Source organism: Alteromonas gracilis (assembly GCF_002993325.1).
Lineage (GTDB): Bacteria > Pseudomonadota > Gammaproteobacteria > Enterobacterales > Alteromonadaceae > Alteromonas > Alteromonas gracilis.
Genome location: NZ_PVNO01000010.1, coordinates 57672 through 115342, shown reverse-complemented (window position 1 = coordinate 115342; position 57671 = coordinate 57672). Strand labels below are relative to the sequence as shown.

51 protein-coding genes and 1 pseudogene (2 of these 52 cut by a window edge) are annotated in these 57671 nt (G+C 42.4%); 32 read left to right on the top strand and 20 right to left on the bottom strand.

From position 1 onward, the window contains the following. Both C6Y39_RS04565 and C6Y39_RS04560 read left to right on the top strand, forming a co-directional pair. On the top strand, positions 1-836 hold the 3' portion of the coding sequence (locus C6Y39_RS04565; RefSeq protein WP_105930137.1) for a M14 family metallopeptidase. 301 nt of this gene lie to the left of the window's left edge; 836 of the gene's 1137 nt are visible here — the last part of the coding sequence; its start codon lies beyond the left edge, outside the window; the stop codon is at positions 834-836. Positions 837-1160: 324 nt separating this feature from the next. Next, positions 1161-1625: a hypothetical protein gene (locus C6Y39_RS04560; protein WP_105930136.1), complete on the top strand. Its 465-nt coding sequence runs from the start codon at positions 1161-1163 to the stop codon at positions 1623-1625. A gap of 251 nt (positions 1626-1876) precedes the next feature. Here C6Y39_RS04560 and C6Y39_RS04555 read toward each other — a convergent pair whose 3' ends face one another. Next, on the bottom strand, positions 1877-2128 hold the full coding sequence (locus C6Y39_RS04555) for a helix-turn-helix domain-containing protein (RefSeq protein ID WP_105930135.1): 252 nt from the start codon (positions 2126-2128) through the stop codon (positions 1877-1879). A 72-nt stretch (positions 2129-2200) separates the two neighbouring features. Here C6Y39_RS04555 and C6Y39_RS04550 point away from each other — a divergent pair, with 72 nt between their 5' ends. From C6Y39_RS04550 to parS, 3 genes are all read left to right on the top strand, one after another. Further along, on the top strand, positions 2201-2713 hold the full coding sequence (locus C6Y39_RS04550; protein WP_205664139.1) for a hypothetical protein: 513 nt from the start codon (positions 2201-2203) through the stop codon (positions 2711-2713). Then, a complete protein-coding gene (locus C6Y39_RS04545; RefSeq protein ID WP_240618809.1) occupies positions 2710-4074 on the top strand; it encodes a DEAD/DEAH box helicase in 1365 nt (454 codons plus the stop codon). Before C6Y39_RS04550 ends, C6Y39_RS04545 begins: the two co-directional genes overlap by 4 nt. Before the next feature lie 372 nt (positions 4075-4446). Then, positions 4447-4884, top strand: coding sequence for a type II RES/Xre toxin-antitoxin system antitoxin (gene parS / locus C6Y39_RS04540; RefSeq protein WP_105930133.1), 438 nt, complete (start codon positions 4447-4449; stop codon positions 4882-4884). A gap of 37 nt (positions 4885-4921) precedes the next feature. On the opposite strand, the gene C6Y39_RS04535 is transcribed toward parS, so the two are convergent. Beyond that, a complete protein-coding gene (locus C6Y39_RS04535) occupies positions 4922-5152 on the bottom strand; it encodes a hypothetical protein (RefSeq protein ID WP_146128590.1) in 231 nt (76 codons plus the stop codon). 173 nt (positions 5153-5325) lie between these two features. Between C6Y39_RS04535 and C6Y39_RS04530 the strand changes: the two genes are divergently transcribed. From C6Y39_RS04530 to C6Y39_RS04480, 10 genes are all read left to right on the top strand, one after another. Further along, positions 5326-5940: a restriction endonuclease subunit S gene (locus C6Y39_RS04530; RefSeq protein ID WP_105930131.1), complete on the top strand. Its 615-nt coding sequence runs from the start codon at positions 5326-5328 to the stop codon at positions 5938-5940. A gap of 40 nt (positions 5941-5980) precedes the next feature. Continuing rightward, positions 5981-7501: a type I restriction-modification system subunit M gene (locus C6Y39_RS04525; RefSeq protein WP_105930130.1), complete on the top strand. Its 1521-nt coding sequence runs from the start codon at positions 5981-5983 to the stop codon at positions 7499-7501. After that, positions 7491-8681 carry a restriction endonuclease subunit S gene (locus C6Y39_RS04520; protein WP_105930129.1) on the top strand — a complete coding sequence of 397 codons (1191 nt, stop codon included), beginning with the start codon at positions 7491-7493 and terminating at the stop codon, positions 8679-8681. Before C6Y39_RS04525 ends, C6Y39_RS04520 begins: the two co-directional genes overlap by 11 nt. A gap of 10 nt (positions 8682-8691) precedes the next feature. Further along, a complete protein-coding gene (locus tag C6Y39_RS04515; RefSeq protein ID WP_105930128.1) occupies positions 8692-10428 on the top strand; it encodes a hypothetical protein in 1737 nt (578 codons plus the stop codon). Beyond that, positions 10425-12182 carry a hypothetical protein gene (locus C6Y39_RS04510; RefSeq protein WP_105930146.1) on the top strand — a complete coding sequence of 586 codons (1758 nt, stop codon included), beginning with the start codon at positions 10425-10427 and terminating at the stop codon, positions 12180-12182. Before C6Y39_RS04515 ends, C6Y39_RS04510 begins: the two co-directional genes overlap by 4 nt. Further along, complete coding sequence (locus tag C6Y39_RS04505; RefSeq protein ID WP_105930127.1) at positions 12179-14080, top strand: ATP-dependent nuclease; 1902 nt, start codon at positions 12179-12181, stop codon at positions 14078-14080. The genes C6Y39_RS04510 and C6Y39_RS04505 overlap by 4 nt, the downstream gene beginning before the upstream one ends. After that, positions 14077-17367 (top strand): type I restriction endonuclease subunit R, encoded by a 3291-nt coding sequence (locus tag C6Y39_RS04500; RefSeq protein ID WP_105930126.1) that lies wholly within the window; start codon positions 14077-14079, stop codon positions 17365-17367. The genes C6Y39_RS04505 and C6Y39_RS04500 overlap by 4 nt, the downstream gene beginning before the upstream one ends. 5 nt (positions 17368-17372) lie before the next feature. After that, a complete protein-coding gene (locus C6Y39_RS04495) occupies positions 17373-18185 on the top strand; it encodes a M48 family metallopeptidase (RefSeq protein ID WP_105930125.1) in 813 nt (270 codons plus the stop codon). Further along, the gene (locus tag C6Y39_RS04490) at positions 18178-18834 is read left to right on the top strand and encodes a hypothetical protein (protein WP_105930124.1); all 657 of its coding nucleotides are present in this window, start codon (positions 18178-18180) and stop codon (positions 18832-18834) included. The genes C6Y39_RS04495 and C6Y39_RS04490 overlap by 8 nt, the downstream gene beginning before the upstream one ends. Before the next feature lie 860 nt (positions 18835-19694). After that, a complete protein-coding gene (locus C6Y39_RS04480; protein WP_105930122.1) occupies positions 19695-20435 on the top strand; it encodes a hypothetical protein in 741 nt (246 codons plus the stop codon). A 76-nt stretch (positions 20436-20511) separates the two neighbouring features. Here C6Y39_RS04480 and C6Y39_RS04475 read toward each other — a convergent pair whose 3' ends face one another. The 7 genes and pseudogenes from C6Y39_RS04475 to C6Y39_RS04445 all read right to left on the bottom strand — a co-directional run bounded on the left by C6Y39_RS04475 (position 20512) and on the right by C6Y39_RS04445 (position 28653). Then, entirely contained in the window at positions 20512-21912 is a 1401-nt protein-coding gene (locus C6Y39_RS04475; RefSeq protein WP_105930121.1) for a site-specific integrase, read from the bottom strand. Then, on the bottom strand, positions 21909-22049 hold the full coding sequence (locus tag C6Y39_RS18725) for a hypothetical protein (RefSeq protein ID WP_167390620.1): 141 nt from the start codon (positions 22047-22049) through the stop codon (positions 21909-21911). The genes C6Y39_RS04475 and C6Y39_RS18725 overlap by 4 nt, the downstream gene beginning before the upstream one ends. Before the next feature lie 212 nt (positions 22050-22261). Then, a complete protein-coding gene (locus tag C6Y39_RS04465; RefSeq protein ID WP_105930119.1) occupies positions 22262-23266 on the bottom strand; it encodes an ATP-binding protein in 1005 nt (334 codons plus the stop codon). Continuing rightward, positions 23259-25463, bottom strand: a complete 2205-nt coding sequence (locus C6Y39_RS04460) for a site-specific integrase (RefSeq protein ID WP_167390619.1) — start codon at positions 25461-25463, stop codon at positions 23259-23261. Before C6Y39_RS04460 ends, C6Y39_RS04465 begins: the two co-directional genes overlap by 8 nt. A 16-nt stretch (positions 25464-25479) precedes the next feature. Next, positions 25480-27552 (bottom strand): hypothetical protein, encoded by a 2073-nt coding sequence (locus C6Y39_RS04455; RefSeq protein WP_105930117.1) that lies wholly within the window; start codon positions 27550-27552, stop codon positions 25480-25482. Positions 27553-27644: 92 nt separating this feature from the next. Next, positions 27645-27791, bottom strand: a pseudogene (locus C6Y39_RS04450) (peptidase M14); the annotation flags it as partial. 91 nt (positions 27792-27882) lie between these two features. After that, a complete protein-coding gene (locus C6Y39_RS04445; protein WP_105930116.1) occupies positions 27883-28653 on the bottom strand; it encodes a HesA/MoeB/ThiF family protein in 771 nt (256 codons plus the stop codon). Positions 28654-28777: 124 nt separating this feature from the next. Here C6Y39_RS04445 and moaB point away from each other — a divergent pair, with 124 nt between their 5' ends. The 7 genes from moaB to C6Y39_RS04410 all read left to right on the top strand — a co-directional run bounded on the left by moaB (position 28778) and on the right by C6Y39_RS04410 (position 33694). Then, positions 28778-29284: a molybdenum cofactor biosynthesis protein B gene (gene moaB / locus C6Y39_RS04440; protein WP_105930145.1), complete on the top strand. Its 507-nt coding sequence runs from the start codon at positions 28778-28780 to the stop codon at positions 29282-29284. After that, positions 29281-29760 carry a cyclic pyranopterin monophosphate synthase MoaC gene (gene moaC / locus C6Y39_RS04435; RefSeq protein WP_105930115.1) on the top strand — a complete coding sequence of 160 codons (480 nt, stop codon included), beginning with the start codon at positions 29281-29283 and terminating at the stop codon, positions 29758-29760. Before moaB ends, moaC begins: the two co-directional genes overlap by 4 nt. A 159-nt stretch (positions 29761-29919) precedes the next feature. Then, positions 29920-30168 carry a MoaD/ThiS family protein gene (locus C6Y39_RS04430; protein ID WP_105930114.1) on the top strand — a complete coding sequence of 83 codons (249 nt, stop codon included), beginning with the start codon at positions 29920-29922 and terminating at the stop codon, positions 30166-30168. A gap of 2 nt (positions 30169-30170) precedes the next feature. Further along, the gene (locus C6Y39_RS04425; RefSeq protein ID WP_105930113.1) at positions 30171-30644 is read left to right on the top strand and encodes a molybdenum cofactor biosynthesis protein MoaE; all 474 of its coding nucleotides are present in this window, start codon (positions 30171-30173) and stop codon (positions 30642-30644) included. Further along, positions 30644-31783, top strand: coding sequence for a molybdate ABC transporter substrate-binding protein (gene modA / locus C6Y39_RS04420; protein WP_105930112.1), 1140 nt, complete (start codon positions 30644-30646; stop codon positions 31781-31783). The genes C6Y39_RS04425 and modA overlap by 1 nt, the downstream gene beginning before the upstream one ends. Before the next feature lie 2 nt (positions 31784-31785). Continuing rightward, entirely contained in the window at positions 31786-32481 is a 696-nt protein-coding gene (modB, locus tag C6Y39_RS04415) for a molybdate ABC transporter permease subunit (protein ID WP_105930111.1), read from the top strand. A 1-nt stretch (position 32482) separates the two neighbouring features. Continuing rightward, positions 32483-33694, top strand: a complete 1212-nt coding sequence (locus tag C6Y39_RS04410) for an ATP-binding cassette domain-containing protein (RefSeq protein WP_105930110.1) — start codon at positions 32483-32485, stop codon at positions 33692-33694. Here the strand turns inward: C6Y39_RS04410 and hemN are convergent. Next, positions 33681-35057: an oxygen-independent coproporphyrinogen III oxidase gene (hemN, locus tag C6Y39_RS04405; protein ID WP_105930109.1), complete on the bottom strand. Its 1377-nt coding sequence runs from the start codon at positions 35055-35057 to the stop codon at positions 33681-33683. The two genes, C6Y39_RS04410 and hemN, sit on opposite strands and share 14 nt — an antisense overlap. Before the next feature lie 80 nt (positions 35058-35137). Between hemN and C6Y39_RS04400 the strand changes: the two genes are divergently transcribed. The 7 genes from C6Y39_RS04400 (at position 35138) to C6Y39_RS04370 (ending at position 42019) form a co-directional block, all read left to right on the top strand. Then, on the top strand, positions 35138-35890 hold the full coding sequence (locus C6Y39_RS04400) for an SGNH/GDSL hydrolase family protein (RefSeq protein ID WP_105930108.1): 753 nt from the start codon (positions 35138-35140) through the stop codon (positions 35888-35890). 124 nt (positions 35891-36014) lie between these two features. Then, positions 36015-36653 carry a DsbA family oxidoreductase gene (locus C6Y39_RS04395; RefSeq protein WP_105930107.1) on the top strand — a complete coding sequence of 213 codons (639 nt, stop codon included), beginning with the start codon at positions 36015-36017 and terminating at the stop codon, positions 36651-36653. A gap of 27 nt (positions 36654-36680) precedes the next feature. Continuing rightward, a complete protein-coding gene (locus C6Y39_RS04390) occupies positions 36681-37673 on the top strand; it encodes an XdhC family protein (protein WP_105930106.1) in 993 nt (330 codons plus the stop codon). A 296-nt stretch (positions 37674-37969) separates the two neighbouring features. Then, a complete protein-coding gene (locus C6Y39_RS04385; RefSeq protein ID WP_105930105.1) occupies positions 37970-38656 on the top strand; it encodes a histidine phosphatase family protein in 687 nt (228 codons plus the stop codon). Positions 38657-38667: 11 nt separating this feature from the next. Continuing rightward, the gene (locus C6Y39_RS04380) at positions 38668-39897 is read left to right on the top strand and encodes an acyl-CoA dehydrogenase family protein (RefSeq protein WP_105930104.1); all 1230 of its coding nucleotides are present in this window, start codon (positions 38668-38670) and stop codon (positions 39895-39897) included. 20 nt (positions 39898-39917) lie between these two features. Then, entirely contained in the window at positions 39918-40970 is a 1053-nt protein-coding gene (locus tag C6Y39_RS04375; RefSeq protein WP_105930103.1) for a phosphotransferase family protein, read from the top strand. Between the two features lie 74 nt (positions 40971-41044). Further along, positions 41045-42019, top strand: a complete 975-nt coding sequence (locus tag C6Y39_RS04370) for an NADPH:quinone oxidoreductase family protein (RefSeq protein WP_105930102.1) — start codon at positions 41045-41047, stop codon at positions 42017-42019. Positions 42020-42126: 107 nt separating this feature from the next. On the opposite strand, the gene C6Y39_RS04365 is transcribed toward C6Y39_RS04370, so the two are convergent. The 3 genes from C6Y39_RS04365 to C6Y39_RS04355 all read right to left on the bottom strand — a co-directional run bounded on the left by C6Y39_RS04365 (position 42127) and on the right by C6Y39_RS04355 (position 44337). Next, complete coding sequence (locus C6Y39_RS04365) at positions 42127-42888, bottom strand: DUF6174 domain-containing protein (RefSeq protein ID WP_105930101.1); 762 nt, start codon at positions 42886-42888, stop codon at positions 42127-42129. 234 nt (positions 42889-43122) lie between these two features. Continuing rightward, positions 43123-43740, bottom strand: a complete 618-nt coding sequence (locus tag C6Y39_RS04360; RefSeq protein ID WP_105930144.1) for a YchJ family protein — start codon at positions 43738-43740, stop codon at positions 43123-43125. Positions 43741-43926: 186 nt separating this feature from the next. After that, complete coding sequence (locus tag C6Y39_RS04355; RefSeq protein ID WP_105930100.1) at positions 43927-44337, bottom strand: deoxyguanosinetriphosphate triphosphohydrolase; 411 nt, start codon at positions 44335-44337, stop codon at positions 43927-43929. Between the two features lie 326 nt (positions 44338-44663). Here C6Y39_RS04355 and C6Y39_RS04350 point away from each other — a divergent pair, with 326 nt between their 5' ends. Beyond that, a complete protein-coding gene (locus C6Y39_RS04350; protein WP_105930099.1) occupies positions 44664-45062 on the top strand; it encodes a YqaA family protein in 399 nt (132 codons plus the stop codon). Between the two features lie 38 nt (positions 45063-45100). Here the strand turns inward: C6Y39_RS04350 and C6Y39_RS04345 are convergent, their stop codons facing one another. From C6Y39_RS04345 to C6Y39_RS04325, 5 genes are all read right to left on the bottom strand, one after another. Then, a complete protein-coding gene (locus C6Y39_RS04345) occupies positions 45101-45745 on the bottom strand; it encodes a protein-methionine-sulfoxide reductase heme-binding subunit MsrQ (RefSeq protein WP_105930098.1) in 645 nt (214 codons plus the stop codon). A 107-nt stretch (positions 45746-45852) separates the two neighbouring features. Further along, complete coding sequence (msrP, locus tag C6Y39_RS04340) at positions 45853-46860, bottom strand: protein-methionine-sulfoxide reductase catalytic subunit MsrP (RefSeq protein ID WP_105930097.1); 1008 nt, start codon at positions 46858-46860, stop codon at positions 45853-45855. A 199-nt stretch (positions 46861-47059) separates the two neighbouring features. Further along, positions 47060-48403: an anti-phage deoxyguanosine triphosphatase gene (locus tag C6Y39_RS04335; protein ID WP_105930096.1), complete on the bottom strand. Its 1344-nt coding sequence runs from the start codon at positions 48401-48403 to the stop codon at positions 47060-47062. Between the two features lie 74 nt (positions 48404-48477). Then, entirely contained in the window at positions 48478-49077 is a 600-nt protein-coding gene (gene yfbR / locus C6Y39_RS04330) for a 5'-deoxynucleotidase (protein WP_105930095.1), read from the bottom strand. 1 nt (position 49078) lies between these two features. After that, positions 49079-50299: a pyridoxal phosphate-dependent aminotransferase gene (locus C6Y39_RS04325; protein ID WP_014976750.1), complete on the bottom strand. Its 1221-nt coding sequence runs from the start codon at positions 50297-50299 to the stop codon at positions 49079-49081. Between the two features lie 271 nt (positions 50300-50570). On the opposite strand from C6Y39_RS04325, the gene C6Y39_RS04320 reads away from it, so the two are divergent. Together C6Y39_RS04320 and C6Y39_RS04315 are read left to right on the top strand one after the other, a co-directional pair. Further along, positions 50571-51365 (top strand): DUF2189 domain-containing protein, encoded by a 795-nt coding sequence (locus C6Y39_RS04320; RefSeq protein ID WP_105930094.1) that lies wholly within the window; start codon positions 50571-50573, stop codon positions 51363-51365. A 417-nt stretch (positions 51366-51782) separates the two neighbouring features. Next, positions 51783-52112: a DUF3718 domain-containing protein gene (locus tag C6Y39_RS04315; protein WP_183043274.1), complete on the top strand. Its 330-nt coding sequence runs from the start codon at positions 51783-51785 to the stop codon at positions 52110-52112. Positions 52113-52238: 126 nt separating this feature from the next. Here C6Y39_RS04315 and C6Y39_RS04310 read toward each other — a convergent pair whose 3' ends face one another. Together C6Y39_RS04310 and C6Y39_RS04305 are read right to left on the bottom strand one after the other, a co-directional pair. Next, positions 52239-55418, bottom strand: coding sequence for an efflux RND transporter permease subunit (locus tag C6Y39_RS04310; protein WP_105930092.1), 3180 nt, complete (start codon positions 55416-55418; stop codon positions 52239-52241). Then, a protein-coding gene (locus C6Y39_RS04305) for an efflux RND transporter permease subunit (protein WP_105930091.1) crosses the window boundary here: on the bottom strand, positions 55415-57671 show its 3' portion. 1097 nt of this gene lie beyond the right edge of the window; 2257 of the gene's 3354 nt are visible here — the last part of the coding sequence; the start codon falls outside the window, past its right edge; the stop codon is at positions 55415-55417. The genes C6Y39_RS04310 and C6Y39_RS04305 overlap by 4 nt, the downstream gene beginning before the upstream one ends.

Below are 57671 nucleotides of genomic sequence, written 5' to 3'. Positions count from 1 at the left end.
GTCAAAACTGGAACCGCGCTTATTACTATGATGAAAGTACGATTCGTAAATTTTCCGAACAGCTGACTGATGAAACTATATTGGATACTGAATCGATTAAAAAGAAGTATCGATCAACATTACAGGCTTCCATAGAAGAACGTTTAAACAATAGCTGGGGTTTGGGGTTGGCGGAATCGCTCAACCTAAAGCTTCAAAATCTCGCCCTTTCAGCAGATATCGTTTTAGACTTGCACAACGGTCCAGTTTCCACTAGACATATATACGTACCAGAATACGCCAAAGATTCAGCAAAGTACTTCAACATTCCTCATGTAATTCTGATTCCAAACATTTTTGCCGGAGCGCTGGATGAAGCTACTTTTTGCCCTTGGTGGACCCTTTCAGATCTTATAAGAGAAAAGTTCCCGAATGTAGTTATTGACTTCAACGTAGAGGCATTCACGGTGGAGATGGGGTCCCAGGAAGTTATCGATTTCAAAGAAGGAAATGATGACGCTGTTAGTATCTTGACATATTTGGCATACAAGGGAGTTATAGAGGACCCATCATTAACACCCTTTAGTATGTCAAGAAAAGCGGTTTATTTAAGAGATTATAAAACTCTGTATAGCCAATTTGGAGGAATGGTTGAATATGTTACCCAGCCCGGTAAAATCGTTGCTGAGGGAGATATTATGGCTCGGATTTTGAACGTGGATGATCTCGAGAATGACAAAGCTACATCAGAATTGCTGGCACCTTGTGACCTGATTCCTATTTTACATTTTCCATCCGCAAGCGTACTCAGTGGGACCCAGTTATTCAAATGCTTTACGAAGTATTTCGACCTCTAAGAGGCGAAAGATAGACAAAAATAGCTTTAAGATTGGTCCAGCTACGCGTTGCTCAACAATGAACTAATCATTTCAAATTATTTTGTTTTAGTGAATAACAACTTGGCTCGCTGAGTCGGTACTTTTATATATTGGACATCTGTTATTGCCCACATGCCTATCTATACTTTAACTGGGGTTCTAATAGATGGGGCAGTTGTAGCTGTTTGGGCGTACTATGTGTTATATATCATTGGTATGAGGAATTTTTTGTTCAGTCAAACGTCATACAAAAACTTTATGTCGCGCCTCATATTTGGAAGTTAGCTATCTACAGGAGCAGGAATGGACCTAGTATCAATAAGTGCTGCGTATAATGGTCTAAAGGTTGCCAAAGACATCTTCGCGGGGTTTAACAATCTTAAAGTTGAAACGGCAACATTGGAGCGTATAAATGAGGCAGTCAAAAAAGTAGGTGAAGCACAGGACGCAATTTTCATGCTTCGAGAAGAGCTGTTTCGGCTTCAAGAAGAGAATAATTCTCTAAAGCAACAAATCAATGATAGAGATAGTTGGACCACCGTTATCGGCCAATATCAACTGGTTGCTACAGCCGGAGGTGCGGTGGTCTTTAAATCTAAAGAAGAGCCAAGCCACTTCGCATGCCCTAGCTGTGCACAATCAAAAGAGATACATATTTTGCAAGATAGTAGGGTAATGGCGGGCACTTTTACATGTACAAAATGCCAAGCATCCTACCCGGTTAAACCACGGGAGAAAATGCAGCCTATTAAATTTCAAGGCTGGTAAATTGCTAACAAGGTGCTGTAACTAGCTGTGCTGGGACCTCTGTTGCGTTCCGCTACCTTGGCTACGGCTCCTAAGCACGACATTATTCGAATTAAAATGAGTATGGACTCAACACTACCAATAGAGAAAATTCCAAGTAACATGTTGTTTCTGGACAAGGCTGGAAAAAGGCGACTCTGACCTCAGAATGCAAATAGTCAAAACAAGTAGTTCAGACTCTAAAATCCCATAGAACTTCAGATATTTCTAACCTAATAATTATCGTTCATCGATGTTATGAGTAGAGAGAGACCCTCATGTGGGTCCGCATTGAGTATCTCGCACAGCTCTATGAACTCTACCAACTCCACCTTTCGTCGAGCCTGTTCAATTTTCCCTAAAATAGAATGGTGCCGGCCCCATTTTTCCGAGACCTCTCGTAATGATAAAGACTGCTCTTCGCGTCGTGCTTTTAACCACAACCTGAGCTTGTCGTAATGTGAGGAATAAACAGATGTTTTCATTGTCTCGATGATAGAGACAAAGTAACATGTCGCGAATTTCGAGACTAAAGTTGAGCCATTAAGACTAAAACAATGCCAAAAAACAGATACAATATTGATTTTTATACATTTATCATTTCTCTTAATTTGCACTCTTTCACGGTTGAAGATGTCACGAGGCATCTTTTAGAAACATATTCAGAGGAATTTAATAAAAAGAAAAATGCTACTCAATTCGTGTACCGGCGATTGAAACAGTTAGCAAAAGAAGGAGTACTTTCTTCTATAAGACTGGAAGAAAGTAAAGCTATAGTTTTTAAATGGTGTTCAGAATCTAATGAAAGTAGCCATCAACCTAATCAAACTAGTAAAAACAACGAAATTATAGTCTCTAAACTCAAAGAAAAAATTCAACGTTACAAGACAGAAATGCTGACAAACTTGGGTGAGACAGAAGCTTATTCTGAATGGGTGCAAGAGATGCCTGAATTTGCTGAGTACGTGAAACCCTACTATCAGGACACAAAAGAGCAAACAAAACTTATGTTAGGGAAAGTCAAAGGTTTTGAACGGTTGCTTGCTGACTACGAGGCAAAGACATCGTGAAGCTAAGGAATTGGCAGAAAAAAGCTATAAGTGCCGCACTAAAAAAATTTGAAGTTCCATTTTCCCACTTTCTATGCCTTGCAACTCCCGGAGCGGGCAAAACTCTTATGGCATCAGCTCTCGCTGACATTCTCCTAAAAGAAAACAGGGTAGACCTTGTTCTATGTTTTTCACCTTCGACAGTGGTCGCTAATGACTTCAAGGCCGAACTTGAATCCATTACTGGAAAAGGTTTTAGTGGAAGTCTCGGAGCATCAGGCTCATCTCTTACATATCAAAGTATGAGACATTTAGATGATACATTCTGGTATCTCTTGAACAGTTATCGAGTGTTCGTGATTTTTGATGAAATCCACCACTGTGCCGGTCATAAAATCGAAAATTCAAATGCTTGGGGAGCAGAGATCATAAAGCATATTCAAGGAAAAGCTCGATATACACTTGCATTAACAGGAACGCCCTGGAGGAGTGATACAATACCAATTGCGCTCGCGAATTATGTAGGTGACAACAATCAGATAAATGTTGATTATCGATACGATTTAAAGCAAGCGATTAAAGACGGAGTGTGTCGACTACCTCACTTAACTTTACTTGATAATGACCTTATCAGCGTTATTGAGGATGATAAGAAAAGAAACTTCAAATACATAGGAGAGTTCCTTGATTATAGTTCTCTTTCTTACGCTGACTTAATTGGTCATCATGAAATACTACGCCAAATTCTTAAGCGAGGAATAACTTGCCTGAATGAACAGCGCGTCAATAACAGTGATGCCGGCGGACTGATCGTTGCAGCTTCGATTTCTCACGCTAAACATATCCAGAGTTTACTAAGTGAACTTGGTGAACACAGCGAAGTCGTCACATATCAGGAAAATGAACCAGATCGTCTAATCCAGCATTTCAAACATAGTACAAAAAAGTGGATCATATCTATTAGTATGATTAGCGAGGGAACAAACATACCTCGCTTACGGGTTTGTTGCTATTTATCATTGGTAACAACCGAGTTGTACTTTAGACAAGTACTTGGGCGTGTTTTGAGAGCACAACATGATAAACGAGAGATTGGGTATCTCATTACCCCTGCTCATCCTAGGTTACTTGAGTTTGCAGGTCGTGTGGCCGATGACGTGCCTCATTCTATTGTTCTTCACTCTTCTGATGAAAGTAAGAATAAGGTTTACTTAAATTCAGATAAAATAGAGGATTATCACAGTAACTCTGAGTCAGTCAAAACATCTAGAAGCGTTAACTTGGAAGTAGCACGAGAACATCCCAGCGAGCCCCTCCTCAATTGGTATAGCTCGACAATTGACTCATTTGGGCGCTTTCATGAAAAAATACTAATGCTGTAAATCTAGCGCTCAAAGTTCTACAGGATATGCTTGGAATCTTAAAAAACTGTTTAAGCTAAAAATAAATCTTTGTGAGATAATTTAATAAGGGCGATTTTAGAGAAGTTAGAAGATATACGTGAAGATCCGATGTGCTCTACACATGATGTAAAGTAGGCTTTGATTAAAAGAAAATATCTATCAATCAAGCTTCGGTAATTATTAGAGTAAACCAGTCAACTCTGTATTGATATATCAATGGAGGCACCAATATCTCAAATGGCACGTAGGGTACACGATAGATTCGCCTTTGATATTAACTTGATGTTTCGACTGGAGGCACAGAAATACGCTGCAATTGCTTAAACGATGATAACAAGCTAGGTAGTTATAATGAATAATTGGCAGCCCGAAAATTTCGATTCTAGAACTATCTGGGACCGACTTGGTATTCCTGCAAGAGGTGAAAAACTTTACAACGCGCTTTACGCAGGGTTCACGTATACCATCGTTATTCGAATTTCTGAAATGATAAACTTGAATGACACTGAAGTGGCGAAGTTCTTGCGAATAAGTAAAACAACATTATCGCGTCGCAAAAAAGCAAATCGATTAAATGTAGAAGAGAGCGATAGGTGTTTCAGATTAATTGAATTGATAGCTACCGTATCTCAATACTTTGAGGGAGACGAAATAAGGCTCGCCATGTGGTTGAAAACTCCAGTGTTTTCTCTTGCTAACAAAAGGCCCATAGACATGGTATGTACGAGCGCGGAATTAAAAGAGGTCCACAGGTTAATTCACCGCCTCGAACATGATTTAGAAGCCTGAAATAAGAATAGATAATACTTTACGATGTTTCGAGTTCTTAAGGTTTGACAAATGTAACTCTGCACCTTATACCATAGAGATATTTCAGTTCAATGAGGCTACGCATTTTGGTTGCAGCTAGCTCCCGCACACCATCTTCAGCGTACTTATCCAAGATTAAATCAATAAACCCTCTTTGCTTTGCGTTTCCAAAAGCAGTGTGTAGATAGTAAGGCAGGCTGCCTAAATTTACTGTTTGTTTTACAACTTTGAGATAAATGTCACTCAAACTAAATGCTCCATTACAATACTGCAAAAAAATTGACCTAACAAGCAATTTCAGCCACAATAATTTTCATTAAATTAATTCCGATTTTGTAACGCCAGTTGGTCATACCCCATTGGCATTTATTTGCTTTTTGGATAAATCGGTTTAGTGATCACAACCAAGGCTTTACGTTCATGAATGCAAAAATGCGCCAAGCTACTGAAGAGCTGCGCCTGAGTGATATTGCCGATATCCGCTTAGGCCACCCTTTTCGTGGGACGGTGAAGCAATACGACAATGGTGATGTAAATGTTGTTCAGGTGAGGGATACCGAGCCAACGGGTGAAATCAACCAATACACTATGGTTGAAACCGTATTAAACACGAAGAAACAGCCCGACTGGTTACAAAATGGTGATGTGTTATTTGTCGCTAAAGGGGCAAAACATTACAGCGTATTAGTAGAACAGGTATTAGAGCGCACAGTCTGCTCACCACACTTTTTTGTGGTGCGTTTAAAGCCTGAGTTTAAAGATGTGATTGTGCCCGATTTCTTGTGCTGGCAACTTAACCAACAACCTGCACAGCGTTATTTCAAAGCCACTGCCGAAGGTTCAATGTACCTAAGTATTCGCAGGCAAGTGTTGGAGAATGTGCCTATTAAGGTGCTTGAGCTTGAAAAGCAAAAACAACTCGCAGCAATGCACCGCTGTGCAGTTAGAGAGCAAAAAGTATTACAAAAGCTTATTGAAAATAGACAACAAGAAATAGAAGCCATTGCTATTCATGAACTTGAAAGCATTGGCTAAAACGAAACAGATTAAAAGTTAATAATAAGGACTTAAAAATATGACCTCATCTAACCAAATCAATCAGGATGATATCAATAAGGCGGTATGGGCTGCTTGTGACACCTTCCGGGGTGTGATAAGTGCCGATACTTATAAAGACTTCATCCTGACAATGCTGTTCTTAAAGTACATCTCTGATGTTTATAAAGACGAATACAACAAACTGGTTGCCCAATATGGTGATAACCCTGAGCTTATTCACGCCATGATGTCTAAGCAGCGCTTTGTACTTCCAGAAGGCGCAAGTTTCTGGGCTCTTTATGAAAAGCGTTATGAAGCAGGCAATGGTGAGCGCATCGATAAAGCCCTTCACGCTATTGAAGAAGCCAACGGCAGCAAGCTTAAAAACGTATTCCAAGACATCAGTTTTAACACTGATCGATTAGGCCAAGAAAAACAAAAAAATGACTTACTTCGTCACTTATTGGAAGACTTTGGTAAAGACATTTTAGATTTAAGTTCTGAGCGTGTGGGTAGCTTAGATATCATCGGCAATGCCTATGAATACCTTATCAAACACTTTGCGGCTGGCAGTGGTGCTACCGCTGGTGAATACTATACCCCACCCGAAGTTTCGACTCTTTTAGCAACGGTTTTAGAGCCAGTTGAAGGCGACCAAATATGTGATCCATGTACAGGCAGTGGATCGCTGCTTCTTAAATGTGGCGCTATGGTGCGTAAAAACTCTGGCTCAAAAAAATACGCATTATTTGGGCAAGAAGCCATTGGCTCAACTTGGGCATTAGCCAAAATGAATATGTTCCTTCACGGGGAGGATAACCACCGTATTGAATGGGGCGACACCATTCGTAACCCACTATTAAAAGAGAAAGACGGAAACGGCTTACTGCACTTTGATGTAGTTACAGCCAACCCCCCATTTTCACTTGATAAGTGGGGACATGATGATGCCAGCAACGACCCTTATGGGCGCTTTAGACGTGGCTTTCCGCCAAAAACTAAAGGCGACTATGCGTTTATCAGTCACATGATTGAAACGTTAAAACCCGAAACGGGCCGAATGGGAGTGGTAGTGCCACATGGTGTGTTATTTAGAGCATCAAGCGAAGGCAAAATCCGTCAACAACTGATTGAAGAAAACTTGCTAGATACGGTAATTGGCCTTCCAGAAAAGTTGTTCTTTGGTACAGGTATTCCAGCAGCTATTTTAATATTTAAAAAACACAAGACCGACAAAAACGTATTGTTTATTGATGCCAGTCGTGAGTTTAAATCAGGTAAAAACCAAAACCAGTTAACTGACGAAAATATTCAAAAAATCATCGACACCTACAAGGCTCGTGAAAGCGTTGATAAATACGCTTACCTAGCAAGTTTTGATGAAATCCAAGAGAACGACTTTAACCTCAACATTCCTCGTTACGTTGATACCTTTGAAGAAGAAGCAGAAATTGATTTAGTTGCAGTTCGCACTGAGCGCGTCCAGCTTAAAAACGAGCTGCAAACCCTTGAAGCAGAAATGGAAGGCTACTTGAAGGAGTTAGGTTATGGTGCCTAAGGATTGGAATCCAGTTTATCTGAATGATATTGCAGATAAAATTATGGTTGGAATTGCTAGTGCAGCAACACATGCATATGCAGATAACGGAATAAGAATGTTGCGTAATCTGAACATTAAAGAGGGGTTTATTGATGACTCTGACATACTTTTTGTTAATGAGGAATACGAGTTACAGCACAAAAATAAGCGATTAAAAGCTGGAGATATTCTTACAGTCAGAACGGGTTATCCCGGACTATCAGCGGTTGTTCCAAAAAAGTACGACAATGCTCAATGCTTTACTTCGTTGATAACAAGACTTAAAGAGGATGTAGCGTTACCTGACTATATTTGTCGTTTTATTAACTCTGAATACGGTAAAAAATATATATCTTCTGGTGAAGCTGGAGGAGCACAAAAAAACGTTAATGCTAGCATTCTAAAGAAGATGCTAATTCCTCTTCCGCCACTCTCAGAACAACGCAAAATCGCCAAAATCCTATCTACTTGGGATAAAGCGATTAGCACCACCGAGCGTCTAATCGAAAACAGCAAACAGCAGAAAAAAGCCCTGATGCAACAACTGCTGACTGGCAAAAAGCGCCTACTTGATGATTCAGGTAAACCGTTTGAGGGTGCTTGGGAAGAAGTTAAATTGTCCAAAGTAGCTGATGCCGTTATGGGATCTTCGCCTAAGTCATCGTCATACAATGAAAGCAGTGAAGGGCTTCCGCTTATTCAGGGAAATGCCGATATTAAAAATCGCAAGTCAGCTCCAAGAATCTATACCAGTGAAGTGACCAAAAAATGCAGCGTCGGGGACATTTTATTAAGCGTTAGAGCACCTGTCGGAACAATTGCCAAATCAGAGCATGTAGCTTGCATAGGTCGTGGGATATCAGCAATTAGCGCTAAAAAACATCATGTTCAAGAATATTTATATCAGTGGTTACTTTGGTTTGAACCTCGCTGGGAGAAATATTCACAAGGCAGCACATTCGAAGCGGTAAATAGTAATGATATTAAATCATTATACCTAATAGTCCCGACTTATACCGAACAGGCTAAGATTGCATCGGTTCTTAGCAATGCTGACCAAGAAATCGAGTTATTAGAACAACAGCTTGCTGATCTAAAGCAAGAAAAAAAAGCACTTATGCAGCAACTGTTAACTGGCAAGAAAAGAGTCAAAATATAAAGGTTTAAAAATGGAAGACCTCAAAAATCAGCTTATTCAAGCATACAAGGATGAAAACTTTTTTGAGTTCATCCAAAAGATTTACTATCAGGATAGAAAAGGCGACAAGATATTGGCTTCAGCTTTAATTGAAGCTCACAATAATAAAGAAATTGATCTAATAGTCCTGTTTAGTGAGTTCAAGAACTCCCCCGAGCAGCATGACTTCTTTTCAGTTAGAAGAGTGCTTGAAGAAGTTCTTCCTGAACTCGATGCTCCAGTTATTATTACTGCAAACTGTATTAAACACTTAACGCTAGAGGCAGGACAAGATATGGCTGCGGGTATGCTTGTCCCTCCCTTTATAAGTTTTTGCGCTAATAAACCAACTCGGCCTACGGAGCTGCTTAAACACGCACTGGATCTAGGGGATAAAGAGTTTGATCATGTTTCTACTGCGCTGATTGCAGGGGCTAAAATTGACAGTGTGGATTATGTAGAGCAAGCGATTGGTTTAATTAGTGGAGAGTGTGAACTAGTTAAGCTAAGGGCTATCTTTGCTCTTGGCAGAATGAATTTAGATAACGAAGAACAAATCACAGCTGCTGTAAAAGCGATAATGGACTCTACAAAAGCGTCTAAAAACGACCAAACTCTTGCGACTAGCTTGCGTTCGTTGTTTGCTCTCACTAGCAGAGTTAATACATTAGAAGTGCTATTTTTAAGTTTTCTTGATTGTCATTCAGAGCATCGTGGAGAAAACTTCATTCATGCCGCTTCTGAAACTCTATTTTATGACTCAGAGAAAGTTTCTGTTAACGTTGAAAAGAGACTACTTGATATATGTATTTATACTCCAGAAAAAAACAAAGGCACAATAAAAAATCTGGATTATGCGCTCGAAAAAATTTTGAAACGTAATGATTTTGAGGCATGCATAAATTTTTTTGAAGAGTTCTTTCAACAAACCAACTATAAGGTTTCCATAAAGGGGTTCGATAGTTTCGTTAGAGAGCTGCACAACTATAAAGATACGTTTTTATCAACACTCATAACTAAGTGGCTACTATCCCAAAATATTTATCTATGCAAATTTAGCTTGGACCTTGTTCGAGATTTTGACAAAGGATTGTCTTTGAGTTTTGACGCAAATTGCATCCCTAGTGGTAGTGAAGGTGTATACGTATATTTAGCTCGAAAAGCTTGTGGTTGGTTTTTCAATCAGCCTAAAACAGCAATCAATCTTATTGAATCCTTAATTTCGATTGCGCCAGATTCAGAACTGAATGAAATAGAAAAAGCTGTATTTAACCCTTTGTGCATTAGCTATCCAAAAAGTATAACTGAACGGATGAAGAGTTCAAAAGAGGCTGAATGCAAAAGACTTGCACAGTTAGCGAATAATGTTTTGACGTCCTACGAAAATTACCAGACTTCCATTAGAGCTGCGTTAGAAATAGAGGAGCTGAAACCAAGTGAAAGTGACCGACACACTTACTGGCGGCATCACAATAAACTCATGGATGAATCGATGAAAAAAGCTCGCAGTAAATCGTTTCTCACCAGTCTATTTGCAGGCAATGAGTCCGTATTGCTATATGGAAACAAGTCCATTCACTACATACATCATGGTGATCAGAAAACGAGACAGGAAATTCCACTGCAAGAAATCAGCCACTCATTTGAGTTTGCTTCAATGCATAACGTAGACCCTCACGGTTTAGAAAATATTTTATGGCAGTTTAAAGCAGAGGGATGCCAAGTATGAAGTTAGTTATTAGACAATACTTAGCATCGTTAAAAGAACGTGGAGAGCTTGATGCTCTTCTGCCTGACCTTTTGTCGCAGATGGGCCTAGAAGTATTTCTAAAGCCAGGAGTTGGAAGTCGTCAATATGGTGTTGATGTTGGAGCCTATGGCAAGATAGATGGCGACTCTGTCAATAAAGTTTATTTGTTCTCAGTAAAGTCCGGAGATTTAGACAGGAAAGATTGGGATAGTGGCAATCCTCAAGACCTTAGACCATCAATAAACGAAATAATCGACGTATTCATTCCTAGTCGTATTCCATCAGAGTACAAAAATGAGCGGGTTGAGATCTGTCTATGTTTTGGCGGAGATGTAAAAGAGGAAGTAAGGGCAAATGTAAGTCTATTCTTAGAACGTCAAAAAACCAGTAATTTAAGTTTTTCGGAATGGAATGGAGATCGCTTAGCTGCTCTCGTTGAGAAATTTATGCTTCGAGAGGAACTGCTCCCAGAAGACTGCCGTGCTCTTTTAAGAAAATCCTTGGCAATGATCGATGAACCTGAAACATCATTCAAACATTTCACACAGTTGGCCATAAAGCTTACTACCGTAGAGGGGCTAAAACCCAAAAAGATTCTAATGGGTATTAGACAACTTTATCTTTGTTTGTGGATACTATATTCGTGGTCCAGAGAGCAGAATAATATTGAAAGCGCCTTTTTATCTGCCGAGTTTGTCCTATTAAACGCTTGGGATGCAGCCAAGTTTGCATTTGATAAAAAGAACAAAGTAGCCGTTTCTACATTGACCACGTTAGATTCGATTTTTAGATTGAATTTACAAATCTCTGGCCAGTACGTAGAAGAAAAGATAATTCCACATGCGGACAACCTTTATGCATTATCTAACGCTGTAAGGCCGTCATGTGCTGTTGACGTCAATCTAAAGCTCTTCGATGTTTTAGGGCGGTTGGCACTCAGTGGCTGCTGGACTTATTGGTATTTATCACAAATTAAAGACGAAAGTGACCCAAACATTGAGTCGCTTAGCCACTCTGTGTCAAATCACCAAGAATCGATTAAGAAGTTAATAATAAATAATCCAATTCTGTTTTCTCCTTACAAAGATGATCAAGCGATTGACTTGGCTCTGGCTGTTTGGTTTTTGTCTTTAGATCCTGTGCATTGGAATGAGATAAATTCATGGCTTATAAATATCGCTGATGGAATTTATCAAGCATTTAAGAAAAACGATAAGTACCCATCAACTCTTAATAGCTACTCTGAATTGATTGAGCATCCTATTGATAATTCTAGCGAGTATTTGAAAAGTGTTACAAAAGGCTCTGTTTTGTATCCTGTCATATCTATTTACTCCTCTGTTTTGGGGCTTACTGAGCCACACAATATAATCAAAAAACTAAAACAAGAGTTCTTGGAACATTGCAATTTTCAAGTGTTCTTCTTTGACGAATCATCGGAAGAACATTTCTATCGATATGACAAAATGCACGGTGCAACATTGTCTCATGTTTGCATTGAAGGAGATCCTGGCGATTTAATCGACCAAATAGAAAAAGAATGTGAAGAATCAAACAAGGTATACGAAATGAGTGCTTTTAAGTATTCATTCTGGCCAATAATTCTAACAGGGTGCAGGCATTACAGGCTTCCTATACCTACACACTTTGCTATGGATATATATAAACAGAGACGAGTACAACAAGAACATTCATCTGATGATATTGAAGAAGTAGAAGGACCTCTCAAATGAGAATTCGTTTAACAAAATTACACTTAAAAAACTTTAAAGCATTCGATGAGATAAGTATCTCTCCAAATGAGTCTTTCAATATCATCATTGGTGAGAATAGCGCCGGTAAGTCAACCATATTTGAGGCAATTCAGTTATGGGAAAAATGCTATTCAGCTTATATCCAAGCTTCAAAAAAGAAGTTCTATCAAACGGGTGGAAATCATAGGTATATCAATTACCAAGAATTAGATTTTCTTCGTATTACAGACGACAATGACCTATTTCATCATGGCAGAGCTAGAGGTGCAGAAGTGTCTCTTACGCTCAAAATTGACGACGAAGAATACAAGCTAGGTTTCAAGGTATCAACACCATCATCGATATCTAATGCTTTCTTTCGTGTTAACCCGATTTTTTTTGAAGACTTTATTAGGTTTGCAGAAAAGCTTGTCGAGAACAACAAAACCCTAGATGAAGCTGTATTTATATACCAGACAAGACCTGTTGCTGGTGTTTTACAATATGAGCCATACCTTAACGAGGCTCAAGTTACTAAAAAAATACAGAAAGGCTTATCTCATGAGGTACTTCGAAATAAGATTATCGCGAAGCGAGACTCTTTGCAGCAACTACAAGAAGCTATTTCAGATATTTTAGAAAAGCAGGTTAAGTTTGATTTACCTCCAAGAACTAGAGCTAGAACTGATGAATATGTCTCAATTAAAGTTTCTATTGGAGACGGGAAAAAACAAGATTTGCACCTACAGGGAAGTGGCTTTTTACAAATCGCGGAAATTCTCTCAACAGTTGAGTTCTTAGAAGCTCCCTTAAAGCTACTCTTGGTTGATGAGCCAGACTCACATATTCATACAAAACTACAAGGCAATTTGATCAAACATTTGAGAGGAATAGATGACAATCAATTCTTTATAATTAGCCACAATGACCAATTCGTCACAAATGCAGGTGAAGGCGAAGTGTTCTTCCTTAGTGATGAAGCTAAATCTGAGAAACTGTTACCACCAATTGCAACTGCAAGCTTTGACACGATAAAAAGAGCACTAGGTGGAGTTATCTTATCATTAGAACAGCTTAATCAGGCGAAACATATTGCGTTTGTTGAAGGCCCCGATGACGCTGAGTATCTTAAAAACATAAATTCTAAGCTAAAAGAGATTACACAGGTATCAGGATGCTTAAAGGATGTAACATTTTTTCCTCTACGAGGGAAAGATAATATTGTTCAAAAAATCGAGTACAACAAAAGAACTCTGAGTTCTATGCTTAGAGGCAAGACATGGAATGCAATTTTTGACAGGGATTTTTCTACAGATGTAATTGATACAAACCTTAAATCTCTTATTCAAGGAAAAAACTGCATTCCATTTAGTCACAATGGCTACTGTATTGAGTCAGTATTATTTTCCGACATGCCAATTTTACAAAGGTTCATTTGCTCACTAGTTGACTATTTGCCGCATGCAGATGTAAATCAATTGATCGTTTCAATAGTCAGAGATGATATAGAAACAAATATTTGCGACGTTAATTCAGAACTTAATCAAACTGTACAAGGTAGATTCAACAGCCAAAAAAGAAATAGACCTGAATTTGAAGATTTAGAATACGCAGACGTTATGAGGTCTTGGAGGCGAGACGGAATCTTCCAAACAGCTCTTGTTATGTCTAAGCCTTTAATTAAAGAATTTGTTTTAAAGCTAGAAGAAAATCTTGGTCGTTCACTATTTCTAAGAAGCTCGAATGACGACGAAGATATATCGTCAAAATTGTTTTTGGCATATGTAGATTTTTTAGATGATATTGAAAACCTTTACCCGTCTCTGACTGATTTATTTACTCAATTAGGTGTGTTGGCAGAAGCTGAGGAGAATGCTGCTGAAGAGGACGCTGCATGAATCATATAGCTAACTTTAAAGAAGAATTCAGCGCAAAAATCCCTGCTTTGTCTCTATTAACCAACCTAGGTTACACCTTCATTCCACCCAGTGAATGCGAAGCGCTACGTGGTAACACCCTTGCAAGTGAAAAGAAAAGCACTTATCAGGTTATTTTGTTACCTGTTATGCGTGCCTTTTTAGCGAAACAAACATTCTCGTTTGCAGGTAAGCAACATACATTGTCAGAGGCTGCAATTGATAAGGTGATGCATGAGCTGAATCCTGCTATGAACTTAGGGTTAAAAGCGGCTAATGAGAAAATCTACAATGCGCTTATGTATGGCGTGAGCGTTACCGAATTTATAGACGGAAAAAAAGCCTACCCCACCATTAAACTCATTGATTGGCACAACATCGATAATAACCAATTCCATTTTACTGAAGAGTTAGTGGTTCAAAATGCCGAAGGCACTGGTAATCGAATTCCCGATACTGTGTGCTTTGTGAATGGTTTGCCATTAGTAGTGATTGAGGCGAAACGTCCTGATTCCAATAAAGAAGGTAAATCGACCAACGCTGAGGCGATTTCTCAGCACATTCGAAACCAAAGTCAGGCTGAAATTCCTCACTTGTATGCCTATAGCCAATTGCTATTAGCAGTAAATGGGCATGAAGGTTTATATGCCACATGTGGCACCCCTGAAAAGTTCTGGGCGAAGTGGAAAGAGGAGCAAATACCTGAAGCGGAATTTGTCAGGTTAAAAAATCATAAACTGAGCGATGGACAAATAGATGGACTATTTAATCATCGTCCTGCTAAAGCGAAAGAAGACTACCTATCTTTGGTTGCAGCAGGTGACTTAACCGTTACCGATCAAGATAGGCTTATTATCAGCTTGCTTCGCCCTGAGCGACTATTGGATATGACTCGTTTGTTTACCTTGTTCGATAAAAAAGCAGGCAAGATTGTCGCTCGATATCAACAGGTATTTGGCATCAAGGCACTTATTGAGCGCATCAACACCTTCGATGACACTGGCGCTCGTGAAGGTGGTGTTATTTGGCACACCACAGGTAGCGGCAAGTCATTTACTATGGTGTTTTTATCAAAAGCGCTTATATGGCTTGAAGAGCTTGCACAATGCCGTGTGATCATTGTTACAGACCGTGTGGACTTGGAAGATCAACTCAGCAGAACCTTCGCATCTGGTGGTGTATTAACTGACCGAGATAAAAAAGATGCAATGGCAACGACTGGCAAGCGTTTAGCGGAACAAATTGGTAAAGGAAATGAGCGAGTTATCTTCTCGATCATTAATAAGTTTGGCTCAGCGATTAAATACAAAGAATGCTACAACGATAGCCCAAACATTATTGTACTTGTGGATGAAGGCCACCGAAGTCAAAACGGTGAAAATAATATCCGTATGCAGCAGACGCTGCCTAAAGCTGCCTATATTGCTTTTACGGGTACGCCACTGTTAAAGGACGATAAAACCGAAAATAAATTCGGTAAGATCATCCACAGCTACACCATGCGGCAAGCGGTTGAGGATAAAACCGTGACCCCTCTTTTGTATGAAGAGCGTATTCCAGAGCTGAACGTTAATGAAAAAGCCATTGACGCTTGGTTTGAGCGCAGCACTAGCAAACTAAGTGATAAGCAAAAGACAGACCTAAAGAAGAAGTTTTCTCAAAAAGGTCAGATATACCAAACCGAAGGTCGTATTGAATTAATCGCATACGACATTGCCGACCACTTCCAGAACTTTAAACAGCAAAGTTTAAAAGGTCAGCTAGCTTGTGATTCTAAAGCCTCTGCAATTCGTTATAAAAAGGCATTGGATAAAATAGGCACGGTGACATCGGTTGTGGCAATGTCGGCTCCAGATACTCGTGAGGGGCACGAAGCGGTTGATCAAGAAAGTAAGGACATAGTGCAAAATTGGTGGAAGGCTAACGTTAATAAAATGGACGAAAAAGCCTACACCAAAGCAATTATTGAAGACTTTGGTAGAGATGATGGCCCAGACATCATGATCGTAGTTGATAAGCTGCTAACGGGCTTTGACGAACCAAAGAACACAGTGCTTTACATCGATAAGCCCCTTAAAGAGCACAACCTTATTCAAGCGATTGCCCGTGTAAACCGATTGCATAGTAAAAAACAGTTTGGATACTTAATTGATTACCGAGGCATTTTAAAAGAGCTTGATACCACTATTGAGAAGTACCAAGACCTTGCTGAGCGTACCCAAGGCGGCTTTGATATTGATGACCTAAAAGGATTGTATAACCGAATGGATACGGAATACAAAAAGCTTCCGGGGCTGCACAGCGATTTATGGGCGATATTTGATGGGGTTAAAAACAAGCAAGATGGCCCAGCACTTCGCCAAGCGTTAGCGCCTAAAGTGCAAGATGTCGATGGCAAGCTTGTCGATACCAACCTTAAAAAGCGTGATGACTTTTACTCAGCTCTAACTGCATTTTCAAACTGTATGAAAGTAGCATTGCAATCAGCAACCTACTTTGAAGATAAATCATTCGACAACAAACGTGACTTGTACAAACGTGATCTAAAAGCCTTTGTCGATTTGCGCAAACAAGTGCGTGAAGATGCTGACGAAACCATTAATTATGACGAATATGCTGAAGATATTCGCAGTCTTCTAGACAAGCACATTGCTGGTATTGAAGTTAAAGAGCCTGACGGTGCGTATTTGGTCGGAAATTTAGGAAAAGACGTTAAACCACAGGATATGAGCGATGACGAAGCTCGTAACCAGACCGATAAAATCACAGGTCGAATAACTAAGATGATTGAGCAAGACTTAGCTGATGATCCTTATGCTCAAGAGTATTTTTCTAAAATGCTTAAAAAGGCGATTGAAGATGCCAAAGCGATGTTCGATGCGCCCGTTAAGCAATACATCCTTTTTGCAGATTTTGAGCAGGAAGTTAAAGACCGCAAAGTGGCAGATGTTCCCTATGACTTTATAGATGCCTCTGGCAAGTTAAATAAACATGCACAAGCCTACTTTGGTTTGTTTAAGCATCTATTTGATGCTGAGTTCTTGAATGACAAAGCCTTAGATAACGAAAAACTCGTAGCGTTGGCGTTTAGCATTGATGATGTAGTGAATACTGCTGTTGCTGAGTATTCAATCAATCCTGCGGAGATTGAAAACGCTATTCACATGAAGCTGTTACCGCTGTTATTTGCTGATCTTGGCCTTGAAAACGCTCAAAAGCTGATTGAAGAAGTGCTTAAGATCACTCGCTTAGGTTTAGCAAGGGGCTAACGAGAGTGAGTAAACAAACGGTTGCTGCCGAGCTCCGAACAACAACAAATGAGCGTGGTGTTTTTACTTATGGTAACGACACCATTCACTATGATGTTATTCGTAAAAGCAAACCTGCTGATAACGCAAAAAAAACAGCACGCAAGGTAATTATTAAGGTTCACCCTGATCAGCGTGTTGTGGCTACAGTGCCACATGATGCAAGTGATGATGCTATTCAAGAAGCCATGCATAAGCGTGCCAGATGGATTTGGCAAAGCATTGATGAATTTGCTAAGCAAAAAGATTCGGTTTTACCTAAGCGTTACGTGAGTGGTGAAACACAGTTTTACTTAGGTAAGCGCTATGTATTAAAGCTCATCAATGATGCAGAGCAAGATCCTAACGTAAAGCTAAGCCGTGGCAAATTGAACGTCACTATCAAGTATGACATTAGCAAAAATAATGATGATCGGTTGGTGAAAATTAAACCACTAATCGACAAGTGGTATCAACATAAAGCAAAAGCCATTTTTCATGAGCGACTAGCCGAACTCCTTCCGAAAGCTACTTGGGTAACAGGCATTCCTTCTTTTCGTGTGATGGCAATGAAAAAGCAATGGGGTAGTTGCTCAACAAAAGGCAACTTGATGCTCAACCCTCACCTCGTTAAAGCACCGAAAGAATGCATTGATTACGTGATACTACATGAGCTTTGCCATATTGCTGAGCACAACCACAGCGAGCGCTTCTGGCGTTTATTAACCCAAGTAATGCCCAATTGGAAAGAAGTAAAGGCCAGACTAGATGACATGGCGGAGATGTATTTGAATGAGTAAATCACTTGATTTGTGGTGGGACAGGCTCTTAAAACTCATTGAGTTGTTACGTCCTAAATTTTACAACAAACTAACTTGGCTAATAGTAATCAGCGGCTTAGGTCTGATGTCTAAGCCTTTGTGGTTAACACTGATAAACTTAATATTTGAAACAGGTTTTCAATTTTCTATAACTGAAGAATCTGATACTGCTTGGGGTTTTTGCCTAGTTCTAGTTGGCTTAACTTATCACCTTATAAACACAGGCCTTCACGAGTTTGTCTTATCAAAAAAAGAGAAAATCTATAACTTAAAAAGAGATGAGCATGATGTAAAAATCTTCAAATCTCTAAATGCTATGATGGATGAGACATATATAAATAACCTGTTTGATTATATGCACACAAGTGACGCTATTATATGGGATGACTTTCAAAAGCTGAGAAATTTTTTGTTTTATACAACAGAGACAACAAATCAGTTTTTCGATGGAAAACTAAAACAACAAATGTCTATACTCTCTACTTCACTTAATGATCTACTTTCTTTTATTAACAAAGAGTTTGATGAGTACCCATACGGACAAGCTGAAACAAACTTTAGAATGTGCTTAGCTCCGCAATTAAATTGTGATCGAGCAGGTGCTTGGGGAAGATGGGCTGAAATATGACTCATTGGTTCAACAAATGATGGATAAATCATCTGCTCTAATAACATCATACAAAGAATGGCGCTTAGTAGTTAAAGAAATATTATTGGTATGATCTTAATTTAATTGGTAACAATTTGAGCTGTTTTCTTAAGGTGACATTAAACGCTAGACCGAGAAAGTGTCTCGGCTTCAGGCAAGCATTTGCGTTATTCAATTGGATTGATCAGCGCTTAATCTGACATTTATGGTGACAGAGTGTAATTAAGTCTGTCAGTCTCTTGTGTCCGTATTTGTGCCTGTCACCAATCGCTGTAGGACGGCAATGTACGTAGTAGTACATTTGTGGGCAGCGTTAAGCTGTACTATACAATTAATTATTAAGTTATATACTTTCTGTAATTCTAGTATCGAAATATTCGCAAAGTATTTAATGTGATACTTATGTGGGAACGGCAACAAATAGCCCAGACTGATAAAAGTTAATATGTGGCTCCTAGAGGCGCATCGTTAAAATCGTGCGTGCACTCTTAAATCGGAGAGGGATGTCAGATGGAAAGTGAGCATTTCATAATTATGGTAGACCAGCCGTTTTGGGTCTCGTGGTTACTGATCTATGGGACTACACTTCTAGGTTCCTTGGTTATGTATTTGTTTTCCTTTTCTAAAGGGTTTGACGGAGCCATCGAAGTTCTTAAGCGCCTTTTTCCAGAGAGGGAGAAAGCTTTTTATCATAGGTTGGACTGTGTGTTGACAGTTTGCCTGGGCGCAGCAGTCGGTGCACTTCTCTTTTCACCAACTAATCCTGTACAAGCTGTAACTGCGGGTTTGGGTTGGGTAAGTGCCGTGAACATTCTAATGAGTAATAAGGAGTCGAGTTAATGATTGACGGAATATGGCCCCTTGTTCTCATTGGTCTAGTTGTCGCTGGTGCACTAGGATTGGTTACACTGTTGCTGTTGTCTAAATCTGATATTAAGTCGTCTAAAGTCACATTTTGGATAGCTTTATCGGGAGTAGTTTTAGTAATTACTCCAACATTAATTCAATCAGTAAAAAAACCCGAGGCATATGTTTTCGTAAAGTGCCAGGCTACTAGTGAAACTGTTCCAAGTACTGTCTCATGCACTGCCGAGGCATCTGATTATCATTCTTTACAGTGGTCCATCAATAATGAGGTAATAGAAGATGCCACCGAGCTAAATATTGAGCGGGAAATTTATGAGCCAGGTGAATACAGTGTTAAAGTACAAATAACAAATAAGAACCTTTTCAGAAAGGCCGAATCAAGCTTTTCGACACAGGTAGTAATCTCTGAACCACAACCACCCGAGCCGGAGGTGCTAGAGCTGGAAGTTAAAGAATCGTTTTCTGAGAATTCAAAATTTCCTAAAACTATTAGGCTGTATTTCCCTCCGAAGAATGGCTTTGAAATAGTAGACGCAAAGTTAGAAAGCATGAGAACATCACAGGCTTATGATATTCAGGTATCGCTGGAGAATGGGGTTGCAGTTGTTTCAGGTCAGCTGAAACCAAAGAATTACTTCAAAGGCTTTTCTATGCGCCCCGAGCCAGCAAGGGTATCTGGAATAGTTACGCTTACTCAAAAACAGGTGCAATAAATCCATCAAATTAAGATGGTATGGCGCTAGAATTCACCGTTGTTGAGCATTGAACGTCCATTTCTTGTCTACTGCACTACTGTGTCTTTTCTAGTTTGTCATATGCTAGGTAGGCATCAGCTCCCATAATAGCTTTTTCCAAAATAGATATCCCTTTAGCTAGTTGTGGATTACTATCCAGCATTTCTTGGTGCTTTCTTGAGGTTGATAAAGCTGTATTTAGCAAAATGTCCAATTGCGATTCCTGAATAAATCTTTCAATAGTTCGGATATATCGTCTTGTCGTCTCTATGCGAGCATGACCTAAATGTTGTTGAAGGATAATGTGCGCATCAGATACCAACATTTTGTTTGTGTGGTTAAGACCAGTCATTAAACCGTTATTTTTAATGTATCGGTATAGCATCTGTGTAACACCAGTATGTCGTAGCATATGTGGATGAGCCTCCATGTCGAGCTTCTCAGCGCACTCCTGCATGGTTTTTTGGTATGCTCTGACTGAAACGGGCGTGCCGTTTTTAAGTATCCAAGTTGGAGTTTCCTCCGGTTTGCGACCTGAGTTTATGGCGTGTTTGCTATTACAATACACGTCTTGATACTTCCTCAAACGCTGGTAATACGTCACCCCATAAGCAGGCTTTTCATAAATATTGTAGAAGACAGCCATCATAGAGAATGGCACCAGAAGGCTTTTTGTTTTGCCCCCTTTCGCCAGATATCGTAGCTTTTGGCTGGTCATTTTATCTCGCTTCATTTCCCGATAACTGCACCAGTTAGGGTTACGTTTGTCTGGACCCAGAGGAAAGCAATCAATCAGTGCGGTGACACGCAGGCCGGTGACCAACTGCACATAGGCCATCGCAGCATACACTGCGTCAATCTGAAGCATCTCTGCATATAGCAACCAGAATTGCTCCATGCTCAATATACTGTCTTTGTAGTCGTCTTGGCGTTCTTTCCAGTTATGATTTACCGCAGTTTCCTCCTCGCCAACCTGTTCTTGCCGATAACTGGTGTGGGATAAAAAATTATCGTCCTGGTCTTGTCTGATAGTGACCTCATTGGTTTGAGGCATCAACATTTCATGTTCAACGCCCTGCAAGGTGAGAAAACAATAGAACTGCCGCCAGGCTTTTACGTACTGCTCGATGCTTTCGCCTCGCCAGCCGCCCTCATAGTACATCGCGCGAATCAACGGCTCCATGTTGCCTCTATACGTGGCAGCCAGATAATGAATACCTTGCTTGCCATCCGGTTGGGTTTGTTCTGACAGTCGGTTAATGAGGTAACAAATACGCTGTATCGCATCAACCACGGTCTTCTTGCTGCAGCGACGTGTTAGTTTGGGATTGATTAATTGTGGGTATTGATGCTTGCAGACGGAATATCGCAATATCAACGGGTCGGGTTTGTGTGTCTTTGCGTCGAATACTATGGGATGCTCTAGCTCTTTTTCATGCAACACATAAACGCTCATAACGACCACTCCCCAATAATCTCATCCGCTTTAAATCCGGCGTCAACGGCGCTTTGCAAAGCTTCATATTCAACCAGTAACATAGCCTTATGTTTTGCTTTTGTCAGTGCCGTAAAAAGCCATTTTCGCTCTTCCATTATGCATCTCTCAACACCAATCACCGTATAAAATTCAATGTCCATGCGCAGCATGACATGTAATTTTATTGCCTTTACCCTTAAAGTAGGATTGCGCCAATACGGGGTTATTCTCGAAGGACCTCAATAAATCGGTTAGCACCATACGTCTTAGTTGCCCCAATTACAGCTTACCAATGGTGTTTCTTTCGTATGCGTAAATTAACTGCTTCTTAGTCATGCTCAGTCCTTACTACAATCATTTCATCGATGTCTTCATGCAATAGATTTGGGAACTCCAGTTGGTCGAACTTTTGCAATAAGAGCGCATCATCTACGCGCTTTGTTGGCTCTCTTCGATTATTTCGACTTTGCAGCACCGACTTGGGTGTGAGGAACACAACGGCGCAAATACGGGTATCATTGGTGCGATACTTGTTAACTTGTGATACCCACTCCAGGCGACTAAACGCTGTTAGATTCGTCGCATCAATTACGACACTATGTAAATCGGGGTAGAAATTCGAATACGCTTTTGCCCATGTCGATTTCCCTGCACATGGAGGACCAACCAGCAAATATACTCGCATCGAGAATGGCCGCTGCAAGGCTTGTTTTAAATCAATTTTGGCTCGCTCCCACGCATGCTGACGCACTTTTTCATCATCAAATAGATATTGTCCGTTTCGCCATAGATAGGTATCTGGTGAGATAATTCGTACTTCGCCAAACACATTGTTGTTAGGTCTTGATTTAACCGTTGCAGAATGCACCACATCAATCATATGGTCACTTTGCAGGCGCACTTTTTTCTTAAGTGCGGCATTATCGTTTTGCAATCCTGCGACCAGCTTTTGCTGCTCCGTCAGGGTCTGGGCTATCTGGTTGCGCTGGGCTTCTGCCAGCTCAAGCTTTGCTCTAAGTTGGTTAACCACCGTATCGCCACCAAAGCGTTCAAAGTTATCCTGAAAATCCTGTATGGCATCTCGTACTGCGTGGTATTTGGCAAGTGCAGCCTTGTCCTTAAGCTTATCCTTAATATAAAAATAAGTGCGATTGACTCTGCCAGCTTCAAGCACCTTCGCGGCACTGGCATCGGTTTTAATGCCCGTTGCAATGGCCTTTGCTTTCAATTTAGTAAATGCCGCCTCAAGGTCTGCAACTCGCTGGTCATGTGAACGGCTGTCACGCTTTGACTTAGGCTTATCAGTCGCTATCGATTGCAAATTATCAGACACCGAAATATCCCTCTGGTTTGCTATCGGCATAGAGTTGACACAGTGCCGAGCTGTACTTTTTCCTGAACGATTCCGCTTCGGTCAGCATGTCATTTGCCATGACAATCGGGTAGTAGGTATCGATAAAATGTTTAGCGTCTTCGTCTATATCACGATTTTTATCAGTACACTGACGATACACATTGGTGTACCAGTCAAATTGTTCTAGTAAGGGCAGGGAATGTGTTTTGGTTGCCAGTGCATCAGGGCAATCCAGACCGATACACTGCGCCGGATTAGGCAGTTGCGGCAGAGTGCCAAACATTGCCCTACTTACACCCGCCTTATCGCGTTCTGCTTTATTTATTGTTGCTGAACAGGGACTGTCGGTACTGTGATTAGTCGCTCGCATGCATATGACACCCATCGGCGTAAGTAATGTTTGAGTTTGCTCGTTTTTGATATCATTTAAAATGATTTCTTTTAGCACGTCTGTCAGTTTTTTATGCACATCCATTTCTGTTAGACTGTCGTTCTCCAGCCTGATCTTTTCTCTAAGATGGGCAGCACCTTTTAGTAATTCATTTCCTTTTATGCCTGCTACTTCCTTATTAGCGATTGATGTTGCAATTTCATGAGCAAATTTGGAGTGCATTTGATCTAACTTTTCATCTCTAAATTTGGTCACTAATACATTGTGGTGTAAATAGCGATCGGGCATTAGATGATTAGAATGGCCAAATAATTTTTTCAGAATTAATACAGCTAATACGGAGTGTCTTCCTACATATCCAGCTAAAGTCGCTCGAATACAATGACATGTTCCTTCTGTTCCATTATCAAAAGTGAGACTAATACCGTAGTGCTCTGCGAAGCGCTTTAGTTTAGTATTCAACGTACTCCCACCCATATAAGCATTTTTAACCCTGTCATTGTTGTCGTTAAACAAAAATACTCTCGACTGAATCAGGATTGTGGAGTCAAATGTTCGAAGCCAGTTTAGAAGTTTTAGAGCTTTAACTGCAGGTGGGCCAATCGGTATGTATATTGTGTTATTGGTCTTTTGCAAGTCAGCTTTCACATACCAAATTTTAAACTTATTGGAATAATGCAGACACGTACTTGCATCAAGAAATCTTAGGTCTACATTTCTAAGCCCTGTACTAAGCGCAATTATCCACACAGCTGCAAACTGTGTGATTTCAAACAGTTTGCTAAACCATGACTTTAAAATGGTTCCATGCATTTGCTTATCGTCAGGTCTGTTTACCCTATTCGCAGCTAATACTGGATGCAATTCACTAATATAGCGTTCATGTTTTGCCATCAATTTTTTGAATTTTTTATCACGATTTATCAATTTTACACACTGTGTATGAGTAGAATGCTTTCTGACCTCCTTGACGGCATTAAGAATGCTAACAATTGGTGCCGAAAGATCACTTTTGGAAAATTGTAAATTCTCTATTGATGTTTTGTTTGGTTTATTGGATGGGCTAACACAAATTCCGTCCAGGAACTTCATGGCGGGTTCAACTATTTGAGCAACTATTTCATCCGTAAAAGGTGAATATGGCCTAGTTTCAGAAACCAAACCATATCGTTCCTTCATCTGCTTAAGGTAACTTGAGTAAACAGTTCCTTCATTTTGCCAAGGGGTAATCAGACCCGCTGTAAAAAAGTTAAATCCCTCTTCCTTACGTTTCTGCGTTTTTTCCATTATGTCCAAGATCCGTAAAGTAGCTTCTCCTATTTGGCCGTTCACTTTTGTTATTTTATTCAAAATAAGAGCGATGTCGTCGGGCTCAAGAAATCCCAAGGGCAGAAAAGGTGAATTTTTGGTTGCTTTTAAAACCGGAGTACCAAATTCCTCCAAGGCTGGAACAATCTGTGTCATGAAGCTTGTCATTGCACCAACTACAGTTTTATAAGCCAAATGCTCTACTTCAATTAAGTATATTGTTAGGTTCTTTAAATAGATTTGTAGAGGGAGGTAGAAATGTATATTTAAATATTTCCCCCAATACAGACCTGTGTGCTCGCTATTGTTAAATATCCACTCTTGGTCAAGATAACCCTTTTCAGTAAAGCTCAGAGGATGCCTCTTTGCTTCAACTATAATGGTATCAAGTACACCCCATTGCTTTTTCCCTTTTTCATAAAGACTACTTTCATGCTTTTCAATTTCTAAATGTGATTGAACATCAATATTCATCATATTCATCCTTATCACTTTATAAAATTGGGGGTAATAAAGGCTTATTATCAATCACTGCTTGATTCGCAAGTTGATATCCGCGCTCTACAATCTGTGCTCCATAGGGATGGGCAGACTCAAATTTAGCCAGGCAATCAAGTGCGATTGCTTTTCGGTCAGCGAGTATAATATCTATAGGCTGTGGTACTTTTTCATACTGCAATATTCTGTAGCAAATTCTTGGGATATGTTCTGCGTATACTTCACTTCGCTCACAACCTAAACACAAATCATACTGCTTGCATTGGTTTGCAATAGGGATACCATGAGTAGGACTTTTTGGGTCTGAGCAGTCACATAGATAAACAGGTATTTTCGTAGACGACTGCTGTTTGTTGTTTTTGTTAAAGAACTTGCCTTTAAAAGCTATTGCATCCTGCAGCATTTTATTCGTGAGAGCGATAACGGCACTGCTGTATACCAGATGCCCTGTCCCCGATTTCATCAAATAAGAAAAAATAGTTGTATCAAAGGACTTATGATTAAGCGATTCCCTTAATCTCCTTTCTAATTCTTCACCGCTTTCAGATTCTTCAACTAATTTTGCAAGTTTGGCACCTGCAAAACTTTTTCGAATTTTAGTTGTATCAATGCTGGTTAACGTATCACCGTCATCTGATTTTATTTTATATACGCTGCAAAAATCTCTTTTCGCATTACCTACATGCATCCCTGAAAAAAATAAATCACTACCCGGGACTGAAAATATTTCTTCGTACAATATTAAAACGCGAAAAAGGTATGAATCGACAGGAACTCTAATTGATATCTCTTTGGGAGGAGCAACACCCATTTTTCTCTTGATCCCAACAAGACGCACAACCTTCATTTTCTGTGAAGTTTTCGCATCAATATCAATGTCAAAGTTCTTCGCCCAATGCCGCCCCCCGTAGTAGCGCTTAAGTGATGTCACGACTTCTAAATTCACCCCTGTTTGAATAATAATGGCCAGTATAAGCGCAATTTCATTTAGTGGTGTTCGACAGACGATCGTTCTTTTATAGTCCTTGAATCTTGTTCTATCTTTTGATGCTACACTCAAGTTAGTTGGTTCATACAAGATCTCAAGATAAGCGAGGTAATTATTGAATAAACCTTTCCCATAAACACTGGTGCTTTGTCTCAGACTGTTTACAATACCAGTAAAATCAACTCCACTATTCGAGCTATCCCGAGCTAAGAGCATCATATTTTTATGAAGCAAATCAATTGCCATTTTTGGATCATTATCATGTAACTTCCGTATTCGAGAAGCTGCACTCCTTCCGGGTAGAAATTCACGTTTACTAGGAAAAGTGGTTGAATAAGAGTCACTGAGTAAACATCCTATTTTTCTTAGCGGTTCAGCATCAGCCTCAAATAGTTCCGTTCGTCGCTTTGTTATTAGATCTATACGATGCATTACAAAGCCAACTAGTTGGAAATGTTCTCTTTCTGAAAATTCAGCCAAAGAAAATGCTTCCACCTCATTAAAAGGCTCATGCTTGTTCTGAAACGCTCCTCGCATTGCGTGATTCTTTCTGCGTTTTTTGAAGGAGTATTCCAGTTCGCTGAAATCCACACGCGGATGCAACTTAAAAATTGTTTTAAAATAGCTTGCTCTGTCTTTTTCATGAGACTCAAAAGCCAATAGGACTTTGTTGGTTAGCTCAGAGATATCGGTTATTAGTGGATTGGCATCAATAAAGGCCATGAAACGACATATTTGTCTCATTGCATTTGTTATTGCACTGTATGAAGGCAATTCTTGCTTAAGCCAAAATGCAAATGCTCTAGCAACATCTTTAGAAAAACTGTCAGCAACATTTAGTCGGTCTTCTACAATCCAATTACTTGACTTTTTGCCCTTACACAAACGCATTTTCTCTTTGCTTGTATTGACCATGTGATCGTCATTCTTTTCAAACCATACTTTGAATGATCTTAAATCGTGATTTGTTTTGATAATCACGTACGGCTCGTATTCTGTAAAGCCTTGGATAGAAGAAGCATTTGAAGTTAAACATTCAGCTTTTGTTGTACTAAGTCTGGTATTTTTCCTCTTTGCCATTGTATCCCATCTATTTTTTACACACTTTCTGTAAAGGCTAGACAAAAAAATAGTGCAGTCAAATAGTATCCATAAAAATACAATTACGTATTTTGCACTTCAGCACCGTGAATAGAACTTTGAATGTACACGGTGGGGCCGGGGCGCGCGCCCTTCATTCGATAAATTGGCACGTTCATGTTACGTCCAGACGCGTTTTGCGCCACTACCATGTGTTTTTTCACTACTTGGGTTGTCATTTAAATCAACCTATTTTCTGTCTTGTTCTTTGTTTTAGTCTGTTGCTTTTAAACACAGCTATTATCATACATGCTGCAAAAGCACGTATATTTAGTAAGCACATAGCTCGCAGTCCACGCCTTTAGGTAGCTTCCAGTTTCGCCACTCGTGCGACAGAGCATCAAACGTCATTAACGTGTTTTTAGGAATATTATCGAAATCCATCAATACTTGCATAGCTAGCATTGCTTGGTAAGTACCAACAATATTTACTACTGGCGAGAATATACCTGCCTCAACACAGCTTAAATCAGGCGATTCAAATAGCGTCCGCAAGCATGCATAGCAACGGCTTTCGCCGGGTATAGCTACGAAAAGCTGGCCTTCAAAGCGAATGGCCGCGCCCGATACTAGCGGCGTATTTAGTTTAAAACACAATAGGTTTATTAAATCTCGTGAGTCTGTATTGTCGGTGCAATCCAGCACAACGTCAGCACGCTCTATGGCTTGTTTCAATGCTGGTGAAAGCTGAGTAGTGCCGGGTGCCGAAAACGGTTCTTCCATTACGGTAATGTCGCAGTTGCTGTTAATTGCGGTAAGCCGCGCTTTAGCCGCTTCTACTTTACTTATCCCTACATCCTGCTCGCTAAACAAGGTTTGCCTTGGAAGGTTAGTGGCCTCGACTGTGTCGTGGTCGATAAGTGTAAGATAACCCACTCCACTGGCGCAAAGGCTAGTGGCGGCCGCGGTGCCAAGCCCACCAATACCAATAATACAAATATTGGCGTTAAGCAGTGCTTCTTGACCTTCTAGGTCTATTTTGGGAAGCACAATATGACGGTTATAGCGCATAGCCTGCTGATTAGTTAGGCTTTTAAACATAGTTTATGCCAACTTAGTTGTTGAATTCATGGCATGCACCCTTATAAAGTGATTACCAAATAGTATTTTGGCTGGTACTTTATCAAAAACCGCCAAAATGTCGCATATCAAATTAGGATTTCATATGTCAGCTGTCAGCCAACCCCTTAATATAGCCGTACTCACTATTTCCGATACGCGCACACTTGAAAACGACAAGTCGGGAGATTACCTGAAAGAGGCACTGACTTCGGTTGGCCATAAGCTTTACGATCGCGATTTGGTGAAAGACGATATTTATCAGCAGCGCGCCGTGGTGTCGAAGTGGATTGCCGACAAGAACATTCACGCAGTATTAATTACCGGTGGTACAGGCTTTACGCATCGCGATTCAACACCAGAGGCCATTAGCGTATTGTTCGACAAAGAGGTCGACGGCTTTGGTGAGCTATTTCGTCAAATTAGCTATGAAGAGATTGGTACATCGACCATTCAGTCTCGCGCTGTAGCGGGCTTTGCCAATAATACGGTTATTTTCTGCCTGCCAGGCTCGACAGGCGCGTGTCGTACGGCGTGGGAAAAGATTATTTCTAGCCAACTTGATGCCGACTTTAGACCGTGTAACTTTGTAAAGCATCTGGTGGAAGCATGAGTACCTTTAGCCATTTAAACGCTGGCGGCGAAGCCAATATGGTAGACGTCAGTGACAAAGACGTTACCAAGCGAGAAGCCACAGCAGAAGGCTTTTTATACGTAAGCGAAGACGTTATTCGCCAAATCTCTGAAGCGAAAATTGCCAAAGGTGATGTATTTGCGGTTGCCCGTGTAGCGGGTATTCAAGGGGCGAAACGCTGCGCTGACCTTATTCCTCTTTGTCACCCACTGGCGCTGTCAAAGGTGGATGTTAACTTTGACATTCAAGCTGACCAAAACCGTATTAAAGCTACCTGCTTTTGCAAGCTAAGCGGTAAAACCGGCGTTGAAATGGAAGCGCTCACGGGCGTAAATGTGGCGCTGTTAACCTTATTTGATATGTGTAAAGCCATCGACCCTGGCATGCATATGGAAGGAGTACGGGTGCTGGAGAAAAAAGGCGGCAAGACAGGCCATTGGCAGTCTGCTAAATAGTGGGCAAGAAGAAAGGTGCACTTTAAAAATAACGCGCATAACGTGTTCGCGCGCCCAATAGAAAAGCTGTTTTAGAATTAACGTCTTTCTGAAAATTAAGATAAACCAGTCAGCACACGCGAACAAGGCGTCGCTAAGAATTTATAGAAAAGGCAAAGCATGTATATAACGCTTAAAACATTTGCACAAACCCGAGAGATTACGGGCGAAGACAATATTACGCTTAAATTAAGCAACAACAGCACCATTGAAACCGTGTTATCGCAGCTTAAAACTCGTAGCGACAAGTGGGCGTTAGCATTAGAGGGCAGTGTGCTGACTGCTCGAAACCAAGAACTTTGTGATACTGAAACTGTACTTAGCGACGGTGACGAACTTGCGCTCTTTCCTCCAGTGACCGGGGGGTAGCTATGTTCGCGCTAGTTCAAGTTGAAGATTTCGACCAAGGCGAGTTGTACGCAAGGCTAAAACAGTCGGCAGACGAGAAGGCCTGTGGCAACACCGGCGCTATTGTTACTTTTACTGGACTGGTGCGAGATTTTAATAGCGCTGGTGATATAGACGGTATTGAGCTAGAGCATTACCCGGGGATGACTGAAAAAGCGTTAATGCTTCTGGTTGAACAAGCTATTGATCGTTTTTCACTTAACAGTGCTGGCGCACTGCACAGAGTAGGGCGTATATACAATAATGAGCAAATTGTATGGGTAGGTGCTGCGGCCCCCCATCGCCAAGCGGCGTTTGATGCTGCGAGCTATTTAATGGATATGCTTAAACAGTCTGTGCCCTTATGGAAGAAAGAGTTTAAGGGCGATAGATCTGAATGGGTTGCGGCAAAAGCGTCTGACGATAAAGCTGCACTCAAGTGGATGCATAAAAAGTAATGGCTTTTTCTTTCGCAACGGGACATGCAAGCTTTTTCAAGTCTGTTATGTTCCTTATGACGAGCCTTAGTTTGTTTACAGGAGCCATGGCGTTTACGAGCTTTGCAGCGCAAGCGGACAGTCTTGAGGCAGCGCATGCGCCTGTAAGTGAAAGCAGCGGTATGAATACCGGTCAAAAGAGCCATCCTGACGCGTTTGAGCGGGATGAGAAGATAAACGTGGCGGTAGCTGCAAACTTTGCAAAACCGCTTAGAAACATCGCAAAGCAGTTCACCCTGCTCACAGGCATAGATGTAGCGGTAACCGTGTCTTCTAGCGGTACCTTGTATGCGCAAATTCAACATGGTGCGACGTTCGATGTGTTTTTATCGGCAGATCGCGCTAGGCCACAAGCCTTGGCGGAGAATAACCTAGTACACAAAAGCAATGTGGTAGATTATGCGAAAGGCAAGCTGGCGTTTGTTTATTCTGGCGAGTTGTCTGATGCACAAAGCTGCGAGCATGTTGCTGCAGAGACAAAAGAACAAAGAAATGTTCCGCGTACAGACTGTTTGTCTAAGCAGCTTATTAAATTAATCGGAAATCCGCAAAACAAGTTGGCTATCGCCAACCCAAAGCTTGCGCCCTATGGCACTGCTGCACAGCAAACGTTGCAGAACTTATCCCTATGGCAATCGTTTTTACCACACAGAGTAATGGGTAAAAACGTTCTACAAACCCTTCAGTTTTATACCACGGGTAGTGTTGAAGGAGCCTTTGTCGCGTATTCGCTTGCTCTCGATTTACCTTCTAATTTTGCGAGTACCGTTGATGTAAATAATGTCGCCCCCACGACGGTCATTAGTCCTGTGCCAGAAATCTTGTACCAACCCATCATTCAGTCGTTAGTGGTTAACAGCAAAACAGCAGCAGTCCTCACGCCGAATCTGTTCGATGTGCTGGCGATTGGTGAACCACAGGTTTTAGAAGAGCGTGATGAGGAAAATAAACATGAAGCTTCTAAGCAGTTCAATTTAAGCGACGCTAATGGCGTGTCATCTGCTAGCCTGTTTGTGCAATATTTGATGTCGCAAGGGGTTCAGCACAGCTTAATTGAATGGGGATATGAGCCAGTGAATACACTTGGTGTTGGTCAATAGATATGCTTAATGAATTCTTTGGCGCGTCGACCCTTGAAGCCATATTACTTACTTTAAAACTGGCGTTTATCACCAGCGGTTTGCTGTTGTTCATTGCATTGCCGCTAGCGTGGTTTTTAGCGAACTGGCAGAGCAAAGCTAAGCCTTTTATTATGTCGATACTCGCGTTGCCGTTGGTGCTACCACCTACAGTACTCGGGTTTTATCTGCTTGTTGCATTTTCGCCGCAAAGTGCGCTAGGGCAGGGATGGCAGAGTCTCACCGGCAGCAACCTTGCATTTAGCTTTGAGGGTTTGGTGCTGGGGTCGGTAATTTACTCGCTTCCATTCGCTTTACAACCTTTGTACAGCGGCTTTTCACAATTAGATAATCGTTATTTAGATGTGGCAAAAACGCTGGGATTTTCCCCCATCGAGGCTTTCATGAAAATAGTGCTGCCTTTAAGCAAAGCGCCTATTGTCGTGGCGCTAGGTTTAAGCTTTGCCCATACCATTGGTGAGTTTGGCGTGGTGCTAATGATAGGCGGTAACATTCCTGGGGAAACCCAAGTACTATCTATAGCGCTCTATGAACAGGTAGAGGCGTTGGAATACGACAGCGCTCATAACCTCTCTATTGCCCTTTTGGTATTTTCATTCCTAATGCTCGCTGCACTGTATCGCTTCAATGGCATGACTCGTAGTGAAGAAGGGCGCTAACATGAGAATATCAGCGAATTTACCCAATCGCATTGATGCACAAATTTCACTGCAACCAGAAAGCCGTTTTATCGGCGTTACCGGTCCATCAGGTGCGGGCAAAAGCAGCTTGTTTCGGGCGCTTGCTGGCGTGGAAAAAAGCGCAAAGGTCGAAACCCCATGGGCGTCTCAAAAAGTCGGCATCCTGTTTCAGCAGCCTATGTTGTTTCCTCATACCAATGTTCGGGGCAATTTAGCCTTAGCGCAGCGTCACGCAAGCCCTAATGCAATGCCTATCGACGCGTGTTTGCGCGCTTGCTATTGCGAACATTTAATCGATAAGCCGATTCATGCACTATCTGGTGGTGAAGCGCAGAGAGTCGCGATTGCGCGTGCGCTGGTCAATGGGCCAGATGTGCTATTACTCGATGAATCGTTAAGCGCCATTGATGTCTTTACCCGTCGTAAGATTTATCAGTTTTTGAAGAATTTGTGTGTGTCGGGCCAGCTTACCTGCTTTGTGATTTCTCACGACCTAGACGATCTTGCCCTGTTCAGCGATGAGTTGATTTACATTGATCGCGGCCGCGCTGAGCTCTGTGGCCCAACGCGGGATGTGCTGGCTCGAGTGTTCGAACGAGAAAGTTTTACAACACCGTCTAGCGTGCTTGAAGGAGAGACGGTAGCCACGCCACACAAAAGCGACGGTAATAACCAGAATAACAACGCTGTTAGCAATCACAATACCAACAGCGACAGGCAAGAAGGTCGATACGGCTCTGCAATTTTGACCGATGACAATAGTCAAGCTGTCAACGGAATAGTGCTGATATTAGTAGCGGGGCACGAGATTTATGTCAGTGAGGAATCTGTATCGTATTTCCCCCAACAAGGCAGTGAACAGCTATCTGCCCGTTTCGCGGTTAAGGCCTGTGATGTCAGTATCGACACTAATATTGCAGATTTTGGTAATGCCAGCACAATTAGCATTTTAAATGCGCTGCCCTGCGTTATATCCAGCATTAATCCTGCATCTACAACGCTAATCACTGCAGAAAGCGAACCCCAAACCGTCCAAACCCAGCACGGCAAAACTCACAGCGCTAAGGTGCTGCTAAAACTTAACGTTATAAACAGCAACCAAACGCTTTACGCCAGTATTAGCCACCTTTCTTTAACGCGCCTTCACCTTGAAACGGGAATGCAGGTAATAGCCAGGTTTAAATTGCCTTAGAGTAGTTGACGAGTGTTTCATCCACATTGAGATAGGCATCGAATCGAGCGCAAATAGCACGTATATAAATACGCGCTGATTCGGGAACTCTAATGCACTTAGACGTAATTTCAACAAGGCCATCTTCATGTAGCCCTGCTAAGTTTTCCAACGACTGTGAAAAATACTCATCAAAGATGATGTGATGCTCATCTGAAATCTGCTGTTTGTCTACGAACAAGTTGCACATCAAGCTTGATATCACGTCTCGGCGAATAAGATCGTCTTGCGTTAGTGAAAGCCCAACTTTGGCTGAAGGCAAATGGTTGTCTAATCGCTGATAGTACTCTTTTAAATCTTTCGCATTTTGTGCAAAGGCATTACCAATTGTGCTGATAGCCGATACGCCGACCCCAATTAAGTCAGTATCGCCTCGCAGTGTATAGCCTTGAAAATTTCGGTGAAGCTCGCCTTTATTTTTGGCAATGGCTAGCGCGTCATTGCTTAAGGCAAAATGATCAAGGCCAATCATCTCATATCCCACGCCAGTAAAGCTATTTACCGCAAGGGTATAAAGCGCCGCTTTTTCTTCACTGCTGGGCAGTGTTTCTTCTGCAAACTTTCGCTGCGCCGCGAATCGTTCAGGTAAATGAGCGTAACTAAAAAGTGAGATACGATCGGGCATCATGGCTTTCGTTGCAGCTATAGTCGATTTAAACGTTTCTAGGGTTTGGTTCGGCAGTCCATAAATGAGATCTAAGTTTACTGAATCGAAGCCTAGCGTGCGGGCTTCAAACACCAAATTAGCAATATGTGACGTGCTTTGTACTCTGTTAATTATTTTCTGCACATTGTAGTCGGTGTCTTGAAGGCCAAAGCTTATGCGGGTGTAGCCTAAGCTTCTAAGGCACTTTAAATAGGCACTGTCCACGTTTCTAGGGTCTAGTTCAATAGACAGCTCCGCACCTAGTTCAAACGTGAAATGCTTCTTTAAAAGATAAATCAAAAATGTATGCTGTATTTCGCTCAGAAAACTGGGTGAACCACCCCCTAAGTGCAGCGAAACCACGCGCTTGCCCTCTGCTAAATAACGCTTAGACAAAATTTCTTTCTCTAGGTAGTCTAAGTAGTCGTCGGCTTTTTCATTGTGGCGAGTGACTAATTTGTTGCACCCGCAGTAATAACAAAGCGTTTTGCAAAAAGGGATATGTACGTACAAACTTACGGCTGGCGCTTTGGAAACAGCCAGTGCTTGTGGGTATATATCTTCTTCTAGCGGTTCGAATTTAAGTGCCGTAGGGTAGGATGTATAGCGCGGGGCGTGTTGGGCATATTTTTTTACAGTAGATGCGTCGTGGCTTTGCTTTACAGCATTGGTGTTCATTTTTTATATACCCTATTGAGGTGGCCTAGCGCCTATTAAGCGAAACACGTTGAGCATATCGTATTGGGTAAGGGAAGGAATTGATCTACTTCAAAGTTTTATGGTTAAACGCCGCAATTGTTCTTTTGCTTCCAATCGTTTTATTACAAGCGTTATGGGTAAGAAAGAGAACGGCCGTGTTGCCAGAGCCTAGCGGAGACAGGGTGCTTTGTTCAATAAATGAAAAAGAAGCGCCTAAAATTAACGTACTAGTCATTGGGGACTCTGCTGCAGCAGGTGTAGGGGCGGCAACGCAAGAAGGGGCGTTAAGTGGGCTGATTTATTCAAGCCTTTCACACCACGGTACAACCCGTGTTTTGTTGCACGCTAAAACAGGCTATAAGAGTGAAGACGTGCTTCGCCTTTTACAAGAATTACCAAAGCAACACTTTTCAACAACGCTCATTTCCATTGGGGTTAATGATGTTACCAAATTTGTCTCGTTAAAACGCTGGCAATACAACATCTCGGCAATCGAGTCTCTTTTAAGCCAAAAGTTTGGCTGCCAAAATATTTTGTTTACTGCATTGCCGCCTATACATGCGTTTCCGGCTTTGCCCCAACCTCTAAGAGGTTTACTCGGCTTTAGAGCGCTTTTGCTAAATAAAGCGATGGAAGAACGTATTGCCAACAGCCCGAATTCTGAAGTGCTTTATGTTAGTGCACTAAAGCTAGGTGGAAGTCCAAAGGACGTAAAACACAGCGGCTTGATGGCAGAGGATGGTTTTCATCCATCTTCCAAAGGCTATGGCATTTGGGCGCGGTCAGCGCTAACGCGATTTCGATCATCTTAGCTTTCCGATACGTATATTAATTTCATATAGGGTTGAAGTTTCTTTTTGTAACCTCATCTACAGTGGCTTGAGTCAATGAACATAAAGAGAACACGGATAAATGGGTTCTAAAAGGGGAGTTGTTATGCAAAAAGTAACGGTAAATATGGTATCTGACGTAGTGTGTCCATGGTGCATTGTTGGGTATCAGCGATTACAAGAAGCAATAAAAACTCTCGATAATATTGAGGTGGATATCAAGTTTCACCCATTCGAGCTGAATCCTAATATGCCAGAACAAGGGCAAAATCTGCGCGAGCATATAATGGAAAAGTACGGCATTAGCGAACAGCAAAGCGTTGATAACCGAGCTCGCCTTGTTGAAGCGGGCGAGGCGTTGGGGTTTGCGTTCAATTTTACTGACGATTCGCGTATGCAAAACACGTTCAAAGCCCATCAGCTTATTCATTTGGCGGCAAAAAAGGGCCTTGAAGAAGAGATGAAACTGAGCTTGTTTAAAGCGTATTTCACTGATGGTAAAGATGTGAATGATCAAAACGTGTTGGTCGAGATTGCTGACGCAATAGGTCTTGATGGGGGCGAAGTTAAAGAGGTACTTCAAAACGGTAAATATGCACAAGCAGTGCGCGAAGAGGAAGCGATTTGGATGCAGCGGGGAATTCAAAGCGTACCCACGTTCGTGATAGGCAACCAAGGAATAGCCGGTGCCCAAGAGCCAGCGACTCTCGCCGCATTTATCACCCAAGCAGCAACACAGCAGTAAACAGGTTTAACGGGGTTTGAGGTAGTTATGAGTAATCACGTGAACCACTTGCTAGCACAATGGCTTCCACTAAAAGACAAGCATAATTGGGTGCTGGGTTTCATTTTTAAAACTGAAGGCTCTTGCTATCGCAAAGCAGGAGCCATGATGTTGTTCAGTGATGCTGGACATCAACTAGGTATTCTAAGCGGAGGTTGCTTAGAAAGTGATATTGTAAAAAAAGCCCAGCGCGTAATGACAGACGGTGTTAGCCGCACTGCTGTCTACGATGATGAGGATGAGGAAGATATCGCTTTTAAGTTGGGTGTAGGCTGCGGTGGCGTAGTGCACTTGGCGCTCGTACCGGTCAACAAAGACAATAACTACCTGTCTCTGGATAAAATAAGCCAGACTCTATCGAAGGGCCACGTATGTGAGTGGAATGTTGCAGTAGATGGGTCAGAAGGTGCTTGTAAGGTATTGGAAGACAATACGGGTTCTCCAAGAAAAGCCGTGTTGGACACCTTAGGCGGAAAGCGCAGCTTATCTGTTTTGATGATGCCGCCCATTCACATACTTGTTGTTGGTGGTGGTTACGATGCTACTTTTATGACGAAGCTTGCCAGTTCGCAAGGTTATTTGGTCAGTCTTTGGGACCCGCGGCCTGCCCAAGCGAGAGTTGAACACTTCCCCGAGGTTAATTATTTAATCGACGACCCGACCACTGAGGGGGTGCGTTTACATCTTAACGAACACAATATTCAAGCGGCAGTGCTTATGTCTCATCACCGCGAGATTGACGCCAAAGCACTTCAGTTGCTCAGTATGCAGTCGCTAACTTATACGGCAATGCTTGGGCCGCTTCATCGCAAGCAAGAAATTATGGATTTAGCTGGGCTTAGCGATACTAACTTTACGCAATATTTTGCCAGCCCCGCAGGATTTGATATTGGTGGAGAACTTCCTGAGCACATTGCTCTGTCTGTGATAGCGCAATGCCACGCAGTATTTCATACGAAGCCTACGCACCTGAAACGTTAAGCACACCCTTTTAATGTTGCATCAATGTTCTTGGTGCAACTGTTCCTCAATAGCTCGGCCTTATTTCTCTCCGATAATGTTGAACGCAACCTTATCTTCTCGTTATAAGCTCAACAAAACAACCTTCGTCTCAACGTTTAATAGAGGGGGCGTTTAAGCGATGCACCGTGATATGAAATCAAGCTACATAGTTTCACATGATGCATACTCATTCAAAATATCAATTAAACTTATAACGTTGTTTTCCTTAGTATGTGATTTGATAAGTTAACATATTAATAACATTAGGCAGCGGTATGACAGACATCTATCTAGTACGCCATGGCCAAGCGTCTTTTGGTAAAGCGAACTACGACAAACTGAGCGAATTGGGTGGGCAGCAAGCTATCTGGCTTGGAGATTATTTTAAACATCGCAATATTCAGTTCGATGCGGTTTTCTCTGGTGATATGGTGCGGCATCATGAAACCAAAGATGGCATTGCCGAAGGTATTTCTACAAACGGATATTCTCTTCCTGACGTCACAGTTAATAGCGCCTTGAACGAATTCAATTTTCAAGCCGTAGCGAAAGCGTATTTATCACGCTACCCAGACGCGAAAGTGCCAGAGGGCGTATCACCTGCCGAGTATTATCGACTGCTTAAAAAGGCCATGCTTGCGTGGTCGCAAGACGAATTAGCGCATGATCTTCTCGATGAAACATGGAGCGAGTTTGAAGAGCGCGTTTATTCAATGCTTACTCACCTTCAAAACCTTGATGCTAAACGGGTGCTGGTGGTTAGTTCTGGAGGTGCTATCGCGATGATGCTTAAACACATTCTTGGCTATGATGCCGCCACGGTTATCAATATGAACTTGCAAATACGCAACGCCAGTTTTTCACAATGCTTCGCTAATTCGCGGGGCGTTCATTTAAATAACTTCAACAGCGTACCTCACCTGGATGTGATTGACAGGTTGCACGCCATTACCTACAGCTAAATGGGGCAATTATGAACTTTGAATATAATGAAAAGACCCAAGCACTTTTAGAAAAGCTAAAAGCGTTTATGAAAGAAGAAGTGTATCCAATTGAAAAGGAATATATTCACGCCGTAGAAGGTGGTTCTGCGAACAACGGTGAAGGTCGTTGGAAAACCCCTGAAATGATGCAAACGCTTAAGCAACGAGCCAAAGATGCGGGCCTTTGGAACTTGTTTTTGCCTGAAGAGTATAAGCCCTATGGTGCAGGCCTGACAAATGCCGAGTATGCGCCGCTGTGCGAAGAAATGGGCCGTGTGTTGTTTAGTGCTGAGATTTTTAACTGTAGTGCGCCTGATACCGGCAATATGGAAGTGCTCGCTAAGTATGGCAATGAAGCGCATAAAAAGCAGTGGCTAGAGCCGTTACTTAACGGTGAAATTCGCTCGGCGTTCGCAATGACTGAGCCTGCGGTAGCTTCGAGTGATGCGACTAACATTGAAACCTCAATTAAGCGCGATGGTGACGAGTACGTTATTAATGGTCGTAAGTGGTATACCAGCGGTGCCATGAACGAAAACTGCAAAATTATGGTGGTGATGGGTAAAACGGATTTCGATGCACCTCGTCACCAGCAGCAGTCGCAAATCTTGGTCCCAATGGATACAAAAGGCGTAACTATTGTTCGCCCCATGGCGGCGATGGGTTATTACGATGAGCCGGTGGGTCATGCGGAGGTCTTGTTTGAAGATGTACGTGTTCCAGCTGAGAACTTATTACTAGGTGAAGGTCGTGGTTTCGAAATTGCGCAAGGGCGCTTGGGACCGGGTCGAATTCACCATTGCATGCGCCTTATTGGATGTGCGCAGCGCGCGCTAGATATGGCATGTGAGCGAGTTGAACAGCGCGTAGCATTCGGAAAGCCTTTGTCGAAACAGCAGTCGATTAGGGAAAACATTGCCCAGATGCACTGTGATATTGAGCAGGCTCGTCTACTTACGTTGAAAGCGGCTGACAAGATGGACCGCTATGGCAATAAGATTTCTCGTGATCTTATTGCTGCTATCAAAATTGTAGCGCCAAGTATGGCATGCAAAGTTATTGACCAAGCCATTCAGATGCATGGCGCAGCTGGCACCAGTCAAGACTTCGTGCTATCTGCAATGTACGCCTATGCACGCACGATTAAGTTAGCTGATGGCCCTGATGAAGTTCACATGATGCAGTTAGGCCGTAATTTGATTGCCGAAAAAAACGCATAAAAAGTGCATAAGGAGTGAGTGTGTCAAAAGATAATGCCCCACATGCAATTGATTTAGTGGCGCTAAACAACTATCTATCTACAGCGTGCCCCAGTATTGGGCACGTTGAAAGCGCAGAAAAGTTCGCGGGTGGACAGTCGAACCCTACGTTTAAGCTCACCACAGATAACGGCGTGTATGTCTTGCGCCGCCAACCTCCAGGTAAATTACTAAAGTCTGCTCATGCGGTAGACAGAGAGTTTCGCGTTATCAACGCACTACAAGACTCTCAGGTGCCTGTGCCTAAAGCTCATCATTTGTGTGAAGATACCAGTGTTATCGGCAGCATGTTTTACATCATGGCGTTTGTTGAGGGCGAAATATATTGGAATAGCGCATTACCTGAAATAGCGTCTTCTGATACCCGCGGTGCGATGTATGACGAGATGAATCGCGTGTTGGCTGCACTTCACAGTGTTGATATTGAAAGCGCTGGGTTGAGCGATTATGGCAAGCCTGGTAGTTACTTCGAACGTCAGCTAAGCCGTTGGACAAAGCAGTATCGGGCTTCTGAACTTGAGCATATTGAAGAAATTGAAAGTCTTATCCACTACCTGGAAGCAAATCTGCCAGAGGATGACGGACAAGTGTCGTTGGTACATGGTGATTTTCGATTAGATAACATGATGTTTAATATGTCTGATACCGACAAACCGCAAGTGGTTGCTGTATTAGACTGGGAGCTCTCTACCTTGGGACACCCATATGCCGACTTGGCCTATCAATGCATGCAGCTACGCCTTCCTTCTGATATAGCACATGCAGCGGGATTAGGCGGGCTTGACAGAAAGCAGTTGGGTATTCCGAGCGAACAAGAATATATCAAGGCTTATTGTGAGCGAAGAGGCATTGATGCCATAAGTAACTGGACGTTCTACCTCGCATTTAGTTTTTTCCGTTTAGCCGCTATTTTACAAGGTGTTGTAAAGCGCGCCCACGATGGCAACGCATCAAGCGAGAAGGCCATGCAATTAGGCGCGATGGTGCGTCCTTTGGCGCAAATTGCGAACCAAACTATACACCAAAGCGAATAAACGCCATATAACGTATTTAATGACCTGCCATGCTAAATGAAGCATGCAGGTCGAACAAATTAACTGGAGACAGTATGAAAGCAATTGTATGCGAATCTTTTGGGCCGCTTGACGATCTACAATTTAAAGATGTGGCAGATCCAGAAGTAAAAAAAGGCCATGTGGTAGTAAACGTTGAAGCTGCAGGGGTCAACTTTCCAGATGGGCTGTTGGTGCAAGGATTGTATCAAATGCAGCCAGACTTTCCGTTTATTCCTGGCAACGAAGTCGCTGGTACCATTGCTCAGGTGGGTGAAGGCGTGAGTCACTTAAAAGAAGGCCAACGTGTTATCGCATTGTCGAATTTAGGTGGTTATGCAGAAAAAGCATTAATCCCAGCCACTCATGTAATGCCGCTGCCGGATCCTATTCATGTTAACGAAGGCGCAGCCCTTGTAACTGCACATGCGACTGCCCATCACGCATTAAAGCAGCGCGCAAAACTGCAGCCAGGCGAAACACTGGTTGTAACCGGTGCGGCTGGCGGTACAGGCTTGGCTGCTGTGCAAATAGGCAAGATCATGGGCGCCAAAGTTATTGCGGTATGCTCAACAGAGGAAAAGTTAGCGCTCGCTAAAGAGTATGGTGCTGATGTTCTAATTAATTATAAAGAGAAAGATTTAAAGGAAACACTTAAAGAAGTGACGGGTGGCAAAGGCGTAGACGTTGTTTACGAATGCGTTGGCGGCGATACCTTCCACGCATGCAGTCGAAGTATGGCTTGGGAAGGGCGTTTGCTTGTGGTTGGCTTTGCAGGCGGTGAGATCCCGAAATTCCCAGTCAATTTAGCGCTGGTAAAAGGCTACTCGGTTATGGGCGTATTTTGGGGCTCATTTACTCAGCACGATCCGAAAGGCTTTGCTGAAAACATGCAAGAGCTTTTAATGTGGTACGTGCAAGGCAAAGTTAAGGTTGTGGTAGATGAAGCACTGCCGCTCGAACAAGCAACGAAGGCCATGGCTAAAGTTATGAACCGTGAGGTTAAAGGTAAGATGGTGCTTGTTCCATAACGTAGATCGCTAGCTAAGTCTCTACGTTAATTTACATAATGCACCGGCGTAAAAAAGCCTGAATACAATAATATTCAGGCTTTTTTGTGTGCGTTAAACTGCCAAAGCTATTCAGGTATTAACTCTACATTAAGCTCTCTGGTTAATACATGGCATAGGTCTCTACCAATGCCTAAGTTTTCCATTTGAAAGTCTTGATAGCCTTGTTTTTGAACTGATAGCGTATAAAAGCCGGCGCGCTCGTCTAGCATAGCTATTGAGTCGCTGTCTTCGCACAACGCATCATTATTAACAATGGTTTCAGAAAACCCGTCTTCTATTGCTGTAGCTGTAACACCGCACGCAACAGGTAATTGTGTAGCTTGGTCGGTTACCGAAAGCAAAAGGCCTTTTTCAATTGTTGCCGTACAGGCTACATCGTCAGCGCGAACCACATTACTCACATATATGGTGTATTCATCATCTGCGGTTTGTTGATTGATATCGACGTCGATTTTTGTTGGATAACCAAGTTCGGCGTCATATTCAACGGACAGAGAATCTGCACGGCTTTCTTCAAGCGCAATGCGTTCAAATAAACTATCAATGCTTTCTGTATTTGCATCATCTAGGGGTAAGGCAACGTTTCCATCAATGATGGTTTGAGATGAAACTTGTTTATTTTCTACCAATACTAAGCGGGGAAGCGTAGTTTCGTCGACACAAAAGCATGAGACTTGTTGTTCAAACTGGTAATTCTCGATGTTCGCACTTTCCCACTTTGCGCGGTTTGCGTTAAGTTCATCGATAATGCTATCTGAATCACTTCCACATCCTAATAGTAATGTAGTAGCGGTAATAGTTGTCGCAATTTTTAAGATACGAGTCATAACTTTCCTTGTTTTACATTTTAAATTGTTCTGTTTTGTTTAATGCAAAAGCGCGAATAAAAGATACCAGCAGCAATGGAATCCATCACAAAACCGAGCATAATTTATACTATAACTTTGTTTTAAAAGTAAACAAGACTAAAAAACCGTGTTTATTCTGCTTTAAGTACCGTAAGGTTTAAACGTTGCTGCTGAGCAATGGTTTTTCAGTAATAAATTTGACGTGTTGGTTTATCAGCGGTTTTTAAGAGCACAGCACTGTTTAAATTTCTTATTGCTACCGCAAACACAAGGAAGGTTCCTTCCATACTTAATTTTGCCGCAGTCTTCGTGAAGTTCACCATCGTGATAACGCCATTTACCATCTTCGACAATGAAGTTTGATGTTTCGTGAAGCTGATACATGCTTTTATTTTCGAAGTAGTACGCAGTGAATTCGACAACTGTTGTGTTGTCATTGAGATTAGACTTGGTGTTTTGCTCAGCGTCAGTCGCCTCCTCAACATCAGTGTTAGCGTAAACCGAGCTATTTATCGAATTATTTAAAGGCTTATTTACCGAGTCATCTACAAAGCTATTTACGGTGCTATCTAAGGAGCTAGCCGCAAGAGTGGGGTGAACTTTCAGCGCGAACCACTTAGCGCCTTGTGCGCTACTGGTCAAGTCCTCTATAGAGAGAGCCTGCTGCTTTTCTTTGGTGTAGGTGTCTAAAATATAGTGATAATGTGCTGTAGCGTAGGCCGAAAAGCGTGAACGCATAAGTTGCTCTGCAGAATGAGGTAATGACTCACCTTTGATGAAAGGCTCGCAGCATTCTTTGAAGGATTTTGACGAGCAACAGTAACAGCGCATAGGAAGACTCACAGCATAAGGGAATAACAAAGCGCCACAGTATAATAATAAGTTACGCAAGCCCCAACTTTTTTGAGAGTAAATAATTGATGTATTAATCGAGTTCAGGCAATCCGTGCCTAAGAAGTGAGAGAATATAAACGCTAATTTATTACTTAGCGTAACTAGGCATTAATAAGTCAACTCTTACCACGGGCCTAATGCAACATTCTTTTCGTCGTTAATACTGTCAACACGAACATTGACCAAGCTTACTGAGTAAAGCTTGCAAAGTTTTCTGATCATTTCACTGTCTGTTGGTTGAAGATCCAAGTCGATGTTTTCTACATACAGGGTTTTACACTGTCCACCAGTAATAAGTTTGCTGATCCATTCTGGCATTTTTTCTTTTTCAGGCTTTTGAATACGAATAGCGTGATCTACGGTTTTTGAAAACGACACCGTGTTTGAAAGCAGATAATTCCAACCTTTGTCGTTACTTCCTTTTCCATTACCTTGTTTTTCGCCAGGAAACCCTTCAATAGGTAAAGGAAGTTGAACTACATTTGAAACCGAAGCGCGCAAAGCATTGAATCGTGAAACTGGAGATGTGTCCATTGTAAAACCCTTTTGTATTTGCCCTCAAGCTTATGAAGAAGACTTAAGAAATACCGTTGTTTATAAATACTGTTCGCATATACAGTGTGTATGTGTATACAGTATTAATAAAAGAGCGTTTTGGCAAGTATTTAGTTGTACTTTTTTCACACAAATTGGTGGTTTTTCAGTAACTATATAAAAGATAATGGTTTTTTCGTTGTGCTTACTCTTTAGGAAGTATTCAGACGCGTGTTGAGGTAACATGCGCGCGAATTTTACATAGAAAACTACTGTATAGAATTGGAGGAAAATTGAGCGCGTTAATACATTTAGGCTATGTAGGTATGTTTTTGTCGGCATTCTTAGCTGCCACTATTTTGCCTTTTAGTTCTGAGGTTGTCCTGAGCGCTTTATACAGTAGTGGCTTAAATGGCCTATTGCTGCTTATTATAGCTTCTGTCGGAAATGTACTTGGCTCGGTGGTTAATTATGTGTTGGGTTTTAGGTTCGGAAAAGAAATTGCGACGCAAAAGTTAAAAGTGAGCGATGCGGCGTTTAAACGCGCAAGTGATATTTTTACAAAGTGGGGGAAGTGGAGCTTGTTTTTGTGCTGGGTACCTATTATTGGCGATCCGATTACGCTTGTAGCGGGTGTACTCAGAAGCCCACTATGGTTCTTTATGCTCGCCGTGACCATAAGTAAAACAGCACGCTATGCCGCGCTGCTTTATGTGCTTGTTTAATAAGTTTTGCGGCTTTAATGTTCTCTCGCCACCGCGCTTTAGTCTTTAGACTTCTTTTGGCTTTTTTTTTGGTACGTAACATACCAATGCTTCAATCTTGGGCTCATTAATATCAGTCCAATCATCCAATACCAAACGGGCTCTTGCCAAAACGTTTTCTGCGACCAGCTAAAATGAAGAAGTGCGAGGGGCAGTATCAGGTAAATGCTGTTGTGAAGCTTTTGCCACTTTCTTCCCATGATGCGCTGTATACGCTTAAACGACGTAGCGGTGAGTGCAAAAAGAAGAAATAACGCTACCATGCCAACGATTATGTAGGGCCTACTTACTAGCTCGCTAGCGACTAACGCCATATCAAGCTGTAATTCAAAGAATACATAAGTGAACAGATGTGCAAAGGCATACACAAAGGTGTAAACCCCAATCATGCGCCTGAAATGCATCGGTTCAGGGCTTGGGAGCCATTTTGCAAGTGGGCTTAGGGTAAGTGTTAGCAATAGAAAGTGAATTGCCCAGGTTCCCGTTTCGTTTATAAGCGTGTTGACTGGATCTGGACCAAGCTGGTCGGTAACGCCTGCGAAAAACAGCCATGTGATGTAACCCAGAGCAAATATGTGAATAAAAGCCTTTAGCCCGCGACGCTGCCAGAGGGTAAGTCGAAAGGGCTTTTTTCTAAATGTCATTAATGATGAAACCTACTAGTGTCACGGCAGGCATGTCGTAAAAACAACGCTAATTCAGCATACATGCCCGTGCAAATTGATGAGTTTATTGTCTAGCTACAGCGACGTTAATAATAACGCGCTAAGTCCATATCTTTATAAAGCGGCGCAACTTCGCTGTAGCCGTTGAATATTTGGGTGTCGATACGATTTCTTGCGAGAAGCCCTCCCGTGGTTATCCTGCGTTCACTCGCTTGACTCCATCGTGGATGTGATACGTTTGGATTTACATTGGCGTAAAAACCGTACTCGTTGGCGGCTAGTCTATTCCATGTGGTAGGAGGCTTCTTGTCGGTAAGTCGAATTCTCACAATAGACTTAATGCTCTTGAAGCCATATTTCCAAGGCACAACAAGTCTAACAGGAGCGCCGTTTTGAGGTGGCAACGTTTTCCCGTAAAGACCAACCGACATGAGCGTTAACGGGTGCATGGCTTCATCAATACGCAAACCTTCAACGTAAGGGTAATCAATACCGCCACCGGTAAAGCGGCTTCGCTGGCCAGGCATTTGTTTCGGATCGTATAGGGTTTCAAATGCTACATATTTAGCCGACATCAACGGGTCAGCTTGCTTGAGTAAAGCCCCCAATTCAAATCCAATCCATGGCACTACCATTGACCATGCTTCAACGCAGCGCAAGCGGTAAATGCGCTCTTCTAACGGAAAGCGTTTTGTTAAGGCATCGTGATCAAGCTCAATGGGATTTTTCACCATGCCTTCAATTTTTAACGTCCACGGGTTGGTTTGAAATTCAGTCGCATTCTGGGCAGGTGCGTCTTTAGAGGTACCAAACTCGTAAAAATTATTGTAGCTGGTGACTTTATCTTCAGGCGTACGGGTTTCCGCTATTTGAAATTTAGGTGGTTGGCTAAACTCAAGCGCTTTCCCTTTAAACGCAGCTTTTTCTTCCTCATCTTCCCAAAACCAACCGGCAGCCCCCGCTGACTTTGCTAACAGTGTGGACGCGCCCACAAAGCCCATAGATTTGAGCAATGAACGGCGATTCATATAAACGCTTTCATCAGTCACATGGCTTTCGTTCAACTTCACTGAGGGTTTAAATGGTTTTGGCATTTACATCACCTTACTATTGGAAAATGGCAGACTTACTTTAACGTCGTCTAGACAACTGAATACTGTTCACTACGTAAATGATAAGAGTAAGTTTCAATAAAGTTGTTATTTACTGAGTTCGATATAGCAAAAAGACCGTGAGTTCGGCCTTTTTATTTCAACTAAATTAGCAAAGTTAAAATTTGAAGAGCAAACAATCTTACATATGCAAACTATCTTGAATGCCGCCTTGTTTTGGGGAAAAGATATTGCTGTATAGGCGAGAGGCAAATTCATCCGTCATACCTGATATATAGTCGGCGAGAACGCGCATTCCATTACCGTTCTCACTGGCTTTGCGCCAGCGCTCTTGTGTGTTTTCGGGGAGAAGGCGGTCGGGATCTGACGCAAATGCTTCAAATAGCTCCATAACCACCAGTTGCCCTTTATATTCAAGAAGCTGTACGTCAGGGCGGCGTATTACTTTGTTAAACACGAAACGTTTAAATAGCTCCAAGGCTTCTGCAAATTTTTCCGGCATCACGGCGTTGAACGCAAGTAACGGATGAGCAAAACCCTCCACACCTTTAATTTCAATGGCCGTGATAAAGCTATTTACCAGTGCCCCAATAGCATTCTTTCTTTCGTGATGTGCTGCGCTAAATAGTTTGTTGGTCAGCGTTTCTATATTGTCTGATAACCAAGGCACGTCTAGGGCCTTAAGTGGTATGGTCACATCATCAACAAAATGATGCTTGTTGACCATATCCATAACAATGGCGTCTTCCAAATCGTGAATGCCATAGGCGATATCGTCAGAGAGCTCCATAATTGAGCAGTCGAAAGATTTAAATTGCGTTTTGCTGTGGCCTGAGGATTTAGGCGTAAACTGCATAAACGTTTCTTTATCTTGATTGCTAAATGGCGAAAGCAGCCAGTCGAATAAAGACTCATCGCAGCGAAACAGACCCTTGGGCGGATGCCAGTCGTGAGCCTTAACTTGGCGAAGTGATACAGGGCGTTCAGGCACAGGCCCCTTACTATGAAGAGCATCAATAAAGTTAGGGTATTTTACCAAGCCTAATACGCTTCTTCTGCATAAATTCATGCCGTGCTCGGCGGTATAGGGCTCAAGCTGAGTAATGATCCTAAAGGTTTGTCCGTTTCCTTCAAACCCGCCGTATTGATGCATCATATAATTGAGCGCAATTTCACCGCCATGCCCGAAGGGCGGGTGGCCAATATCGTGAGCTAGACATAGGGTTTCAATAAGTGTGGGGTCGAGAGCCAAAGAGCTAGCGATATCGGGAAATTTCACCCATAGCTGTGCAGTAATTCCAGTGCCAATTTGGGCGGCTTCCAAAGAATGTGTAAGGCGTGTACGATAGAAGTCGCTCAGCCCTACGCCCAACACTTGGGTCTTCGCCTGCAAGCGACGGAATGCAGCGCTGTGAAGCACGCGCGCTTTATCTCGCTGATACGGATTACGATGATCGCCGTCTCGTGTTTCGCTACGGGGTAAACGGCGCTCGTGTAGTGCTAGTTCCCATTCGCTTGTTGCCAAAAAAACCTCGCTGCTATGCTGTTTATTGCTCTTGTAACGACAATATGATGGATTTCACGCCATTGTTTATTTTCTTACAAATCGTCTTGCGTAATTTCGTCAAGACTTAAAGAAAAGCTAGGAACGTAACGCGTCAAAAAGTAATCCACTTCTTCAGATTGATACTCTTTAAGGGTTTTATCTAATCTTTTTTTAGCCAGTTTAAACTCTTGATTACCCGCCGCAAGCTCTTCAAGAGTTTTCAGATAAGCACAAAGCACGTCTGCCGCTTTTACAATAAAGGCTTCTTCTTCACTATGATAATGGTGGTCTATAAGCGCAGCATAATCTTCGCGAAACGCTTCAGGTGCCATCTCTATTAGCTTGTTCTCGGCTATTTTTTCAATCTTTTTGTATTCTTCTTTTATTGCAGGGTTAAAGTATTTCACCGGCGTAGGAAGGTCGCCCGTAAGTACCTCGGAGACGTCGTGAAAAATCGCCATTGTTGCGATTCGGTCTGGATTAAGTGTACCGCCAAAGAACTTATTTTTAATTAAGGCTAGGGCGTGGGCAACCATGGCCACCTGCAAACTGTGCTCTTGAACATTTTCCGTGCGCACATTGTGCATTAGCGGCCAGCGATTGATTAGCTTCAAACGTGCTAAATGCGCAAAGAAGTGGCTTTTATCAGACACGTTATGCCCCTTGCTTATAGGTTCTAAAGAAGTTTCCAATTCGATGAAGTGCTGGCACTAATACATCGCTGTGAGGTAAAAACACTAACCTAAAATACGTGCCTTCGGTTAAGTTAAAAGCGCGGCCATGTACCAATAAAATCTTTTCAGAGCTCAATAAGTCTAACACCATCTGCTCATCGTTTTGAATGTTGAATTTCTTCTCATCTACCTTGGCGAAACAATACATAGCACCTTTGGGTTTTACGCAAGAAATGCCATCAATGCCATTCAGCATATCTGTGGTTACATCGCGTTGAATGCGCAAGCGCCCATTCTCTTTCACTAAGTCGTCAATGCTCTGATAGCCGCCTAGCGCTGTCTGAATTGCGCTCTGGCAGGGGACGTTTGCGCACATTCGCATTGAAGACAGTATGTTAAGCCCTTCTATATAGTCAGACGCCAAACGTTTATTACCGCTCACAACGAGCCAACCTGAGCGAAAACCGGCTACCCTGTAGTTCTTACTTAACCCGCCAAAGGTAACAAAAAATACGTCGTCAGCCAGTGATGCAATACTGGTGTGCTTTGCTTCATCGTAAAGTATTTTGTCGTAAATCTCGTCACTAAATACTACTAAGCCGTGCTCGCGGGCTACTTCAACCACGTCTTGCAGGAGAGCTTTGTCGTACACCGCACCTGTAGGGTTGTTAGGGTTAATCAGTACAATTGCGCGGGTTTTGCTAGTGATTTTGCTTTTTATATCGTCAATGTCTGGGAACCAGCCTGCTTGCTCGTCGCAGCGATAGTGAACAGGTGAGCCTGACGACAGACTTACTGCTGCGGTCCAAAGCGGGTAGTCAGGGCTTGGAATAAGCACTTCATCGCCATGATTAAGCAACGCTTGCATCGCCATCATTATTAGCTCAGATACGCCATTACCGATGTAAACATCGTCTACACGAATATCTTTGATATTGCGCTGCTGATAATACTGCATCACGGCTACACGGGCGGCATAAATTCCTGTCGAGTCTGAATATCCTTGAGACGTGGGCAGGTTATGGATCACGTCTTTTACGATGTCGTCAGGGGCTTCAAACCCAAACGGGGCAGGGTTACCGATATTTAATTTTAATATGCGGTGTCCTTCGTCTTCCATTTTACGTGCTTGCGCAGCAATGGGGCCTCTGATGTCGTAACAAACGTTATCTAATTTATGTGAGCGAGATACAGTTTTCATGGTCTATCTGGTTGATTTACATACCCTGAGATTATCGCAATACACAGCCTTATGCGATGGCATTTTTGCAGTATTTCCCTCTTAATCACGACTTTTTTTGTCAAGTGCTCAATTATTGAACGCCAAACGAGATAGATCTTTCTTTTGTCACTTAAGTATAAAATTTATGTTAATAGGTTGTGAACTTTTCATTCTAGGCCTATCGTAGTAGTAAGGCGTGTAAAAAAACGCGTTAGTAACAAACAAGCTAACAAGCAGAGGTGATTAGAATATGTCGCACCATTTCAAAGAAACACCAGAGAATGCGATCACGCAAAGCGGTATAGCGCGCGTTATTCCATGTAAAGAGTTAGACGTTGGCGATCCCATAAAATGGATGTCACTGGCATTAAGAGACGCTATGCGCGCCCCGGGGCTCACCCTATTTTACGGTGTGTTGTTTGCGGTTATTCCCTGGTTCATTATGTACCTTGTTGAAATGACGGGTTGGCACTTGGTTATTTTACCTGCCATTGTTTGCTTTATGTTAGTTGGTCCTTTTTTAGCGGCAGGCCTTTATGACATTAGTTGGGAAATGGAAAAAGGTCACAAACCAACACTTCGTCATTCTTTACGCGCTATGCGCAGAAACGCGTTTAACGAATGGGGCTTCGCGATACTGCTAATGGTCATGATGATTTTTTGGTTACGCGTTGCTTCGCTTATCCACGCGCTTTATCCACCTTATATAGAAAACGATTTGGAAAGCCTATTGCCTTTCTTAATGTTGGGAACGATGGTGGGTGCAGGTTTTACCCTTGCAATGCTATTTGTAACTGCTTTTACTCAGCCCATTCTAATGGAACGCAAAGTTGATCTTGCCACAGCAGTTTTGACTAGTGTAAATGCCGTGTGGCTTAATAAGGTTCCTATGCTCATCTGGGGCGCAATAATCTTCAGTGCCGTTGCCATCGGTTTCGTTACCGGCTTTATTGGATTTATCGTTTTAATGCCCATTATTGGTTACGCATCGTGGCATGCTTATATTGACGCAATTGAAACCAAACGCGAGCGTAAATATGAGTAGATTTAGATGTTTTATGTAATTTAATTACGTAAAGTGCACCTGTATTTGGTTATAAATTAAGCTTAAACATCAAATGTTTTGTTAAAATTACAGTTTTTAAGCCCCGAAAGGGGCTTTTTTATACTTAAGTCTTATATCACTTTCATCCTATAACCTTCTTCGCTATGCCCATTAGTAATATAGGATTTCCGTTTGTTTCGCGAATTCAATGGCTTACATTGCTAACAGGTGTGTAACAACCTGATTTACCTGACATTTACCGCCGTTACACAATCTTTCAACAGAAAACTTTTTATTCTTGATGCATAAATAAAGGGCGTTGAGCAGGTTGATGATTTATTCAACGCTGCTTATGCACGACAAAGAGTTTGCCACAAACTTGTTTAGTACCTTTATCCACATATTGAGGATTTTAAAATGAAACTATCTAAAGCACTTAACCTTTTAGCCGCGACAGCAACGGTTGCCTTTACTATCAATGCAAATGCTGCCGCACCACAAAAAGATATTCGCTTTGTTGGTGAGACCCAGTTCGCGGGTTTTTGTAAAGCAATCGTCAATGATGACGTAAGAGTACTACGCTCAAGCCTTTCACGTAACGTGGGTCGTATTGGCGCCAGCCAACGCGAAGTATTGCGCATGGTAACATCGGAAGAAGGTTTGACTTGTAATGGAAGTAGTCTGATTGAGTTTTCAGTTGAGCGTGATGCTAACGCGGTACATGAGTACCTAACGTCGCGTAGCTAAGGCATTGACTGCTGTTACGTCAAATCCAGAAAAAGCGGGCTAGTGTTATCGCCTCATCGTTTATCAAGACGAGGATGATAAAAACTAGACCCGCTTTTTGTCTTTTTACTTTTTCAACTTTATTTATTAGTTCGCTATTTTTATGTATGTCGCCACGCGCGCCTTACTGGTTTTGAACAATCGCTGTGTTTTAAACCTAAGCTTTAAAAGCAACACATAAGCAAGAGGCACCAAAAATAAGCTGGTTAGGGTAGAGAATACCAATCCACCAATAATTGCAATTGCCATGGGTGAATAGGGCGGACCATCACCGCCAATACGGGTGCTGCCCATTGCAAGTGGAATAAGCCCTAGAACGGTTGTAGCCACTGTCATCAGGATTGGCCTAATACGGGTCATACATCCTTCAATTACTGCGTCATAAAGCGATAAGCCTTCGTTGACGAGCTGATTAATTCTGTCTACCAATACAATACCATTATTAACCACGATACCCATGAGTATCAGCATGCCAATCATCCCCATGATAGACATAGATGTACCAGTAACCATAAAGGCCCAAAACACACCTGTGAAGGAAAACAGGAGTGACGTAATAACAGAGGTTGGAAGGATAAGCGACTCAAACAGTGCTGCCATCACAACGTATATCATGCAAAGGGCTAACAGCATGTTCATTTGCATAACGGCGTTGGCTTCATCCTGGCGAGAGAAGCTGCCGTCTAGCGTCCACTTATAGCCGGTCGGCAATTCAATATTCGCCAGTGCTTTCTCTATGCGTTCACGAGCTTGTTCGGTGGTGGTTTCACCCTCTAGGTTTGCACCAATAGCTAACGCGGTTTGACGGTAGTTGCGGTTAATTTGCGACAGCTGAGGTACCACAGAGAAATCTGCAATCATATTTAACGTTACCGATTGCCCCTGGGTAAATCCAATATTGATATTCTTAAGTTCGCTCAGCGAGGCTTGAATATCGCTACCGAATTTAAGCTGCACTGCCACTTCGCCCGCATCACCATAACGGAAGGTACGTAAATTACTGCCTCGTAGAGCGGTAGAGATGAGCTTTGCCACATCATTGATCTGAATGCCGAAGCGGTTTGCTTTCTCTCTGTCTATGCGAATTTGAACCTCATCGCGAGTAGACCCAGTGTCGGCCTTTACATCTTCCAGTCCTTCTATAGTGGAAAGAATAGGAATGATCTGCTGAGAAATAGTCAGCAAGGTTTCTGAAGACTCGCCCAACAAAGTTACTCTTACGCCACCGCCATTGCCGCTATCCCATTGGAAAGAGGGGCGAGCACGCACAAATGAAGGCATGGTTTCACGAATATCCTCTTTGATTTGCCCAACGCTTACTGGCAACTCATCGTTTAGCGTAATACCGCTTACCGCATGACCGGCAGTAAAGTAGGTATACACCTGTTTTATGTGAAAACGTTCTTGGTTTTCATAAAGATAAGCTTCCATTTTATCTACGGTTTTTTCTACCTCTTCTAGGGTAAAGTTTTGGGTTACGTGATAATTAAGCCAAATACGCTCTTGGTTGTTATTACCTTCATCGTCTGATGTCACTGCCTGCATAGGCACAAAAGTCGACGCCAGAATAAGTAACGCAATGACGCAAGTTATTCCTTGGTGTTTCAACATCCAGTTAAGTGCTCGGCCATAGCCTTTTATGTAGAAAGGCGTTTTAGGTGTTTTTACTACTGGAATTTTTACTTTTGTTGTTAGTAATGGAATAAGTGTTTTAGCAATAAAAAGCGACGCAAAAAGAGATATGCAGATAGCTACGGCTACGTGCTCTAAGAAAATAGTCACGTCTATTTTTACACCAATAATATTGGGTAAAAACACAATCGCCGTGGTTGCAGTACCAGCAATGACCGCAAGACTCACTTTGTTTACACCAATTTGGGTGGCCCGTTTGATATCACCTTCTTGTTGGCGCTCTTGAAAGACGCTTTCGGTTATTACAACGGCATTATCAACCAGCATGCCTACGGCAAGCATAAGGCCCATCAGTGACAAAATGTTAAGGGTATAGCCCAAAAGATACATTACACCTAAGGTGATACATATTGAGAAGGGAACCGAAAGTACCACAATCAAGGTCGTGGTAAGCTGTCGCAAGAACAAATACAGCACAATAACTGAAAGTAGCGCCCCTAAAAGACCAGCGTTTAGCAAATCGCTTAGCGATGAGGTTACGCTTTTCGCGGTGTCATCCATAACGAATAAACTAATGCCTGTAAACTCAGGGTCTTCCTTGGCTTTTTCGATAACCTTCATTACCGCGTCGGAAACTTCTACAAGATTGCTGCCAGATTCGCGAAATACGTTAAAACCTACCGCGAAGGTGCGATCTAAGTGACGTCCTTCGTTGCGCTGAGGAAGTTCGTAGGTGACGCTCGCGATATCAGATAAGCGCACGCTGCGGGTAACCCACATGTCTTTAAAGTCGTTTACATCGGTGAATTCGCCAGTTGGGTTAACCAGAATTTTTTCACCGTTGTTGTACATGTAGCCCGCGGTTAGCGAGAAGTTAGCGCTTTGAAGCTGCTGCTCTAAACGAGTACCGTCTATTTGATATGCCGCCATTTTCTTGGGATCTAAGCGAATGGTGATTTGGCGCTTCATGGTGCCGTATAGCTCAACTTTAGATACCCCCGGTACTCGCTCTAGCGGGCGCTTGAGGTTGCGCTCTAGCAAGTCATAGGCGTTCGATAGGTCGCGGTCGCTCGATACGCGAAGTTGAAATATAGGCATATCATTGGTGTTAAATTTATACACCATGATCCGCTCTATATCGTCAGGAAGTTCGTGGCGAATAGCGTCAATCTTTTCCCGTGCTTCAATGCTTTTGGCTTTAAGGTTTTCATCCCAGTCGAACTCCACAATGACCTCAGCCATATTGTCGTACGAACGTGCCCTTAAGCGCTTTATCCCCGACATGGTAGCCACAGCTTCTTCAACTGGGCGGGTGATCATGGTTTCAATTTCAACTGGTGTTGCATCAGGGTAGGGGATCTGCACAACCATTTCCGGAATATCGATTCCTGGGAACTTCTCAAGAGGAAGCAAGCGCCCAGATACGATACCGAATAACAACATAGACAAAAATAGCATTCCAATGGTAACGGGCTTATTTAGCGCAAAGCGCGCCAGCGATGCGCCTATACCTGCAATTTTTGAAAGGTGCGGCTGTGAAGCTATATCTGTCTCGCGTTGATTCGGCTCACGTGTTTGGCGCTTTTCAGTATTGGTTTCAGAACTGTTATTAGCGTTGTGAGAAGGCGAACTCATAGTACACCGCCTTTTGACATGGCTTCTTCGTCATCAAAGCGCGCGTTCGTCTTTGCGTTAACAGGCGTTTTTTGCACAACGTTTTTCTTAACGTCAAACAAGCTGTAAAGTACAGGCAGTAGGATTAGGGTAAGCAAGCTTGCAAACAAAAGACCGTAAATTACCGTAATGGCCATTGGCGTACGAATTTCAGCGCCTTCGCCAAAACCAAACGCCATGGGTAATAAGCCTAGCACCGTAGTGAGTGTGGTCATTACGATAGGGCGTAAACGCGTTTTAGCCGCATCTAAAATGGCCGCGTCTTTATCTACCCCTTGACGGCGCAGCTGGTTAATACGGTCAACTAATACAATAGCGTTGTTTACTACAATGCCGCACAGCATTATTAAGCCGATAAATACCACTACATTAATCGGCGTATTGGTAAGCCAAAGGCCATACACCGAACCCGCTCCAGCTAAGGGCACTGCGAATAAAATAAGCAAAGGGTGTAGTAATGACTCAAATTGCGACGCCATAACCAAGTAAACCATAAATATTGCAAGGGCTAATGCGAACTGTAATGAACGGAAGCTGCTTTGCATATCTTCACTTTGTCCGGTGACCGTTGCGCTTAACGACAGAGGAAGCTGGGTCTCACTAATGACCTTGTTGGCAACAGCAACGGCTTCATCAAGCTTACCTTTGGCAAGGTTCGCTGATACCAGTGCTACACGCTGCTGTCCAACGCGGATAATCTCGCTTGGGCCTACGCTCATGTAAACATCGGCGACGGCACTTAATGGAATAGGTTGTGCAGAGCCTGGGTTAACAACAATGGCACGAACGCTTGCGATATCGTCTCGCTGATTTTCTTGCGTTCTTACCAGTACATCCACTTTTCTGTCTTCAACACTATACTGCGTAGCAACACGTCCGCCCACTTTAGCGGCTATAAGCTGAGAAACGGTAGACGCATCAAGTTCAAGTCGAGCCAGTTTTGCGTGATGGAATGATATCTTAAGCTCTGGATTGCCATCTCGAATGCTGGTAGTGACGTCTGCAAAATTATTGTAACTGGCAAGTTTGGTCGCAATCGCGTCTCCATATTGCTGAAGCTGGTTTAGATCGTAACCTGCAATTTCAATTTGAATAGGTGATGCAAAGCTAAATAGCTCTGGCTCTGAAAACGTTGCCTGAACCTGAGGTTCGAAAGCTAAGTGATCGCGAAGCGCACGTTTCACGTCGTCCATATCAGTCGCTGTTGCTGTTGGCTGCATAACAATGTTCAAGCGACCCCAATGATCGCCACCTTGGTTTGGCGCAGCGCTGATAAGACTACCTGTACCAGACATGGCATAGGTACGTAATACTTTTGTGTCGCCGCTACTAGAATCATTTACTGCAACAGCAGCAAGCTCGCTAATTACGGCGTCGGTACTAGCTACTGGCGAGCCCGCAGGAAGGGTGACTTCTACCGAAAATTCACCTTGTGACAGAGTTGGAATAAGTTCCATGCCAAGTCTTGGTACAAGGGCTATCGCGCCAGCGGCAAGAGCAAAGGCAGTGGCTAGCACCAGTGTTTTTGCTCGAAGGCTTGCGCGCAGCAGCGTTTCATAGGCCGAAGCGAGAAGGTCGAACGCTTTATTAAATGCCCATACAAGTGGTTTAAACGCAACGCTCAGTAATTTACTGACGATATGCCATGCACCGATAAACAAGGTAACCAAAGCCGCAGGTAGAAATACAAAGATAAGCCTGAATACCCAACGAATCGGCAGAGTAATAAAGTACATGATTTTGCCGAACGTTGAAGAAGGTGCCGTGGGCGCAGGAGAGGCAAAGACATCTTCGTGATCAAGCTGTTGCTTTTTCTTCTTGTGTGCCATAGCAGGGATAAGTGTAAGTGCGACGACAAGTGACGCTGCGAGGGCGAACGATACGGTCAAAGCTTGATCTTTAAACAATTGCCCTGCAATGCCTTCTACAAATATCAGCGGCACAAACACGGCCATAGTTGTCAGTGTTGAAGCTACAATCGCGCCAGAGACTTCTTTTGTTCCTTCGCTGGCGGCAGAGTTCTCGGCCAACGTTTCGCTTTCTTCCCCTTTTAATTTTTTGTGGCGGTCGATGTTCTCAAGCACGACAATGCTATTGTCCACCAGTAGACCGACGGCAAGTGCAATACCACCTAAGCTCATCATATTTAGGCTTATGTCGTTGGCATACATCAAATTAAAAGTAGCAATGACCGACACTGGAATAGACACCGAG

Bases quoted from the DNA above. Each gene is read 5' to 3' on its own strand.
- hemN (WP_105930109.1), bottom strand. From the start codon at position 35,057: ATGAACACCAATGCTGTAAAGCAAAGCCACGACGCATCTACTGTAAAA.
- C6Y39_RS04325 (WP_014976750.1), bottom strand. From the start codon at position 50,299: ATGAAAACTGTATCTCGCTCACATAAATTAGATAACGTTTGTTACGAC.
- moaB (WP_105930145.1), top strand. From the start codon at position 28,778: ATGTCAGCTGTCAGCCAACCCCTTAATATAGCCGTACTCACTATTTCC.
- msrP (WP_105930097.1), bottom strand. From the start codon at position 46,860: ATGCCAAAACCATTTAAACCCTCAGTGAAGTTGAACGAAAGCCATGTG.
- C6Y39_RS04410 (WP_105930110.1), top strand. From the start codon at position 32,483: ATGAGAATATCAGCGAATTTACCCAATCGCATTGATGCACAAATTTCA.
- C6Y39_RS04530 (WP_105930131.1), top strand. From the start codon at position 5,326: ATGAATGCAAAAATGCGCCAAGCTACTGAAGAGCTGCGCCTGAGTGAT.
- C6Y39_RS04505 (WP_105930127.1), top strand. From the start codon at position 12,179: ATGAGAATTCGTTTAACAAAATTACACTTAAAAAACTTTAAAGCATTC.
- C6Y39_RS04515 (WP_105930128.1), top strand. From the start codon at position 8,692: ATGGAAGACCTCAAAAATCAGCTTATTCAAGCATACAAGGATGAAAAC.
- C6Y39_RS04500 (WP_105930126.1), top strand. From the start codon at position 14,077: ATGAATCATATAGCTAACTTTAAAGAAGAATTCAGCGCAAAAATCCCT.
- C6Y39_RS04460 (WP_167390619.1), bottom strand. From the start codon at position 25,463: ATGATGAATATTGATGTTCAATCACATTTAGAAATTGAAAAGCATGAA.
- C6Y39_RS04355 (WP_105930100.1), bottom strand. From the start codon at position 44,337: ATGGACACATCTCCAGTTTCACGATTCAATGCTTTGCGCGCTTCGGTT.
- modB (WP_105930111.1), top strand. From the start codon at position 31,786: ATGCTTAATGAATTCTTTGGCGCGTCGACCCTTGAAGCCATATTACTT.
- C6Y39_RS04390 (WP_105930106.1), top strand. From the start codon at position 36,681: ATGAGTAATCACGTGAACCACTTGCTAGCACAATGGCTTCCACTAAAA.
- C6Y39_RS04385 (WP_105930105.1), top strand. From the start codon at position 37,970: ATGACAGACATCTATCTAGTACGCCATGGCCAAGCGTCTTTTGGTAAA.
- C6Y39_RS04360 (WP_105930144.1), bottom strand. From the start codon at position 43,740: ATGCGCTGTTACTGTTGCTCGTCAAAATCCTTCAAAGAATGCTGCGAG.
- C6Y39_RS04480 (WP_105930122.1), top strand. From the start codon at position 19,695: ATGATTGACGGAATATGGCCCCTTGTTCTCATTGGTCTAGTTGTCGCT.
- C6Y39_RS04520 (WP_105930129.1), top strand. From the start codon at position 7,491: ATGGTGCCTAAGGATTGGAATCCAGTTTATCTGAATGATATTGCAGAT.
- C6Y39_RS04315 (WP_183043274.1), top strand. From the start codon at position 51,783: ATGAAACTATCTAAAGCACTTAACCTTTTAGCCGCGACAGCAACGGTT.
- C6Y39_RS04560 (WP_105930136.1), top strand. From the start codon at position 1,161: ATGGACCTAGTATCAATAAGTGCTGCGTATAATGGTCTAAAGGTTGCC.
- C6Y39_RS04525 (WP_105930130.1), top strand. From the start codon at position 5,981: ATGACCTCATCTAACCAAATCAATCAGGATGATATCAATAAGGCGGTA.
- C6Y39_RS04365 (WP_105930101.1), bottom strand. From the start codon at position 42,888: ATGACTCGTATCTTAAAAATTGCGACAACTATTACCGCTACTACATTA.
- C6Y39_RS04320 (WP_105930094.1), top strand. From the start codon at position 50,571: ATGTCGCACCATTTCAAAGAAACACCAGAGAATGCGATCACGCAAAGC.
- C6Y39_RS04430 (WP_105930114.1), top strand. From the start codon at position 29,920: ATGTATATAACGCTTAAAACATTTGCACAAACCCGAGAGATTACGGGC.
- C6Y39_RS04490 (WP_105930124.1), top strand. From the start codon at position 18,178: ATGAGTAAATCACTTGATTTGTGGTGGGACAGGCTCTTAAAACTCATT.
- modA (WP_105930112.1), top strand. From the start codon at position 30,644: ATGGCTTTTTCTTTCGCAACGGGACATGCAAGCTTTTTCAAGTCTGTT.
- C6Y39_RS04445 (WP_105930116.1), bottom strand. From the start codon at position 28,653: ATGTTTAAAAGCCTAACTAATCAGCAGGCTATGCGCTATAACCGTCAT.
- C6Y39_RS04370 (WP_105930102.1), top strand. From the start codon at position 41,045: ATGAAAGCAATTGTATGCGAATCTTTTGGGCCGCTTGACGATCTACAA.
- C6Y39_RS04395 (WP_105930107.1), top strand. From the start codon at position 36,015: ATGCAAAAAGTAACGGTAAATATGGTATCTGACGTAGTGTGTCCATGG.
- C6Y39_RS04350 (WP_105930099.1), top strand. From the start codon at position 44,664: ATGTTTTTGTCGGCATTCTTAGCTGCCACTATTTTGCCTTTTAGTTCT.
- C6Y39_RS04310 (WP_105930092.1), bottom strand. From the start codon at position 55,418: ATGAGTTCGCCTTCTCACAACGCTAATAACAGTTCTGAAACCAATACT.
- C6Y39_RS04380 (WP_105930104.1), top strand. From the start codon at position 38,668: ATGAACTTTGAATATAATGAAAAGACCCAAGCACTTTTAGAAAAGCTA.
- parS (WP_105930133.1), top strand. From the start codon at position 4,447: ATGAATAATTGGCAGCCCGAAAATTTCGATTCTAGAACTATCTGGGAC.
- C6Y39_RS04345 (WP_105930098.1), bottom strand. From the start codon at position 45,745: ATGACATTTAGAAAAAAGCCCTTTCGACTTACCCTCTGGCAGCGTCGC.
- moaC (WP_105930115.1), top strand. From the start codon at position 29,281: ATGAGTACCTTTAGCCATTTAAACGCTGGCGGCGAAGCCAATATGGTA.
- C6Y39_RS04425 (WP_105930113.1), top strand. From the start codon at position 30,171: ATGTTCGCGCTAGTTCAAGTTGAAGATTTCGACCAAGGCGAGTTGTAC.
- C6Y39_RS04455 (WP_105930117.1), bottom strand. From the start codon at position 27,552: ATGGCAAAGAGGAAAAATACCAGACTTAGTACAACAAAAGCTGAATGT.
- C6Y39_RS04555 (WP_105930135.1), bottom strand. From the start codon at position 2,128: ATGAAAACATCTGTTTATTCCTCACATTACGACAAGCTCAGGTTGTGG.
- C6Y39_RS04475 (WP_105930121.1), bottom strand. From the start codon at position 21,912: ATGAGCGTTTATGTGTTGCATGAAAAAGAGCTAGAGCATCCCATAGTA.
- C6Y39_RS04510 (WP_105930146.1), top strand. From the start codon at position 10,425: ATGAAGTTAGTTATTAGACAATACTTAGCATCGTTAAAAGAACGTGGA.
- C6Y39_RS18725 (WP_167390620.1), bottom strand. From the start codon at position 22,049: ATGGAAGAGCGAAAATGGCTTTTTACGGCACTGACAAAAGCAAAACAT.
- C6Y39_RS04550 (WP_205664139.1), top strand. From the start codon at position 2,201: ATGCCAAAAAACAGATACAATATTGATTTTTATACATTTATCATTTCT.